Consider the following 57,671-nt stretch of genomic DNA (forward strand, 5'->3'; position numbering starts at 1 on the left):
ATTACCTCATCAAAGCGATGACTAATACTAAAATTCCTTACATTTCCGTGACTCCGACTTTCTCCATTTGTAAGGAACACGGCTACATCAACGGCGAACACTTTAATTGCCCTACCTGCGGCAACGAAGCTGAAGTGTATACCCGTGTTGTCGGTTACTACCGCCCAGTTAAGCGCTGGAACAAAGGTAAACAGGAAGAGTACCGCGAACGTCAGGAATACGCACTTAGCGCACTTACTGACTGCTGCTGCGAAAGCTAGTCTGCTTCACAGCAGATTTCGCGATAGATACTATACAAAAAAAGCCGTTCTGCATTTGCAGAACGGCTTTTTTATTTATGAAAAGAAACTGACTAGTTCTTTAAGCTGTGGATTGGAGCCGGAATACGACCACCAAGCTTAATGAACGACTCTGCATTACCACCCGGTACAGCCATAATCTTGGCTTCACCAAGTAAACCGCCGAAAGATACATTATCGCCAACGCCTTTACCCGGAACAGGAATAATACGCACAGCTGTTGTTTTACTGTTGATCATACCAATTGCCATTTCATCAGCAATAATACCGGAAAGGGTTGATGCAGAAACATCACCCGGAACTGCAACCATATCAAGCCCGACTGAACATACGCTTGTCATGGCTTCAAGTTTTTCCATGGTCAACGCACCGGATGCCGCTGCTGCCGCAATGCTGGAATCTTCTGACACAGGAATAAACGCACCGGAAAGACCGCCAACGTGGGAAGAAGCAAAGGCGCCGCCTTTTTTAACAGCATCGTTCAGCATCGCCAGCACAGCAGTAGAGCCTGGAGCACCAATAGAAGAAAGGCCGATAGCTTCAAAAATTTCACCTACGGAGTCACCAACTTCCGGAGTCGGAGCCAAAGAAAGGTCAGCCACACCAAATGGAAGTCCAAGGCGCTGTGCTACTTCGGTACCGATAATCTCACCGACTCGGGTGACTTTAAATGCTGTACGCTTAATAACCTCTGCGATATCGCCGAGACTTTTTGCACTGCCATCCTGCACTGCACGGTCGATTGCTTTTTTAACAACGCCCGGGCCGGAAACACCGACGTTAATTACCGCCTCAGGCTCGCCTACGCCAAGGTAGGCACCTGCCATAAACGGGACATCCTGAGGGATGTTAGCAAACACAACCAGCTTAGCGCAGCCAAGCCCGTCTCTGTCCGCAGTGCGTTGTGCAATATCCTTAATCCGCTGCCCCATAAGAGCAACAGCATCCATGTTTATTCCGCTTCTGGAAGACGCTACGTTAATCGAGGAACAGACACGCTGCGTCACGGCCAGCGCTTCCGGAAGAGCATCAATAAGAGCACGATCACCTTTGGTCATGCCTTTCTCTACCAGCGCACCAAAGCCACCAAGAAAATCTACACCAGCTTCCTGTGCTGCTTCATCAAGTACCTGACACGCTTTCACCATCTGTTCCGGCGTATAGGAAGCGCACACAACGCCCATAGGGCTTACACTGATGCGTTTGTTTACAATAGGAATACCGTACTTATCGCCAACCTCATTACAAGTAGCCACAAGCTTTTCTGAGTAAAGTTTGATCTTGGTGCGAACCCTGTCTGCAAACACGTCAAAGTCGTGACTTGCACAGTCAAAGAGGCTGACACCAAGCGTAACGGTACGAACATCCAAATGCTCATTTCGGAGCATTGCTAAAGTACTGAGCACTTCGCGATCTGAAAGCATTTTTTTTCCTTATAAATGTCAGGCTAAAAATCCCATCTTATGCAGACAGTGACAACTTTCAAAAAATTGTCACGCTTCATAAGCTACACAGGTTGAACCCTGTGCACTGCTTCAAAAATGTCCCTATGCTGAACACTTACACGTAGCGAAAGCTCTTCCGCCTTCGCGTCCAGAGCAGCTCGTAGAGTTGAAAGCTCAACGGAACCGGGAACAATTACCTCAAAAACAATGAGAGCATATCCATCCGGTTGATCTTCAGGAACAATAGCTTTCAGGTTGGCAATATTCACATTATACTCGCCGAGAATACCTGAAATTGCAGCAACAAGCCCCTTTTGGTCAGGACCATCTGCAGTTACTACAAACGATTGAGGGTTTTCAGCAGACCAGCTCCTACCGTCATAAAGGCGTGCTGTAACACTGAGGTCAATCTGTCGTTCAGCAAGTCCCTTCACCAGTGCTTCCTGCAATAGGTCAATAGTACAACCGTCTGGCATTTCAGCAATAACGATTGCAGCAAATTCACTATGCAGAATAGTTTGACTTACTTCATTAATGTTGCAATCCAGACCTGTGAGCAGGCTGGATACCGCATGCACGACTCCCGGTCCATCATGACCGAGAAATGATACAACTACCTTTTTCATATTTTGCACTCCAAACATATAGATCAGACGAGATTGATTGCCTCAACTCATTATGTCAAGTCTTACTCCGCAAGAAGAATGCACTGGCGCTTGCTGCAATCCTCCTCTCCCCCCGTTACAATCCTCTCTTTTTTCCCAAAACAATATCTGTTTAAAAAAGTAAATCTCTTCTCCTATCAGCACAAAACTAACATTGTGTTTTTAAAAACATATTTTACTTTCCCACAAGCATATGCAATGCAAGGACACTACACACTTCACAAAACACGTATTCATATAAGTTCAAAGGATATTCTCATGAAAAAGATCGGATTATTGGGTGGCATGAGCTGGGAATCAACAGTCACATACTACCGTCTGTTAAATGAGGGCACCCGCAAGCGCCTTGGCGGAATTCATTCCTGTAAAATTCTTATGGAAAGTGTCGATTTTTCTGAACTCAAAGATTTGATCAGCAAAGGAGACTGGGCCTCCGTCGGCACCAAGCTTGCCCAAGCCGGACTGAACACAGAGGCAGGCGGTGCGGATATGCTTCTTATTGGCGCCAACACCATGCATCGCGTTGCTGATACTGTACAAGGTGCGCTTGAAATACCAGTACTTCATATTGCTGATGCAATCGCAATCAGAGCCAAGGAGCTGAATGTTCACAAACTCGGATTGCTCGGCACAGTCTTCACCATGGAGCATGATTTTATCAGCCGCCCACTTGCAGAAAAATATGGACTCGAAATAATTGTTCCAGAAAAAGAAGCACGCGGCATAATCCATGACAGCATCTTTAACGAATTCAGTCGTGGTCAGTTTCTGGACAGTACCCGTCAAAAATATATCAGTATTATTCAGGAACTTAAAAACAATGGTGCGGAAGCAATTATCCTCGGATGCACTGAAATCGGTCTGCTTATGGAAGATACTGATTGCAACATCCCGCTCATTGATACCGTTCAGGCACACGTCAACATGGCTCTCGATAAGGCTATAGGTTAATATTTTTTAAAAATCTTGCTGCCGCCGAAGGTATAAAAAAAGCCACGCTACAGCGTGGCTTTTTTGCGTAAAATCAGGATACTACAGTTTAATGACAACCGCATGATTGGCCGTGTTTATGCCCGCCTCGACCAATAAGCTGCTTACCCACAAGAGCAAGCAGGATAATCACAGAGAGATATCCCACAGCACCGTGCTGGTGTGCTTCCACAGTGTTAACCCATGAAAAAACCGAAAGACCGAGCTTTGCATAGACCCAGTTTACAGCAAGTCCTAGTATTACGGATGTTACCGCAATCGAACTTACGTAAATAAACGCTACGCGTTTACCAAGAGTCTGTGCAACTACGGTGATAGTTGCAGCGTTAGTTGCCGGACCAGCAAGCAAGAATACAAGCGCCCCACCAGGAGAAAGACCTTTCAGCGCGAGCGCAGCAGCGATTGGGGTTGATGCAGTTGCACATACGTACATTGGCACACCGATAAACACCATCAGGATCATACTGAATAGTCCATCACCCACATATTCTTGAAAGAAGGTAACTGGCAAAAAGGTAGAAACGACAGCGGCGATAAGCACACCGATAAGCAGCCATTTGCCTATGTCCGCAATAAGTTCACCAAAGGCAAACTGCATACCGGCCGAAAATTTTTCTTTAACAGTTTTCCCCGCAGGCTTGGATGAACAACAACCGGAAGTGCAGACCTCTTCTTTTTTCATTGTTGTCGGTGCAAAATTTAGCGGAGTAAAAGCCACTTTCCCCGGCTTTGGAGTTTCCGGGAACATATCAACCAACGTACCTGCTGTAAGCGCTGAAATAAATGCAGCTACCGGACGGAAAATAGTCATAATCGGGTCAAGCAACGCATACGTAATAGCAATAGAATCAACGCCCGTCTCCGGCGTCGAAATCATAAAGGATGTGGTTGCGCCTTTACTGGCACCTTGCTGGCGAAGTCCTGCCGCTGCGGGAATTACACCACAGGAACAAAGTGGGAGAGGTACGCCGAACATGGAAGCCTTAACAACTGCTCCCTTAGTATTTTTACCCAGATGGCGCGCCACAAAGTCATCCGGCAAAAATCCTTTAAGAAGTCCGGCTACAAAAAATCCGAAAAGAACATATGGGGCAGCTTCAAGCAGAATCTCCCACACCTCTAAAAAATATTGTATTACAATTTCCACAAGTTACCTCTGAAAATAAAGTTACACATGAACACGTATTCATATGTAATTAAAGCAGAAGCACTGGACGGTCAAGTGCATAAAAGCAATTAGGTGCCCTTGCTCTACGTAACGGCTACGCATAAAAAAAGGACATCAAATTGATGTCCTTTTTATAAGCTATAATCATCGCAACACCTCCGTCTGCTTCTTGACACACAGGACAGGGAGACAGCTAGATCACTTACCCGCTAGATAAAAGCAGACGCGGAGCACGTCAACTTTTCAACACTAGGCAAGCATTGATAATGCTACATTAAGCTCAGCGTCCAACCGGTTCTGCACTCCTGTACGAACTTCAGGTGTTGAGGTTGCAAATTCATTACTACGCTGTGCGTAAACATTTTTAATAAATGCTTCCTGCATATCTTCAGAGAAACCGCCCGTGGCGCCAAATGCTTTTGCAAAAATTTGTACAGCCCCGCGAGGACCGTGCTGCAAGGAAGTAGAAAGCAGTACTTCTTCCATTGCGGTACTCATTTGGCTTATATTCATTTTATCTTGAACAACTCGAGCTACTGGAGTGTAGTAGCGGGACTGCATGAATGCATCCTGCATTTTCTCGAACCGTACAGGGTCAATATTCGCCACTTCCTGCCATGCTGTCGGCATTTCGCCCTGCTTGGAGCCTGTATTCACCTCACCTGCTGCCCTGAGGTGTAACGAAATATCTGAAGCGTGCGCATCAAGGTACGTCAAAAAATCGTCCATTGTACCACGAGCGGATGAGAACTGGTATTTGCCATACGAAGTCCCTCCAGTCGCATCATAGCCAATGGCAGCAATATTTCCGGCAGCTCCGGATTCAAACATCGCAGCTAATGACCCACGAACGTCATTAGTTACTATAGGCTCAACATGGTTCGCTTCACTTTCATCAGTGCTATCACCCGCAGCACTGTCAGAAGCTTGAACACGTGCATCCACATTACCGTTTTCAATTTTACGGCTCATCATCCCCTGCAAATTAGCAGTAATGCCGGAGGCAGAAGCTGTCTCAAGCTGATTTTTTTCAGCTGCTTCTGTCAGAGTTTTGAGTGCATTACTTAATACAGTAGGTTCAATGGATGAAACATTAATAAGTGTTGCAAGTGCAGAAACGTTTCTGAGGTTTATTCCAGAACGTGCAGACTGTTCAGCTTCAGCTAATCCATAGTATGGATTTTGAGTCGGCAAAGCAGATAACTGGGAAGATTGAAACGATGCCATGGCATCTGCAATCTGCTGCGGCTCTCTAAGCAAGGCTTCAAAACGGCTCATCCCGTCTTTTTGTGCAGCATTATCAATTGAAATCGCACCATTGCGTCTTTTTGACTGCTGCAGGACTCCCTGCACCTGCGTCATAGAGATTTGGGTAACAGACATAATATTCCTCCTAAAGCTCCCCCGAGCTTGACAACGTACGATTTCCACTGAGCAATTAGAATGCCAACTCGTTATACTCGTTATAATCCGAGGGATCGCGACGGCACAAACAGTAAGTACTCACTATTGCATCCCGGAAAATGTCAGTTATTTGAACGTACTTTACGGATGGCGCATGTCCAAATTTTGTAACAAGATACGAAAGATCTGTATCATTTCCATACTGCAATCATTTTGTAATATAGAAATAAAGTCAGCCAACCTTGCAATTTTGCATTGTTCTTCAAGAAGATATACTGTTGTAATCGTATTTTAGAAAATCGACACTTGACGCTGTCAGCATTTGCCGTATCTTCCCTTGACGGAAAAACGCTTAGCATCTGGTACACCTATTGATATCTTTGTGTTGCCAGTTGCTCCTTAACCAACATCGGAAACAGGACATTCAATGGGAAAAGACCTGATAATCGTAGAATCACCCGCAAAGGTGAAAACAATTAAAAAGTTCCTTGGCCGTAACTACATGGTTCACGCCAGTGTAGGTCACGTGCGAGATTTGCCTAAAAAAGATCTCGGCGTAGATGAAGAAAAAAACTACAAGCCGAAGTATCAGATCATTCAGGGTAAACAGAAAGTTGTTTCCACGCTGAAAGAAGCGGCAGCAAAAGCTGATCACGTATATCTTGCTCCCGACCCCGATCGCGAAGGAGAGGCTATTGCGTGGCATATTGCTGAGATTATTAAAAAAGAAAATCCTAATGCTAAGCGTATCCAGTTCAACGAAATTACCGCCCGTGCTGTCCGTGAAGCGCTTGAGCACCCGAAGGATTTGAACGAAAACCTCTTCGATGCCCAGCAGGCCCGTCGAATTCTTGACCGCCTTGTGGGCTATAAGCTCTCCCCTTTACTCTGGAATAAAGTAAAACGTGGTATTTCTGCAGGTCGAGTACAGTCCGTTGCGCTGCGCCTCATTGTTGAACGTGAAGCGGAACGCTATGCATTTGATCCGGAAGAGTACTGGGTTTTTAAAGCTGAAATGGAAGGTGAAACCCCGCCGCCATTTAAAGCTACACTTCATCAGATAGCAGGTAAAAAAGCTGTTGTTCCTAACGAGGAAGCTGCAATAGCGCTTCAGGAAGCAGTGCTCGCATCCAAAATAAGCGTAGAAAAAGTTGAAGAAAAAAAGCGCAGCCGTCAGCCGCTGCCACCGTTCATCACGTCCACACTCCAGCAGGCAGCAAGCCAGCGCCACGGATATTCTGCGAAACGTACCATGTCCATTGCCCAGCGCCTATATGAAGGTGTTGAGCTTGGCGACAAAGGTACCACCGCGCTTATCACGTACATGCGTACTGACTCCGTGCGTATTGCTGACGATGCGCGTGATGCAGCGAAAGAACTTATTCTTTCCATGTACGGCGAAGAATACGTTCCACCAAAACCACGATTTTTTAAAACCAAATCTAACGCTCAGGATGCTCACGAAGCCATCAGGCCTGTTGACGCATCTATCACTCCGGATTCCATCCGTACGTTGCTTCCACGCGAACAGCACGCGTTGTACACACTCATCTGGTCCCGCTTCATGGCTTCCCAGATGGCAGCAGCTCAATTCCATGACACCACTGTCACTATTGCCGCTACACCAAATGCAACGACCATTAAGAATGCAGACGAATTAGCCAGCACATGGCGCGTAAAGGGCGAGCGTATGCTCTTCCCCGGCTTCCTTGCTGTTTCTCCGCAGAAGACAAAAGAAGACTCCGTTGAACTCCCTAAGCTTGAAGCAGGACAGGACATCCGTCTTCTTACGCTTGATAAAGAACAGAAATTTACACAGCCACCAGCACGATTCTCAGAAGCTTCTCTAGTACGTGAAATGGAAGAACTCGGTATCGGGCGTCCATCCACCTATGCAGCCATTATTTCAACCTTGATTGATCGTGGCTATGCCCTGTTGGAAGAAAAGAATTTTGTGCCGACCGACCTTGGCCGCATCGTTTGCCAGCAGCTTGTAAAACACTTCTCCACCCTTATGGACGTGCGTTTTACGGCGCAGATGGAAACACTGCTCGATAACGTAGCAGAAGGTAAGCTGAACTGGACACAACTCATGACTGACTTCATGAACGACTTCAACCCGACGCTTGAAAAAGCTACTGAAGAAATGGAGTCAGTAAAACAGGGACTTGAAACTGACCTTACCTGTTCAGAATGCGGCAAGCCGATGATGATCAAGTTTGGTAAGGCTGGAACCTTCCTTGCTTGTTCCGGCTATCCGGACTGTAAAAACACCTCCAACTTTACCCGAGATGAAAACGGTAAGGTTGTGCTTGTGGAACGCCCAAAAGAAGAATTACAGAAAATGGGTGTATGTCCGGATTGCGGTAAAGACCTTGTTCTTAAACGTACCCGTACCGGCGGCCGTTTTATCGCATGTACCGGTTATCCTGAATGCAAGCACGCAAAGCCGTTCTCTACGGGCGTAAAATGCCCGCGTTGTAACGAAGGCGAAATTGTTGAAAAGTCTTCCCGTTCCGGGAAAATATTCTATTCCTGCAGCAGATATCCCCAGTGTGACTATGCCCTGTGGAACTACCCTGTGGAAGAAGAATGTCCGCAATGCGATTCAAAACTGCTCACTATTAAAACAACCAAGGCACGCGGCAAGCATATTGCCTGTCCGGAAAAGACTTGCCGTTACACCCGTAGCCTCGAAGAAGATTCCGAATAAATTACTAAAAACAAAAAGCCCGAATCACAATGTGATTCGGGCTTTTTGTTTTTCTTTAGAGGCAACTGTTACTATTGCCTTTACAGAAAACGATATTACCTTACGGTTTGCTGTGCCGAAACCTAAATTAGGTCTTTCGGGGGGAAGGGGGGGGGGAAAGACACAACAAACCGTAAGGGTAAAACAACGCTGTCAAACGTGAAGCAACCAGTTGGACATGCGTATGTCTTATACTCGCTTTGTACGCTCGAACTGCACGGCAGTGCCGTAGCAGGAGAAATATTTACTGCCATCCGGATGAAACGCAATGTTTTCCTGATACCCGATAATGGCCTGTGCGCCTTTATTAACGGCACGGGCTGTCATGCCAAAAAATGCATCGTCAGAATCATATCCGCGGCACGCAACTAACCCGAGAACTTTTCCAATAGCACGTCCTTCCAGCACCTCAGTCGTTACTACAGGGAAACGGCCAGCAAGAAATAATTCCTTTACACGTTCCATATTCTCGGTACGAGCCTGTTCAGCCTGTGTTGGCTTTTTATCATTTCCACCAAGCAAAAATAACATTGCAGTCCTCCTGAATTGGCACTCTATCTATTCGGAACGCCACGTAATTGTCTTTGTGAAGTCATATAGCAAGGAGCTTGCCACTTTTGCAAGCAACTGATTTAACATATTATTTTTTAAAATTGTCAAAAATTCGCCACGTTGTAAGAGATGACAATTGAGCGAATAAACGGTACATGATGCATGAGGTAAGCGTTCAAAATACGCTAATACAGCCTCAAATTTATAATGCTGAAGAACATGCTGACAAAGCAGTACCTGCAAGTGTGTCAGCTAAGTAAGGGATTCATTTTTATGAGGGCACGGTTTTTACACTTCATATTTTTAGCGCTTCTGACTGTAATACTGACGGTTTCAAGCGTTTTCGCCAATCCTGCGTCTTCAACCAAACAACGTAAGAACATCCTGTATCTTAATTCCTACCATAATGGATACGCATGGTCAGACAATCTACTCGAAGGCTTTAAAGAGCGGATTCAAGACAGCCCGTATTCTATTATGTTGCAGGTAGAATATCTCGACTCAAAAAAGTTTCCCTACAATGACGCAGTGAAGCACATCATAGATTTGTTCAGACGCAAATTTGCTCACACAACATTTGACCTTATTACAGTTTCAGACAACGACGCATTTAACTTTATTATTGAATACGGGGAGGAGCTCTTTCCCGGAGTTCCTGTTGTTTTTGTCGGCGTCAACGATTTCAAACCGTCTTTGATTAAAGGCAAAGAAATTACTGGCGTCATGGAAACATTTGACGTTGCTTCAAATATCCGTCTCGCACTCGAAATGCATCCTAACCTCAAACAAATGATCATTATCGGCGACGAGTCTGTTACCGGTAAAGCCATCCGTAAACAGGTTATCGAGGGCCTGCCTACTATTGATAAGGGATTGAAACTACAATTCTGGACAGATCTGCCCCATAGAGAAATTATCCGACGCGTTAAACAGGTATCACCTGATACTTTTTTCTATTTTATTCCAATGTATCGGGAAATTGACGGGCAATTTTATTCCGCGCAGGAGTTGTTGCAAAAAGTACATGACAACACCACAGCCCCTCTCTACTCCAACTGGAGATTCCTGCTTGGCTCCGGCATCCTCGGCGGAAAACTCATTTCCGGCATTACAGACGGAAAAATGGCAGCCGAACTTGGTTTGCAAATTCTTGACGGTACTCCTGCCAGCGATATCGCCGTCATCTCAGAAAGCGCTTCCCCATGGGCATTTGACTACAATGAACTTAAGCGCCTTCACTTGAGCGAACGTGAACTCCCGGCACCGGCTGACATGATCAACGCTCCAAGCAGGTTCTACGAATTAAACAAGCAGGTCTTCTGGACAATTATCGTCAGTCTTATCCTGCTTACCATCACTCTCGTACTGCTGGTGATGAATATTCTTGAAAAAAAATCCGTAGAACAAAAGATCAAAGACCAATTATCCTTTTTGCGTCTGCTCATGGATACTATCCCTATTCCTATCTACTCAAAAGACAAGTACGGGCGGTACCAGCAATGCAACCTTGCCTTTGAAAAATTTTTCGGCATCCAGCGTGATGATATTTTAAACTGTAACGAATGGGAATTACAGGAATTCGGTCTGTCTCAGCTACAACATCCTATCGATCACCAATTACTGCATGAACAAGGCGAATCGATTTACGAACAGACTATTTCGTCCCGCGAAGGCAGCGTACATAACATTCTGCTGCACAAAGCAACTAATGTGAACGCCCGTGGTGAAATCGCTGGCATGGTTGGTGTTATTTTTGATTTCACCGACCGCAAAAAAGCTGAAGACAGTTTGCGCTTTGCAGAAGAAAAATATCGTTCCATATTTGAAAATTCCCCGCTTGGCATTTTCCGTGTACGTCCTACCGGCGCGTTTGTTGACGTGAACCCTGCTTTTGCCAGAATGGTCGGCTACACCACTCCGCAAGAATTCATGGCACATGAAAATACAGCATTGGACGATCTGTTGCAGGGCGTAGATTTCCACAAAGCACGGGCCAACGAAATTTTAACATTTGAACGTTCACTATTACGTCCTGATAATACTACTATTGCCGCAAACATATCTATACGAGTTGTCCGTGACCGCTTAAATAATATTGAACTCCTTGAGGGCTTCTCAGAAAACATTACCACTCGCAAACGTGCAGAAAAAGCTCTGCGCAATTCAGAGCGTATGCTACAATCTGTTATGGACAATATCCCGCAGCTTGTTTCATGGAAAGGTAACGATTTTAGATACATGGGAAGCAACCGATCTTTTGACAGATTTTTTGATGTCAAGCATGCCCGTGAACTTATCGGCAAAACCGATTTTGAGTTCTTGTCCAACAGTCAAGATGCCGCGACCATGCAACAAGCTGAGAACATGGTGCTCGCCCACAATATTCCTCAGTTGAAGTCAAAAGAACGTATTACAGACAAAGACGGCAACCTTGTATGGCTGGAAATCAACCGCCTACCACTTCATGGAGACAAAGACGAAGTTGTAGGTCTGTTATCCACTGCGGAAGATATTACGCAGCGCATCAACCTTGAGCGCCAGTTACTGCAATCACAAAAAATGGAAGCTATCGGCACGCTGGCCGGCGGCATCGCGCATGACTTCAACAACATCCTTACATCCATCATCAACTCTGTTGAGCTGGCGCTTATTGATATCGATGAAGAAACACTTACTTGTAATGACCTTGCACGGGCACTGCGGGCCGCACAGCATGGCAGCAGTCTGGTTAAAAAAATTCTTACCTTCAGCAAACCATCTGTCGCAGGCTTCCGCACTACTGACCTTTTAGAAGTCATGAATGAGTCCGTTGGCCTTGTGTCCGCCTCTCTGCCGCGCAACATTAATATTGAAACAACATATAATGTTGACCACGCCCACACATTCGGTGACCCGACACAAATGAATCAGGTAATTATGAATATGTGCACAAACTCATTTCAGGCATTACGCGAACATGGTGGAACATTACGTCTGGAAGTTGACGAAGAATTTTTACCTGAAGAAAAAGCAAGCCAGTTCAATATTCCCGAAGGCGAATACTTCAAACTGATCATAGAAGATAATGGTCCCGGCATCACTTCAGAAATTCAGGATAAAATTTTTGACCCATTCTTCACCACAAAAGGAAAAACTGAAGGAACAGGATTAGGACTTTCTGTTGTGCTCGGAATCATTAAAGGACATGGTGGGGGAGTCGAAGTGAGCAGTATTCCTTTTGTCCGGACAGCCTTCACTATTTACCTGCCGCACATCGACCGACCTGTTCTTGAAGCAGAGACGCAACTCACAGAGAAGATTCTTCAAGGGGAAGGGCGTATTCTTTTTGTAGAAGACGATTCAGACCAACTCGAAACAATCCCCAGAGTTCTCAGAAACCTAGGCTATGAGGTTGACCCGATAGGCGATGCTGCGGTAGCTGCTACTATGATTAGCGAACGTCCAGAATCATGGGATCTCGTTATTACAGATTTTGACATGCCGGAACTGAATGGGCTTGAACTGGCAAAACACATCAGCAAAGCAGCACCGGAACTCCCTGTAATTATGGTTTCCGGCCGAAACATTGCAGCCAAGGGTGCAAGAGAAATTCCATCTGTGAAAACTCTTGTCAGCAAACCCTACAACAGTTCGATAATTGCAAAAGCTATTACGTCGGTACTTCGCCCGTTGCAATAAGTCTCTCATTTAGCCGCCCTACGAAAGGGCATTGACCACCTCAACGTTTCGGAAATTGAGCATGCCCAACATTCTTATTATTGATGATGATGTTAATATCTGTGAGACATTTGAAAGTCTCCTTTCTCGCCTTCAATACAACTGCGCCACAGCGCAGACTATTGCCAAGGGTTTCGACCTGCTCCGTGAACGTGAATTTGACGTGCTTTTTCTTGATGTCCGTCTTCCTGACGGCAACGGACTGGACTACCTTTCCGACATTGCACACTTTGACAACCCACCGGAAGTCATCATCCTTACAGGAGACGGTGATCCTGCCGGCGCAGAAACAGCTATCCAACGCGGGGTATGGGATTATCTTGTAAAACCTGCTTCAATCAAAGAAATAACCCAGACGCTCAAACGTGTACTCAAATACCGTCAGGAAAAGCTGGATAAAAGAGGTGATACAAAAACATTGGAAGTTGCGCACATGGTTGGCACAAGCTCAATCATACGCAACTGCTTCAACCTTATGGCACAAGCCGCATCCACAGATGCCAACGTGCTCATCACTGGCGAAACCGGAACAGGTAAGGAACTCACCGCCCGCACCATCCATGCAAACAGCAAGCGTACCCAAGGCGATTTTGTTGTTGTAGACTGTGCAGCGCTTACCGAAACATTGCTTGAATCCACTCTCTTCGGACACAAAAAAGGTGCCTTTACCGGTGCGCAGACAGACAAAGACGGGCTTGTAAAACTCGCCGACAACGGCACCCTATTTCTTGATGAAGTGGGCGAAATGCCCCTTAATATCCAAAAATCATTTTTACGTTTTCTTCAGGAACGTGTATTTCGTCCTGTAGGAGGCACGGTGGAAGAAAAAAGTAACTTCCGCCTTATTTCTGCGACAAGCCGTAATTTAGCAACTATGGTTGAGCAGGGAGAGTTTCGCCGTGATCTTCTCTTCCGTTTAAAGACCGTCCATATTGAACTGCCTGCCCTTCGTTTACGTAACGATGATCTCGAGCTGTTGTCCAAATTCAGAATAGAACAGCTCTGTAAGCAATATGGAATGCCGGTTAAAGATTTTTCTGCGGACTTTTTCCCGATGCTGGCCAAGTATGACTGGCCCGGGAACGTTCGCGAACTGTTTAACGCTCTAGAACAGGCGTTAGTTGCAGCTGGTTCAGAATCTGTCTTATATGCCAGACACCTTCCAGCTGACATCCGAATTAAAATCGCACAGGCAAACCTTACACGAGGACTGGAAAATCAGACAACTCATGCTGACAAGGCTCCGGCGTCTGAAAAATCAGACAAACGAGCTGCAACTCCATTCTCTTTTTCGTTTGACGCGCTGCCAACACTACGACAGTTTAAGTCGGATATGGAAAAAAAGTACCTTTTACAGCTTATCGCACAGCATGGTTCCAACATTCATGAAATGCTGGAAACTTCGGGATTATCCCGCTCCCACTTCTATGCGTTGCTTAAAAAGTATAATATCTCCTTATAAAACAAGATTGATAAAACAAATACTGTAAACGTGAATTTTCCGTAAACAACCATTGTTTGTGTACTCATTTTGTTGTAGAAGGAGCAACGATGTTATAGTTGTCTGATATTTAAGACATGATAAACTCCTAAGTTTATAAGCAAATGTATTTTCGATTCACTTTTATCGTTCAATACTGAGTGAACAAGCTTCGGCGAGTCTTATTTTTCAGACACAAATGTGATTCTTGAAATTCAATGAAAACGTTTAACATGGGTAACACCCTGATTAGACACGGTTTATCAAAAATCACACAAGTGGCATATCTTTTGTATTGGTTAATACGATCACCCTGTTTTTTCTGTCGAGGAATGCGGGGCGGGGATAAACCCGCGTTCCAAGCAATATGTCTTAGCACTGCAACGATCAGAAAAGCAGGACAGCATGACCCACATGCTTTCAGGCTACATAAAGGAGTTACTCTAATGGCCAAGACTATGAAAACTATGGATGGTAACACTGCTGCCGCGCATATCGCGTACGCACTGAGTGACACGGCTGCGATCTACCCGATCACTCCATCATCCAACATGGCAGAAGCTGCAGACGACTGGGCAGCTGCCGGCAAAAAAAACATCTTTAACCAGACAGTTTCTGTCCGTCAGCTTCAGTCAGAAGCTGGTGCGGCTGGCGCAGTACACGGCTGTCTCGCAGCAGGTGCGCTGACCTCTACTTTCACAGCGTCTCAGGGCCTCCTGCTCATGATCCCTAACATGTACAAAATTGCTGGTGAGCTTCTCCCTGGCGTTTTCCATGTTTCTGCACGTGCTCTCGCATCACATGCACTCTCCATCTTCGGTGACCACCAGGACGTAATGGCTTGTCGTCAGACTGGCTTTGCTTTCTTGTGTTCCAACTCCGTACAGGAAGCTATGGATATGGCTCTCGTTGCTCACCTTGCAGCAATCGAAACCAGTGTTCCTTTCTGTCACTTCTTCGACGGCTTCCGTACATCTCACGAACTTCAGAAAATCGAAGTTATCGACTACGAAGATATCAAAAAAGTAGTTAACTACGAGAAAATTGAAGCATTCCGTCAGAACGCAATGAATCCTGAGCACCCACACCTCCGTGGTACTGCTCAGAACCCAGATATTTACTTCCAGGCACGTGAAGCTTGTAACACATTCTACGATGCTGTTCCTAATGCAGTTATCGATGCAATGGCTAAAGTTGAAAGCATCACCGGCCGTTCCTACAAACCTTTCGAATTCGTTGGTCACGAAAATGCAGAACGCGTAATCGTATGTATGGGTTCAGCTAACGAAGCTATCGAAGAAGTAGTTAACTACCTCCTCGAAAAAGGTGAAAAAGTAGGTCTTCTTAAAGTTCGCCTTTTCCGTCCGTTCTCTATCAAGCACATGCTCGAAGTTGTTCCTGCTTCTGCAGAAGTCTTCACAGTTCTTGACCGTACAAAAGAACCAGGCGCTATCGGCGATCCTCTTTACCTTGACATCTGTGCAGCATTTAAAGAACACGGCGAAATGCCAATGATTCTTTCCGGCCGCTACGGTCTCGGTTCCAAAGAATTCACTCCTGCTGACGTACTCGCAGTATACGAGAACATGAAAGTAACCGCTCCTAAAGACCACTTCACTGTTGGTATTACGGACGACGTTACCCGTTCTTCCCTCACTGTTGGTAAAGTACTCGACACCGTACCTGCTGGCACTGTTCAGTGTAAGTTCTTCGGCCTTGGCGCTGACGGTACTGTTGGTGCTAACAAGCAGGCTATTAAAATCATCGGTGACAACACCGACATGTACGCACAGGGTTACTTCGCTTACGACTCCAAAAAGTCCGGCGGATTCACTGTGTCTCACCTTCGCTTCGGTAACGAAAAGATTCAGTCTACATACCTCGTTAACGCTGCTGACTACGTTGCTTGTCACAAGTCTGCATACGTTAACCAGTACGACCTCCTCGATGGTATCAAGGACGGCGGTATCTTCGTACTGAACTCTAACTGGTCACCAGAAGAGATGAACGAACATCTGCCTGCTTCCATGAAGCGCGCTCTGGCTGAAAAGAACATCAAGTTCTACAACGTAGACGCAGTTAAGATTGCGACTGAAGTAGGCCTTGGCGGTCGCATCAACATGGTTATGCAGACTGCATTCTTCAAGCTTGCTGATGTTATTCCTTTCGATCAGGCTGTTGCTTACCTTAAAGATTCCATTAAGAAAGCATACGGCAAAAAAGGTGATCACATCGTTAACATGAACGTTCAGGCTGTTGATAAAGCTGCTGACGCTCTTGTTGAAGTTAAAATTCCTGCAGACTGGGCTAACGCAACTGACGATTCAGCTTGCACCGGTGATGCTCCAGAATTCATTACCAACGTTGTTCGTCCTATCCTTGCTCAGAACGGTGACAAACTTCCTGTTTCCGCTTTCGAACCGGACGGACTCTTCCCAGTTGGTACTGCAGCATTTGAAAAACGCGGCGTAGCTATTCTCGTACCTGAATGGGTACAGGACAACTGCATCCAGTGTAACCGTTGTGCTTACGTTTGCCCTCACGCTGCTATTCGTCCAGTACTTGCTACTGAAGAAGAGCTTGCAGAAGCACCAGCTACCTTCACTACTATCGATGCTAAAGGCAAAGAAGTAAAAGGTCTCAAATACCGCATGCAGGTTTACGCAGAAGACTGCCTTGGTTGTGGTTCTTGTGCGAACGTTTGTCCTGCAAAAGAAAAAGCACTCGTTATGAAACCGATCGAAACTCAGATTGAAGATCAGGTTGCTAACCTTGCTTTCGCGGAAGAAGCAATTGAAATTAAAGACGCAATCATGTCCCGTGACTCCCTCAAAGGCTCTCAGTTCCAGCAGCCTCTGATGGAATTCTCCGGCGCATGTGCGGGTTGTGGTGAAACTCCATACGTAAAACTTCTCACCCAGTTGTTTGGTGAGCGTATGATCATCGCTAACGCAACCGGTTGTTCTTCCATTTGGGGTGCATCTGCACCTACCACCCCGTACACTGTAAACAAAAACGGTCACGGTCCTGCTTGGGGTAACTCCCTCTTTGAGGATGCTGCTGAATTTGGTTACGGTATGGGCATGGCTTACAAACAGCGTCGCAACAAACTTGAAGACGTTGTAAAAGAAGCTATCGACACCGTTGAAAACGCACAGCTCAAAGATGCTCTCGAAGCTTGGCTCGCAGTTAAAGACCAGGGCGAAGCATCCGCAGAAGCTGGCGAAGAAATCCTCGCACTTATCGAAGCAGGCGTAGACCACAGTGCTACCGCACATGAGCTCTACTCTATGGCTGACCTCTTCACCAAAAAATCCGTATGGGTATTCGGTGGTGACGGCTGGGCATACGACATCGGCTTCGGTGGTGTTGACCATGTTCTCGCTTCCGGCGAAGACATCAACATTCTCGTAATGGATACCGAAGTGTACTCCAACACCGGTGGTCAGTCTTCCAAAGCTACCCCACTCGGCTCCATCGCGAAAATGGCAGCTTCCGGTAAGAAAGTAGGTAAAAAAGACCTCGGCCTTATCGCAATGTCTTACGGCTACGTTTACGTTGCATCCGTATCTATGGGCGCAAACATGAACCAGGTTCTCAAGGCATTCAAAGAAGCTGAAGCATTCGACGGTCCGTCCATCGTTATCTGTTACGCACCTTGTATTAACCAGGGTATCCGTAAAGGTATGGGCAAATCCATCGAAGAAGAAAAACTCGCAGTTGAAACTGGTTACTGGCCGCTTTACCGCTACAACCCAGTTCTCGCTGACGAAGGTAAAAACCCATTCATGTACGAATCTAAAGCACCTAACGGTGACATGCAGGCGTTCCTTTCCGGTGAAAACCGCTACGCACTGCTCGAAAAGATCGCACCTGAAGAATCTAAGCGTCTCCGCGCTCAGATTGAGGAAGATTACCTCAAACGTCACAAATACTTCCAGACCCTTAGTGAACTCCCTGGCATTGCAGTAGCTCCTGTTGAAGCAGCTACTGGTACCGCTCAGGAAGCTTCTGCAGACCATTGCGAAATCGCACAGTCCGCAGAAACTAACGGTAAAGAAGGCGCAGGCGAAGCTTGCGACGACGGCCGCGCCGCTAAATAGCGCGTAGGCTACTAAGCTGTTAAAGGTTCCCGGCTAGGGAGCGGAAGCCCGACCCGGGAACCTTTTTATTCAATCGTATCCGTTTTAATGGTGGATAAACGGATACGGTTGCTAACAACCTAAATGAGGAGCGTTTTCTTATGTTGGCAATGTTTGCTGTTCTGCCTATTCTGGCAGCTCTTATTTTGATGGTAGGCCTTCGCTGGCCTGCAACTAAGGCTATGCCTGTTGCTTGGGCATGTGCTGTTCTTGGTGCGATGGCAGGTTGGGGTCTTGATGCTAGCTACGTAGCAGCTATGTCTTTCCACGGTCTCATTACAGCAATTTCCGTACTGATCATTGTTTTTGGTGCGATTCTCATTCTCTACACACTGCAGTACAGCGGTGGTATGGAAACTATTCAGTACGGTATGCAGCAGATTTCCGGTGACCGCCGTATTCAGGCTATTATCATCGGTTTCATGTTCGCAGCCTTCATTGAAGGTGCTGCAGGCTTCGGTACTCCGGCTGCTCTTGCTGCTCCACTGCTTCTGTCTCTCGGCTTCCCGCCGCTTGCAGCTGCAGTAATCTGTCTCGTATTTAACTCTTTCCCAGTTACCTTTGGTGCTGTTGGTACTCCGATTATCCTCGGTCTTAAATACGTTCGTCCACTCGTAGATCAGGCTGTTGCCGCTGGCATCCCTGGACTTAACTTTGCATCTGCTGATCAGTTCAACGCTGTAATCGGCCAGTGGGCAACTGTTTTCAACGCACCAATGATTTACATTCTTCCTATCTTCATGCTTGGTTTCATCACCCGTTACTTCGGTGTTAACCGTAGCTGGAAAGAAGGCTTTGGCGCATGGAAATTCTGTGTATTTGCATCTACCGCATTCATCGTACCTTACCTTGCGTTTGCATGGTTGATCGGCCCTGAGTTCCCATCCCTTATCGGTGGTCTCGTTGGTCTCGGTATCATCATTCTTGGTGCTAAAAACGGTTTCTGCATGCCTAACGATCACTTTGACTTTGGTGATCACGAAAAATGGGATCCAGAATGGACTGGCGACATTAAAGGTGGTGGTTCTACCAACTTTACTGCTCACATGTCTCAGTTCCGTGCATGGCTTCCATACATTCTTATCGGTGTGATCCTTGTTATCACCCGTATTCCTGAACTTGGTCTCAAAGGCATGCTCGCAGGCGTATCACTCAACTTCGACGCAGGCTTCCTTGGTCACCCTGAAATTACAAATGCTATTAAGTACCTTTACCTGCCAGGTACCATTCCATTCATTCTTGTTGCTATCATCACCATCGTCCTCCATGGCATGAGTGGCGAAAATACCAAGAAAGCTTGGACTGAAGCTATCGTAAAGATGAAGAACCCTACAATTGCTCTCGTATTCGCAGTAGCACTCGTATCTATCTTCCGTCTTTCCGCTAACAACCCTGCAGGTCTTCCTTCCATGCCTCTGGCATTGGCGGAAGTTGCAGCTAACATCTTCGGTGGTGCATGGCCTATGTTTGCATCCTTCGTTGGTGGTTTAGGTGCATTTATTACTGGTTCCAACACAGTATCTGACCTTCTCTTCGCTGAATTCCAGTGGGGAATGGCAGCACAGCTCGAGTTGCCTCGTCAGCTGATTGTTGCTGCTCAGGCAGTTGGTGGTGGTATGGGTAACATGGTTTGTATCCACAACATCGTTGCTGCTTGTGCGGTTGTAGGTCTCTCCGGTCAAGAAGGCGCCATCCTTCGTCGCACCGTATGGCCTTTCCTTCTGTACGGAATCGTGGTTGGTATCGTTGCATCTGTATGCATCGTTATGTTCCCAACCCTCTTCTAAAATATACTTTGCCGGAGACAGCCGACAGGCTGTCTCCAGCTTTCTTGCTAGTGTATTGAAGAACGGGGCTACTGCGGAAGTGTGCCCCGTTTTTTTAAAAGGTTCGGTCCTCCTGTTCGTTGCCGGTTAATTGTGAACAGGTTGAATACCGTTTGTAGACAACATGATTATTGAGGAGAACTCCGTGATTAGTGCGTCCTTAACTAAAGAATTTGAAGCCGTAGTAGGCAGTGAAAACGTATTTACCTCTGAGCCAGAGCGTCAGGCATATTCTTATGACTCTGCTGTGCTTGAACCTGTAACCCCTGCATTGGTTGTTCGCCCGACCAATTCTGAAGAGCTGGGCAAAGTTATCGCTCTTTGTAACGAAAACAACTGTCCAATTACTGTACGCGGTGCTGGCACAAACCTTTCAGGTGGAACCATTCCAGACAAACGCGACGGTATTGTTGTTCTCACCAACGGCCTTAACAAGATCCTCGAAATTAACGAAGAAGATCTCTACGCTGTTGTTCAGCCTGGTGTTGTTACAGCACAGTTTGCGCAAGAAGTTGCAAAACGTGGTCTGTTCTACCCACCAGACCCGGGTTCTCAGGCTGTTTCCACCATTGGTGGTAACGTAGCAGAAAACGCTGGCGGCCTTCGTGGTCTCAAATACGGCGTTACTAAAGATTACGTAATGGGCTTGGACTTTTTTGATGTTAACGGTCAGCTCGTTAAAACTGGTTCCCGTACTGTTAAGTGCGTAACCGGCTACAACCTTGCTGGCCTTATGGCTGCTTCTGAAGGCACTCTCGGTGTATTCAACGAAATTATCCTCAAACTTACTCCGCCACCTGCAGCTTCTAAAGCTATGATGGCAGTATTTGATGATGTTAACAAAGCTTCTGAAGCTGTTGCTTCCATCATCTCCGCGCACGTTGTTCCTTGTACTCTCGAGTTCATGGATCAGGCTGCTCTTAAACACGTTGAAGCATACACCAAAGCTGGCCTCCCAGTAGAAGCTGCTGCTATTCTTCTTATTGAAGTAGACGGCCATCCAGGACAGGTTGCAGACGAAGCTGCTGTTGTAGAAAAATGTCTCACTAAATCCGGTGCAACTGCTGTTCACGTTGCAAAAGATGCTGAAGAGAAATTCAAACTGTGGGAAGCTCGTCGTAACGCGCTGCCAGCACTTGCTCGCGCTAAGCCGACCACTGTTCTTGAAGATGCAACAGTACCTCGTTCCCAGATTCCTGCAATGGTTGCAGCAATTAACGACATCGCAAAGAAATACGATCTCGCTATCGGTACCTTCGGCCACGCTGGCGACGGTAACCTGCACCCGACTATTCTTTGTGACCGTCGTGATGCTAAAGAATTCCATCGAGTAGAAGAAGCTGTCGATAACATCTTCGACGTAGCCCTTTCCCTCAAAGGTACTCTTTCCGGCGAACACGGTATCGGCATGGCAAAATCCAAATGGATGGAAAAGGAAACTTCCCGCGCTACTATTGACTACTCCCTCAATATGAAGCGTGCGATTGATCCTAACAACATCCTCAACCCAGGCAAAATCATCGCAGGTTAATATTATGTCAGCAGATCTTACAAAACTTGCGAAGCTCCTTCAGGAGCTGGACGATCAGATGGTTGCCTGCATGAAGTGCGGCATGTGTCAGGCTGTATGTCCAGTTTTCTCCGAAACTATGAAGGAGTCTGACGTAACCCGTGGTAAAATTGCCCTGCTCGAACGTCTTGCAGCAGAACTCATCAACGATGCAGAAGGTGTTCAGGAAGCCCTGAACCGCTGTCTGCTCTGTGGTTCCTGTGGCGCTAACTGTCCTTCCGGTGTACAGATCAGTGATATCTTCATTAAGGCTCGTACTATTGTGAACCAGTACATGGGCCTTTCCCCAGTGAAGAAAGCTATCCTGCGCGGCATGGTAGGTAACCCTAAGCTCTTTAACATGCTTCTCGATTTCGGTTCTAAATTCCAGAACCTCATGACATCTAAGGCATCAGAAAAACAGGGTACCCGTAAAGCACCTTTACTCGAGCCATTTATCGGTAACCGTCATTTTAATCCGGTTGCTAAAAAGTCACTGCACGCTAAATATGGTACTATTGATACTCCAGCTGGAAAATCCGGCATCCGAGTTCTCTTCTTCCCTGGCTGTGTAGCTGATAAGATGTACACCAACATGGGTGAAGCATGTCTGAAGGTATTTAAACACCACGGAGTTGGTGTCTGGATGCCCGCAACTCAGGCGTGTTGTGGTATCCCTGCTCTTTCTGCAGGTGATAAAAAAGCCTATGATAAGATGGTGAAATACAATACAGAAATCTTTGCAGAGGGCGAATACGATTATATTGTTGCTCCTTGCGGTTCCTGTATTTCCACCATCATGAAATACTGGCCTAAGTACGGTAAAGAGTACCCGGCCGACATGCAGAGAAAAATTGAAAAAATTGCTGCTAAAGCAATGGATATCAACGAATTCCTCGTAGATGTTCTGGGTGTTAAGCCGGAAGGTGAAGCACCTAAGGGCGGAAAAAAGGTAACCTTCCATGACTCTTGTCACCTTAAGAAGGGCCTCGGCGTAGCAGAACAGCCACGTGACCTTATCCGCATGAACAGCAACTACGAACTGGTAGAAATGAATGAAGCGGATCGCTGCTGTGGATGTGGCGGTACCTTTACATTATACCACTATGATCTTTCTAAAAAGATCGGGGGACGTAAACGTAACAACGTTATTGAGACGGGTGCTAATGTTGTATCCACAGGCTGTCCGGCTTGTATGATGCAACTGAACGATATGCTTTCACAAAACGGCGACGACGTAGAAGTAAAGCATAGCATCGAACTCTACGCTGAAACCCTATAGTCGCTTTGCGATTTATGGTTCAGTGACGACGTCCTGAACTTACAGACTGAAACAAATCCGTACATTGTCGGAATGCGGGAATGCTTCTTGCCAATACGCAAACAATATTGCGTAACAGCTTGAATTTTCTACTGCATCAGGCAATGTACGGGTTTGTCATCGGTCTGCAGAAGTATTCTCCAGGAAGCGGTTCTGGGGATGCAGGTTCGATAATTTTGGCTAGTATCAATGGATATGCAAGGAGTCCATAGTGTCCCACAACCTTTACATTACAGCTACCGAAGCAAGAACAGGTAAATCTGCTGTTGTTCTCGGCATGATGCAGTTGCTTACCAAAGACATTAGCAACGTTGCGTTCTTCCGCCCTATCATCAACGATGATGAAACCGGTAAAAAAGACCACGACATTAACCTTATTCTTGAATATTTCGGTATGGATATCCCTTACGAGGATACCTACGCGTACACGCTCAATCAGGCACGTGAATTGATCAACAACGGTCAACGCTCCATGCTGCTTGAAAATATTCTCAACAAATACACTCAGCTTGCCAACAAATACGATTTTGTTCTTTGCGAAGGAACAGACTTTCTTGGCAAAGATGCAGCATTCGAATTCGATCTCAACGCAGATATCGCCGCAAACTTAGGCTCTCCTGTTCTTGTTGTTGTCAACGGACAGAAACAGGACTGTGAAGAGATCATCAGCTCTACTAAGCTCACACTCGATTCCCTTGAAGATAAAGGACTCGATATTGTCGCTGCTGTTATCAACCGTGCAGAAGTAACCTCCGCACATTGTGCTGACATTATTTCCCAGCTCGGCACTAAAGAAGGTGCGGAAAAAGCACTTGCTGTTTACATCATTCCTGAAGAACCAACCTTAAGCAAACCAACCATGAAAGACGTGGCGGACTGGCTTGAAGGTGAAGTTGTTTACGGTGAAGACCGTCTTGATTCCCGTGTAGACGACCTGTGCGTTGCTGCAATGCAGATTGGTAACTTCCTCGACTACGTCACAGAAGCCAGTCTTGTTATTACTCCTGGCGACCGTTCTGACATCATTATTTCTGCCCTCGCATCCCGTATGTCTTCCGCATACCCGGATATCTCCGGTATCGTTCTCACCGGCGGTCTTGAGATGGCAAAAAATGTTCGCCGCCTTGTAGAAGGCTGGTCTGCTGCGCCGATTCCTGTAGTCAGCGTTAAACAGCACACCTACCTTGCTATTCAGGTTCTGAACCAGCTTTACGGTAGAATTGACCCGCAGGATAGCCGCCGCGTTGCTACTGCCCTCGGTATTTTCGAAGACAACGTAGACACAGCTGAAATTTCCCGTCGCGTTATCTCCCGTAAATCTGACAAAATTACGCCGAAGATGTTTGAGTTTAACCTTATTGAAAAGGCTAAAGCTAACAAAATGCGCATTGTTCTCCCTGAAGGTCAGGAAGAACGCATTTTGCGTGCAGCTGAAATGCTCAACCGTCGCGGCGTTGCAGAAATCATTCTCCTTGGCAATATTGATGTTGTTAAGCAGAAAATTTCTGACTTAGGTCTTCAGCTCTCTGATGTTGCGATTATCCAGCCGGAACTTGCGCCTAATTTTGAAGACTACGTAGAAACCTACTTTGAAGCACGTAAGAAAAAAGGCATCAGCATGGAACACGCTCGTGATACCATGTGTGATACCACCTACTACGGCACCATGATGGTTAAAAAAGGCGATGCAGACGGCATGGTATCCGGTGCGGTTAACACCACTGCCCACACAATTCGCCCTGCGTTTGAGTTTATTAAAACCAAACCGGAAGCTTCCATTGTTTCTTCCGTTTTCCTCATGTGTCTTAAAGACCGTGTTCTCGTATTCGGTGACTGCGCAGTTAACCCGAACCCTACCTCTGAACAGCTTGCTGAAATCGCAATAGGTTCTGCAGACACTGCACGCATCTTCAATGTCGACCCACGCATTGCAATGCTTTCCTACTCCACCGGTTCTTCCGGTAAGGGTGCAGACGTTGAGAAAGTTATTGAAGCAACAAGAATTGCACATGAACGCGCTCCTCATCTCGAGCTGGAAGGCCCACTCCAGTATGATGCTGCGATCGACGCTGACGTTGCTGCAACCAAGCTTCCTGATTCAAAAGTTGCCGGTAAGGCCACCGTATTTATTTTCCCTGACCTGAATACTGGTAACAACACTTACAAAGCTGTACAGCGTGCTGCAAATGCAGTGGCAATCGGTCCGGTCTTGCAGGGACTCAATAAGCCTGTTAACGACTTGTCTCGCGGTTGTACCGTACCAGATATTGTAAACACTGTTGCCATTACAGCAATTCAGGCACAGGCAGAAAAAGGGCTTATCTAGCCAAGCCATTTAAAGGATAAAAATAGATGAACGTACTCGTAATTAACTCCGGCTCTTCTTCCCTCAAATTTCAGCTGATCAATATGGAAAACGAAACCGCTCTTTGTTCCGGTCTCGTAGAACGTATCGGTCAGGATATGGGTAAACTTGTTAACAAGCTTGCTCCAGATACTGATGACGAGCGTAAAGTTGTTATCGACGAGCCATTTGCAGATCACGAAACCGCTATGAAGCGTGTTGTTGACCTGCTCACCGACGAAAACGACGGCGTGATCAAAGACAGATCTGAGATCTACGCAATCGGCCACCGTGTACTCCTCGGTGGTGAAGAGATCAAAGAATCTGTAAAAGTAACTGACGAAGTAAAAGAAATCATCCGCAAATACATTCCACTCGGTCCTTTGCACAACCCTGCAAACCTTGCTGGCATTGAAGTTTGTGAACACCTTTTCCCGGGCACTCCTAACGTTGGTGTATTCGATACCGAATTCCATCAGACTATGCCTGAAAAAGCATTTCTCTACCCGCTTCCATACGAGCTTTACGAAGATCTCAGAATTCGTCGTTACGGCTTCCATGGTACTTCCCACCGTTTTGTTGCTAAAAGAGCAGCTAAATTCCTCGGTAAAGCACCAGAAGACGTTAACCTCGTTATCTGTCACCTCGGTAACGGCTGCTCCATGTCTGCTGTAAAAGCAGGCAAATGTGTTGATACCACTATGGGTATTACTCCTCTCGAAGGCCTCATGATGGGTACCCGTTGTGGTGATATCGACCCTGCTCTCGTTCCTTTCATCATGGAGCGTAAAGGTCTTACCGGTGAAGAAGTTGACACCCTCATGAACAAACAGTCCGGTCTCTTCGGTATCTGCGGCATGAGCGACATGCGCGATATCCACGCTGCAGTTGATAACGGCGATACAAAAGCTGAAACTGCTCTCGACATGTTTGTTTACCGCATCAGAAAATACGTTGGTTCCTACTTTGCAGCACTCGGCAATGTTGACGCTATCGTGTTTACTGCCGGTATCGGTGAAAACGACGACATCGTTCGCGAAATGGTTTGTGCAGACATGGACCTCTTCGGTCTCAAAATTGATACCGAAGAAAACGCTACCCGTCGTGGCACTGAGCGTTCTTTGAATGGTGGTGGCAAGACAGAAATCCTTGTTATTCCAACCAACGAAGAACTCGAAATCGCTCAGGCTACTGTAAAAGTACTCGGTTAGTATTTCAGTTTATTTGCGAAGATAATCCGGAGCAGAAACGTGCCGGTTTCTGCTCCGGTATTTGCCATTTTACCGAAAGAGGTATATCCCGAAGCATCTTCTTTGGGAGGGAATACATGATCGGAATTTACATAGGCTCTACAGACGCATTTGCGGGAAAAAATATTGTATTGATGGCTTTAGGGCTTGAGATGCAACGACGTGGCATGCGTGTTGGTTACATGAAGCCTGTGGGTTCTATTCCCAAACGAGTTGACGATGTCTTCGGGGATGAAGACGCCTTAGTCATCCAGGAACTTCTCGGTCTCGAGATTTCTCCAGATATACTTACGCCGGTAATTATTCCAGACAACCTGAGAGCCACTACCCTCTCAGATGAAACAGACGCTCTGGCCGCCATCCAGAGTGCCTACAACACCATTTCTAAAGACAAAGACGTTATGCTTGTCGGCGGTTGTGGCTCCATCCAGTATACCGGCACCCACAGGGGTGTGGATGGCATTACACTGTCGAAACAGCTTGGATTGAAAACATTACTCGTTGATCGCTATCACCGAAACAGGCTTAACTACGATGCTGTTCTCAATATAAAGAAAACACTCGGCGACGACATGCTCGGAGTGCTTTTTAACGATGTTCCTGAAGATTTTTCACGCGATACTGAAGACATTCTGATTCCTTTCTTAAATAGAAACGATGTTAATGTGTTTGGTACTGTTCCTCGCGACCCTATGCTTAACGCCATTAAAGCATCAGAGCTCGCCTGGCGGCTCAAAGGGAAAATTATCTCAGGAAATTCTCAATCCCAGCGAATAATTCAGAACTTCCTGATTGGTACAATGCAGGTGGAAAACTTCATGACATATTTCCGCCAGTCATCCAATCTTGCCACCATTGTTGGTGGTGACAGAACAGACTTACAGCTTATCGCTATGGAAGGTGGCTGTCCTTGTCTTATTGTGACAGGCAACATTACTCCTAACGAAATTGTACGTACCCGCTCCGAACAACTTGGTGTACCTGTGATTCAGGTTTCAGAAGATACCTATACTGTTGCAAAATGTATGGAACTTATTCTGAACAGCCAAAAACTTCGTGAACTGGTAAAAATTAAACGCGGCGCTGAACTTGTTGATAACGCGTTCAATTACAATTTGTTGTGTCAAAAACTGTCACTGAACTCTGAATAGCATTACGCCCAGCCCGACCGAATTAGTTGCCACAAAGCAAGTACGGATTGCATTACTGCATATGCATTACTTTTCTGCTGTCATTCTAGATCCCGGCAGAAAAGTTGAGTGTCCCGTACGAGCAAAGCCTACTAGTTGCCGCTTTGCTGAATTTGTCCGGAAGACCGAATTCTGTACGACATTCATCCGATGAGGAGATTCTACAACCTTTACGGTTGCTGTTCTGCATACACCAAAACCGCCTGACTCGTTTCAGGATGCAGCGGTGAAGGGTATGTTCAGCGGTATTCCTATGGAATGCCATAGTCTCAGGAGTGTCACATGAGCGACATGAAAGAGCTTTTTTGCGAAAAAGCAAAACTGGTAGCAGCTAAAGTTACCAGCATTAAGTCCATGGATGAAGCGTTTGCATACGCTGCAAACTACGTTGCAGAAAAAAATCCATGCGAACTTCTTATTCCTTCCAGCCCAGACGCAGCACAGCCAGAATTTGCTGAAGAAAAAATTATGGCTGCCCCAGAACTTTCCGATGATCAGTACGCAGCTCTCGCAAAAGCTTGTGAAGCTAAAGGCGTAAAGCTTATCAAATCCGGTATGCGCAACTACATGGCTGGCATCGACGCCGGATTCACCATTGCTGACGCAGGATTCATTGAAACTGGCTCTATCGTTCAGCAGTCCAACGGAGAAGAACTGCGCCTCGCAACCATGGTTTCCGAAGTACATATCGCTGTGCTTCCGGCTTCCAAAATATTCGAGGACTCCATCGCAGCAGAACAGCTTCTGCTCGAACTGATGAGTGGCGTTGCCTACACCGCTGTTATCACCGGCCCAAGCCGTACCGCTGACATCGAACGCACACTTGCTATCGGTGCACACGGCCCACTCGAACTCCACATTCTTCTCCTGGAGGACTAATCATGCATAATGCTGAAAATCTTAAAGAATATCGTGAAGACATGCAGGAAGCTCTTGATAACGAGTTTCTGCGTAAAGCCATGGACGCTTTTGCTGTTGGGTACCGTGAAAACCGTGCAAAAGCTTTTGCCGGCATCGACGAAAGAGCACTCATCGGTAAAATTGCTGACTGTAAAGACTATGCTGTAAAAAACCATGCAGCACTGTTAAAACAGTTCACAGAAGAAGCTGAAAAACGCGGCGTTCATGTTCACCTTGCAAAAGACGCTGAAGAAGCTAACAGCATCATCGCTAAAATTGCAAAAGACAACAACGTTAAGAAGATCATCAAATCTAAGTCCATGACTTCTGAAGAAACTCTTCTTAACCACTACCTCGAAGACGAAAACTTCAATGTTGTAGAAACTGACCTTGGTGAATGGATCATTCAGATGCGCCATGAGGGCCCTTCCCATATGGTTATGCCTGCAATTCACCTTTCCCGTTACCAGGTTCAGGATCTCTTCTCCAAACGCACTGGCCAGAAACTTGATTCTGACCCTGTAAAACTTACTAAAGTTGCTCGTCGTGAACTGCGCCGTGACTTTGCTGATGCAGACATGGGTGTTTCCGGTGCTAACTTCTGTGTTGCTGAAAACGGTCACATTGGTATCGCAACAAACGAAGGTAACGCTCGTCTTACCACCACAGCTCCACGCATCCACGTAGCAATTGCAGGTATCGACAAGCTCGTACCTAAGCTGACTGACGCTCTGACTGCCCTTAAGGCACTCCCGCGTAACGCTACCGGTCAGGCTCTGACCTCCTACGTAACTTGGATCGGCGGTGCAAACGAATGTGCTATTGGCGAAGATGCCAAAAAAGAAATGCACATCGTTTTCCTTGATAACGGTCGTTCTAAAATTGCAGAAGATGAAATGTTCTCTCAGATTTTCCGCTGCGTACGCTGTGGTGCCTGTGCGAACGTTTGTCCTGTTTACCGTCTCGTTGGCGGCCACAAAATGGGTCACATTTACATCGGCGCTATCGGCCTCATTCTCACCTACTTCTTCCACGGTGAAGAAAAAGCGAAAAACCTCGTTCATAACTGTATCAACTGTGGTGCATGTAAGAGCGTGTGTGCTGGCGGTATTGATCTTCCAGGTCTTATTAAAGAACTCCGTGCCCGCATCAATCAGGACAACGGTATGCCTATTGAGACCAACCTTCTCGGTAAGGTTCTCAAAAACCGCAAACTGTTCCACTCCCTGCTCCGCTTCGGTAAATGGGCACAGGCTCCAATGAAACAGGGTCCATTCCTGCGTCACCTTCCGCTTATGTTCATGAAAGATCAGGGCTTCCGTTCTTTCCCGACCATTGCTGATAAGCCGTTCCGCGATCGCTTCAAAGCAATTAAGCCAATGGTACACAATCCGGACCACCGCGTTGCTCTTTTCTCAGGCTGTGTTCAGGACTTTGTATACCCAGAGCAGATGGAAGCTGCAGTAAAAGTTATTGCTCGTCATAACGTTGCTATCGACTTCCCAATGGATCAGAGCTGTTGTGGTCTCCCTGTTCAGATGATGGGTGAAAAACAGGCTACCATCGACGTTGCTAAACAGAACGTTGATGCATTTGAAGGCGCTAACTGCGATTACATCGTCACCCTTTGTGCTTCTTGTGCTTCCCATTTGAAAGAAGGCTACGGAGAACTCCTTGCAGACGAACCGGGCTACAAAGAAAAAGTAAAACGTTTCTCTGCTAAGATCATCGACTTCTCATCTTACGTTCATGACGTATTGGGTGTTACAACTGACGACTTCAACAAGTCTGATGAAAAAGTTGCATACCACTCATCTTGTCACCTCTGTCGTGAACTCAAAGTTGTTGAACAGCCTCGTAACCTTATCGAAATGGCTGGCGATTACGCTCCTTCTGCGGAAGAAGATGTATGTTGTGGCTTTGGCGGAACTTTCACCGTTAAATTCCCGGAACTGTCTTCTACCCTTCTGGACAAAAAACTTACCAACATTGAAGCAACTAACGCTAAACGCCTTGTTGCAGACTGCCCGGGCTGTATCCTGCACCTGCGCGGCGGCTCCAATGTTCGTAAAAACGACATGAAAGTCACCCACATTGCTGAGCTTCTCGCAGAGAATCTCAAGTAATACTGACCTTCGCATTGAATCAAAAAGGGGCGCATCTGCGCCCCTTTTTTTTTATTCAGTTACATTTCGCTGTAGTACCCGTAGCACAGAATAAACTTATTTATACTCGCAGAAATAAATATTCCCTATGGTATTTCAAATGTTGCTATTGCTATGACGCAATATTGAACCATTTGCCAAGAACCAATGAATAAGAACGTATTCTTACTTATACTAACTGTAACAAACAACTAAAAACTAAAACAAACTACAATAACTCTGTCTTTTATTTATTTTTTTTAATAGAGTTATTAACTTTACATCGCTCTTGCCGATAAGCCTATTACGACAACACTGGATAGATTTTCACTCAAGGGGACAACATGTTTAGGAAAATAACTATTAGAGCCCGTGTATTTCTACTTTTAGCAGTTTTCTTACTGTTCATCTTAGGGATACTTCTTTTCAATGCACGCTCAACAATGCAGTCAAACGACGATGCAGTTCTTCATTTACAGAAAATTATGCTGAATGGAGAAAAAGACACACTCAAAGTCGCAACCCACTCCTTAGCACTCGCCATCAGCTCTCATCTCAACGGAATCAGCGACAAAGAGACACAGCACCGAATTATTCAAGACTCAGTAGAAACAGCTCGATTTAAAAAAGATAACTCCGGCTACTTCTTTGTATACGAAGGCACTACCAACGTTGCACTACCAACGAAAAAAAGCCTTATCGGCAAAGACTTAGGCCAGGTAAAAGATAAAAATGGTGTGTACTACGTTCGGGAATTAAAAAATGCTGCAGCTTCCGGTGGTGCATTTGTCCAATACGTTTTCAACAAGCCGGGACAAGGTGATCAACCGAAACTTGCCTACGCAGAAGCGATTCCTGGAACTCAATATTGGGTAGGAACAGGCGTTTACATTGATAATATTGAGAAAGACGGACAAATACTTCGAGCAGAACTGGATGACAGTATGAAGCATAACATGCTCATCCAGCTTTCCTTCATAGGTTGTATCCTTCTTTTCGGACTGGCACCATTCTGTCTTTTCCTTGTTCGTTCTATCGTTACGCCCGTTCAGGACGCAAACGAGGTTGCCCAGCAGATCGCTAATGGAAATCTTAATGTCACCATTAGGACAGAAGGGAACGATGAAGTTTCAGCCCTTCAAGCATCCCTTACGGTCATGGCAAAAACATTGCGCGAAAATAATGATGACATGGCAGCCAAGGAAAAAGAAGCACAGCACCAAGCTTCTATTGCCCGTGAAGCCGCAGCAAAAGCAGAAGAAGCAATGCAGCAAGCAGCAGTTGCCACCAGTGAAGGTATTAATACCGCAGCAGAGCGCCTTACAGGACTCGTAGGCAGCATTAACGCCAGTTCAACTGACCTTGCGGCAACCAGCCGCCAACTCGAGCAGGGGTCAGAAGTTCAACTTACCCGTATCAGTGAAACAGCAACTGCCATGGAAGAAATGAACGCAACAGTGCTTGAGGTTGCCCGCAATGCAAGTGACGCTGCAGAACGTACAGAGCGTTCCCGACGTCAGGCTGCTGAAGGGCAAACGGTTGTCAACGACACCATCAGTGCCATTAACGAACTGCAGAAAATCACAAGCGAATTGCAAAACAACATGAATCTGCTTGGCAAAGAGTCTGATGCAATCGGTCAGGTGATGACTATAATTAATGACATCGCAGACCAGACAAACTTGCTTGCTCTTAACGCTGCAATCGAAGCAGCACGCGCAGGCGATGCCGGACGCGGGTTCGCTGTCGTAGCAGACGAAGTCCGCAAACTTGCAGAAAAAACCATGGGCGCCACAAACGAAGTCGGTAACAGCATCAACACTATTCAGCAGCTTGCGCAAAAAAACATCACAGGCATGGAACAATCTGCAGATGCGATGCAATCCACGGCACAACGCTCACAGGTTTCTGGAGAGATGCTTGAGTCGATCGTTGAGATGGCCGATGCAGCCGCATCACAGGTGCAATCCATTGCAACAGCTGCGGAAGAACAATCAGCCGCGTCTGAAGAAATCACCAAATCTATTGAAGAGATCAACGCTATTGCAAACGAATCACGCTCAATGGCTAGCAACGCCGAGCAAAGCGTATCTACTCTGCATGACGAAGCACGCAACCTTCAGGAGATTATCTTCGAACTTAAAGAAGAAGCAGCGCGATAAATTGTAACACTAGAACATACTGCCCTTAAAAAGGCTGTCCTGTATTAGCAGGGCAGCCTTTCTTCATTTCTAATTGTGCTGCACTCCGTCTAACATTTCTGGCTCGAACTAAAGTCATTTGGTAACGCTCCAGCTTCAGCAATAACAGATGTTATCACGTAGCAAATATGAATTAATTGTAACTATAACAATTGGTTGAACCATTTTGTTTAAGCATTCAACTTCTTGTATTATTTACATTTTTTTTCAAAAAACTTGTTAACCTTACGACACCCACACCGATAAGAGTATTACTGCAAATGCAAAATGCTTTACCCACAAGGGGGCCTACATGTTTAGAAAAATAACTATTAGAATACGTGTATTTCTACTATTAGCAGTTTTCTTACTGTTCATTTTAGGAATACTCCTATTCAATGCGCGCTCAACAATGCAATCAAATGACGAAGCAATTCACCATTTGCAAAAACTGATGCTTGATGAAGAAAAAGAATCACTTAAAATTGCGACACATGCTTTAGCCACCGCCATCAGTTCGCAGTTTAACGGAATCAGCGATAAGAACGAACAGCACCGTATTATTCAAAATGCAATCGAAAAAGTTCGGTTCAAAAAGGATAGCTCCGGGTATTTCTTTGCCTCGGAAGGCACTACATTCGTTGCCCATCCAATTCAAAAAAAGTTAATCGGTCAAGACGCAGGACATGCAAAAGATAAGAACGGCGTAGCCTATGTTCTTGAATTAGAAAAAGCTGCAACTTCCGGCGGTGCGTTTGTGCAATATGTCTTTAACAAACCAGGCCAGGGAGACCAGCCTAAACTTGCCTACGCAGAAAAGATTCCGGGAACACAATGCTGGCTTGGAACTGGTGTTTATATAGATAATATTGAACGGCAGAAACATGTACTTCAAGCCGAATTTGATGACGCTATGAAACAAAGTATGCTGATGCAGTTTTCGATTATCGGAGTTGTTCTCCTATTCGGATTTGCCCCATTCTGTATTTTCCTTGTTCGCTCCATTGTTGCTCCTGTTCAGCAGGCTAACGAGGTTGCAGAACAAATTGCAGATGGAAACCTTAATGTCGCCATTAAAGTTGAAGGGAATGATGAAATTGCAACCCTTCAGTCATCTCTTATGGTCATGGCGGAAACATTACGTGATAATGCTGAAGACATGGCAGCCAAAGAAAAAGAAGCACAACATCAAGCATCTATCGCCCGTGAGGCAGCAGCAAGAGCGGAAGAGGCAATGCAACAAGCAGCGGTTGCCACCAGTAAAGGGATTAATACCGCAGCAGAGCGTCTTACAGGACTTGTAGGAAGTATTAACGCCAGTTCAACTGATCTTGCAGCAACCAGCCGCCAGCTCGAGCAGGGGGCGGATGTTCAACTTCGCCGTATCAGCGAAACAGCAACTGCCATGGAAGAAATGAACGCAACGGTGCTTGAGGTCGCACGCAATGCAAGTGACGCTTCAGAACGAACAGAGCGTTCCCGACGTCAGGCTGCTGAAGGGCAAACGGTTGTCAATGACACCATCGGTGCCATTAACGAACTGCAAAAAACTACAAGCGAACTACAAGAAAACATGAATCTGCTTGGCAAAGAGTCTGATGCAATCGGTCAGGTGATGACCATAATTAATGACATCGCAGACCAGACAAACTTGCTTGCACTCAATGCCGCAATTGAAGCAGCACGTGCAGGCGATGCCGGACGCGGGTTCGCTGTCGTAGCAGACGAAGTTCGCAAACTTGCAGAAAAAACCATGGGTGCCACAAACGAAGTTGGCAACAGCATCAAAACTATTCAGCAGCTTGCGCAAAAAAACATCACGGGCATGGAACAGTCTGCAGAAGCAATGCAATCTACAGCACAGCGCTCGCAGGTTTCTGGAGAAATGCTAGAGTCAATTGTTGAAATGGCCGATGCAGCCGCAGCACAGGTGCAATCCATTGCAACAGCTGCAGAAGAACAATCAGCCGCGTCTGAAGAAATTACCAGATCAATTGAAGAAATTAACGTTATTGCAAACGAATCGCGCTCAATGGCTGCAAACGCCGAGCAAAATGTATCTACATTGCATGAAGAAGCGCGCAACCTACAAGAAATCATCTTCGAACTTAAAGAAGAGTCAGCCTAATAATTTTCGATTCAACCTGTAGACGAGCAGTGCTTTAGGCAAAACGAATAATGTTCACCCTCGCTTTTTTATCTCGGCAAGCCCCCCTTCAAAAAACGCCGTTGATAATCTCGCGAATGCCTTAACGCTACTGACTCGAATGGCCCAAGGGGCTGTCTTTAGTACGAAAGACAGCCCCTTTCATTTCTTGAAAGATAGAGGAACATAACTAACCTAATGAGATCGCCCAAAAAAAGAGAACCTTCTGTCGAGAAGATTCTCTTTAGTCGTCAAAGACAAATATCACAGCGAAAGCAATACTAAGCCTGATTCATAGTCTCAAAGACCTTATACAACCCCTGTGTACCTAAGTTTTCCAATCCTTGTGCTTTTGCTGCCACATAGAATTGATTTGCCATTGCGAGTCCCGGAAGAGCCAAATTCATCTTAGCAGCTTCTTCAAGCGCAATGCCCATATCTTTAACAAAGTGTTTGATAAAGAATCCCGGATCAAAATCCTTTTTAGCAATACGTCGGCCTAAGTTGTTAATGGACCAAGAACCTGCGGCACCACTGCCAATAACATCGATCACCTGATCTAAGTCCATTCCAGCCTTAGCTGCATAAAGAAGAGATTCAACAGTACCAATCATGGTTCCAGCAATCAAAATCTGGTTTGCCATCTTGCAATGCTGCCCGGCTCCGGATTCGCCCATCCGCTGAACATTTTTTCCCATCATTTCAAAAAGAGGAAGCACTGTCTCATAGGTAGCCAAATCACCACCAACCATAATGGCTAATGTCCCTTCCCGCGCTCCTAAATCTCCACCAGATACAGGAGCATCCAATGCCGCCATACTCTTAGAGGCTGCAACCTCAGCAATACGCTTTGCCAGAGAAGGTGTTGATGTAGTCATATCAACAATAATTGTACCCTCTTTGGCGTTTGCAATAACCCCATTTTCTCCAAGAATAACCTCTTCAACATCTTGAGGAAAACCAACAATGGTAAAAACAACATCACTATTCGCTGCAACTTCTGCAGGGGAACTGCACAATGTCGCACCAAGTTCGGTAAGTTCTTTCGTTTTTTCTGCGCTACGGTTGTATACGAAAGCTGTACAACCGGATGTAATCAAATGCTTGCACATGGATTTACCCATTACGCCTGTTCCAATCCACCCAATGCGCTTTGATGTAATACTCATTAGTCCTCCGTAACCTGCTATTGATACACTAACCCTAATCTTGATTTTACAACTTTTAATGTATCCCATTGAAACAAAAAGAGTTATAACATAAAGGTAAGATAATTACACAATCTGATTTTTTATTAGATCATAAGATATAATGATATTCTTACGTTACAATGTTTTTAATACAATTGCGGGTTGCGTATTTATTTCTATACTTTTTTCTTATATAACCCAAAAGCAATTTACCTGATAACCAACGACTTTCAATCATCACAGCAGAGCACTCAACACACGCTCTTCCCGTTATCAGGAAACGTTTTTCAACGTTAATCTACACTTGCCAACTAATGTTGTCTTCCGACATATGCTAAAGTCAGTGTTACAAAAGTAGCTTTAGCAATCGGCCCCCTGCTGCAACATTAGTGTTTCTTAAAAAAACGCATGTCTTACAGACATGAAACAACATAACCAAGTGCATACCCATGGAACAAACAATTCTGATCATCGATGACGATGCTAAGTTGCAAGATCTTTTAACTGAATACCTCGAAAATTCAGGCTTTAACATTGTGTCCACATCTGATGGGCACGATGCTCTTTCAACCATCCGCAACATTGCTCCGTCCCTTATCATTCTTGACGTCATGCTCCCGGGCAAAGACGGCTTGGAAGTCCTCCGTGATATCCGTACGGAATCCATTATCCCAGTCATTATGCTTACCGCACGCGGTGACGATGCAGACCGTATTGTTGGTCTGGAACTGGGGGCAGACGACTACCTTTCCAAGCCTTTCAACCCACGGGAACTTCTTGCCCGCATCAAGGCTATTTTACGCCGATTTGACAACAGCACAGCAAAAACAACTTCACATCAGATAGAATGTGCCGGCCTTGCACTTGAAGCAAGCAGACAAATTCTCATTATTGAGAATGAGCAAATCACGTTATCCCCGACTGAAACCAAACTCATGGCAGAACTCATGCGCAACCCAAACCACGAGTTCTCCCGCGATGATCTCATGACCAAAGTCTGGGGACGTGAATTCAATGCGTATGACCGTAGTATTGATGTGCACATTTCTAAGCTGCGCAACATCTTAAAACCATTCAACGAGCATGCTCACCGAATCCGTACTGTGTGGGGAAAAGGGTACATGTTCCTGAGTGATTAATGCTACTTAAATCTATATCTGCTAAGCTGACCGCAACGTTTCTTTTGATTCTTGCGCTCAGTTTGGCAACCTACATCATCCTGTTCTCTGTAACAATGCACCGAGACGCAGAACGGTCTATACTCCGTTCTCTCCCGATAATTTCGACACTTCTCAATACAAAATTTGCGGCTCTCAGCAGTATCCCGTGCCGTGATGCTACTGAAACAAAAAAAGAAATTTCGCGTATTCTTCCCAGCATACAACAAACCCTTCAAGCCGAATATCTCTGGGTTGTCACCCCCACCGGGATCATTGTCACTGATCCGGACAAGATTATCCCTGAACACACGCTCTTATCGTTAAAAACACGTAACGATGGCATCCAACAAGCGTTTTTCAATTCCCGCAAGACGGGAGAGCTACTAGCACTCATCTTTCCAATTTCATTATGGAACGGCAAGGGAAAAGTAGTTATTATCCAACAGAAGACATGGCCATCACACAAAATTCTTATCGATTTTCTGGTGCCGACTGCGGGAACAGGCCTTCTTCTTGGGCTGATCGTACTTCCACTGATTGCGCGGACACTACGCCCACTTAAAGAATTAGAAGCAAAAGTCATTAACTTTGCCACCGGTGATCTTTCTGAACGCGTTATACCAGTTGATGATGACGAGATTGGCCGTCTGTCCAGAACATTTAACAGTATGGCAGACAACCTCGAGCAGATGACTCGCTTCCGTCATGAACTCACCGCAAACATATCGCACGAGCTACGAAGTCCTCTTACCCGAATTCAGATGGCGGAAGAACTCGCCTATATTAGTTGTAAGCAGCAAAATTACGATGATGCCATACGGCATTTAAATTCTGTACGGAGCGAAGTCGCAGAGCTGGATGAGCTTATTGAAGAAATTTTGAAGCTATCAAAAATAGAACTAAATGCACCGACAGGGGCATTTGGTGTATGCAATCTTACCAATACTGTACAACAGCTCATACATAGAAGTGCTCCAATTATTGAAAGAAAGCAGTTAACATTGCAAACTGACTATTCCTACGATTGTGTCATTACCTGTAACTACCCAATGGTTAACCTTGCTATCAGCAACCTGATAGCAAACGCACTCAAGTTTTCACCAGAAAAAGGGCTTATTCGAGTCGCGACAGTATCCAACCCCAGAACTGTCAGTGTAGAAGTCGTTAACTCATTCTACCGTACTCTAACGTCTTCTGAGCTTGTTGGCATCTTCGAACCCTTTGCCCGTGCTGAAGGCGAAAATATTCCCGGAACAGGTCTCGGGCTTGCTTTTGTTTCAAAAATCGCTGAGCAACATGAAGGTTCAGCAAGCGCTGCAAACTGTACAGACGGCATACTGTTTACCTTCACCCTCCCGCGCATTCTGACATCAGAGACTTAGGGCCGTATTACAGGCCCCTTTGCCGCATTCCATTCTTGCAGATAGCGGAACATAGCCCGCTCCTGCGGCGGCATAGCAGAAATCAGTTCTTTTCTTTGTTCTATAAGAAGATGTTCTTCACCCGCTTCGGCTAGTTCACGCTGTGCTATGGACTCTGCTAATGACAACAAAGACTCTACCGGAGCGGTCATTTCCATCCATACACCTTCCGGTGCCAACACCTGAGAATGCACGTAATGCCCACAAAAGAGGCTGTCATCAACAATCACGAGGGGACATGCAGGAACCGTTTGCCCTTCATAGATAACAACCTGCTGTGGATATTGCGCTGCCAGCCGTAAAAAAAACTTGAGTGACACCTCAGCTTTTTCCAACATTTCCGCACGGGAACTTTCGGGACGCACAAGCTTGCATGCAGCGTCCATCCAGACAATGTCGCGCCACACAGGTAACAGAATTGCCTGCAATACAATGTTATGATGAGCCAAGGCAAACTCCAGCGCGCTGCTCACAGCTGTATTTTCTGCAAACCGGTTATAAATAGCTGCATGCAAAAGGATACGCTTTTGTGCTCCGGCAAATTGTTCGCCAAAATTAAGCGAAGAAACTCCCGTATGAACTACTGTCTGGATATTTTTAGAAGAAACCATGCATACTCCTCACAGATTTTGCATAAAAAAGGGGGAGAGTAAAACTCTCCCCCTTTTACACTCAAATCAGCTTGTTTTATTCAGCCATAGAAACGTAATCAGTAGCTTCCAAACCAAATGAAGAAACAAGACCGCCACCAAGGGCGAGCAGACGATAAGAAGCAATAAGTACGTTTACTTTTGCAGTCACAAGACGTCCACGAGTAACAAATAATTCGTTTTCAGCGTCAAGAACATCCAGCAAGGTGCGCTGACCAACAGTAAACTGCTGTGCATATACATCACGGGTTTCAAGGTTAAAGCCAACAGCCCTATTGTACTGTTCAACCTGCTCGTACGCAGCCTTCTGTTCACTCCAAGTTGCAACAACCTGTCGATACAGATCATCAGTAGTATCACGATAGTCTTCTTTTGCAGCCACCTTACGGGCAATTGCAGCACGTGTTGCAGCAAGATCGCTGCCACCGTTAAAGAGGTTCCATCTGCCAACTACAGCTAAACGAAAATCAGTTGTATAATCATCTACACCCTGCATATCTTCAGTGTAACGGTAAGAACCTTCACCTGTAATTTTAGGGTAGTAGTTTGATTTGCGTTCATCAACAAGCCCCTGAGCCACATCAACCTCATATTTACGAGTGTCTAGACGCGGGTTTTCGGACTGCATACGCATGATAGCAGTTTCAATATCTACAGGCGCAGCTTCAGGAACTTCTACATCTTCAAGACCTTCAGGCTCCATACCTGTTAAACGTTTGTACTGCGCAATGGCAATTTCCATCTCACTACGCTGTGTAGCAAGCGTTGCAAGAGCACGAGCCAAACGTCCCTGAGTCAAAGTTAGGTCAGCAATACTACCACCGCCAGCATCAACAAGTTCCTGCATTGAAGCAAGAATATCGCGATACTGCTGTGCATTTTCTTCAGCAAGCTCAACAAGCGCTTTGTTACGGATGACGGTAAGGTGTGCTATAACAGCATCAAGACCGAAACGTTCTCCAGCATCTAAAATCTGGCTCTGTGAGGATTTGAATGCAGCGTCGGTACGCTCAACACGGCTCTGCGTATAGCGGCCATCGTAGATGAGCTGAGAGATTGAAACAGAGCCATCAAATGCTCCACGCCATTCATTCTTCCTTCCCTCACTACGAGTAGTAGCGCTGTCATGCTGTGTCGGCCCATACGAACCTGTCGCATTAACATCTGGAAGATAGCCTCCCCATGCCGATATATTATCTTGCTTTGCAGCTTTACTTTCGCTTTCCAACGCAGCAATACGCGGGTATGTTTGCAATGTTGCAAGTACACTATCTTTCAACGAGATCTCGGCTGAAGCAACGCTCACACACACAAACAGTACCGCAGTCATTACTAACAACGCGTACATTCTTCTCATTAAAACACTCCTGATATATTCACTCACTTACTCCGTAAAAAGTAAGCTCCCTACTATCAGACACAAAATGGTTCGCCCCCCCAAATCGTGCCTACACAACTCTTTTTCTATACGCGGTTCAATCTAATACCTCAAGAAAAAGCAGTTTTTACACTATCTACAATTCTATCAAAACAACCGGATAATAACTAACAGACTAGCTTAAAACAGCAAAGCGTTAACATTCAAATAGTTATACAACATCTCTGAATATAATTTTAAGAAAAAAGACGCCCTCCAGCGCCTATTTTACCCTACTCCATGGATAGGTATTACGTTGGCAAACATGTAACCATCTAAATAAAAACAAGCTATTTCCTAAATGTAATCCCCCCGATCCCCTATGATTATTTCATATGTATTTTTACATTGCGCTAAACAATATTTACAAGCTGAAACACACGGTATATGGAGAGTAATCGGTATTGTCTCGTCTATACTTTTTAAAAAAATTATGAAAAAATATGGAGATACATTACTACACGTTATCAGTATTTCCCTGTTAATAAACATGGAAGTATTACTTATAGGGAGTGCTCATGACTGATTCTAATCACAGACAGCCTGTGCCGGAAACGACCGCACAGTCCAAACCGGACACTGCGAAAAAACCATCGTTCAGCGATGCCCAAGGGGCTGCGTCAGAACAATCCGCCCCCCCTGTATCTCACGACAACAACTCTGCACAACAAAAGCAACAGTCTCCTCAAGGCCCTAAAACTATAGTTGATGCACCGTTGCCGTCAGATGTGGATTACGAATCACCGCTTTTACGGTCACTTGTGCACCTCTTTTCTTTGCTCGGAAAACCGCTCACTCTTGAACAACTTAAAACGGGTCTACCAGAGCATGGTACGCAGTCGCACACCTCTGCCTGTCTTCGTGCCGCGTTGCAAGCCGGTATGAATGCCAAAGCGGTGCGTCGTAATTCACTAGCAGAAATATCCACACTGACATTGCCGTGCATTATTCTTTTAAAGAACAAAGGAGCCGGTGTACTCACATCCCTCACGGAGACGCATGCAAAGGTCGTTTTTCCGGAAATGAACAGTACGCCAATTTCTGTACTACGGGACAAGCTTGAAGAAGAGTACGCAGGCTACGTTATCTTTGGTCAAATAAAAGGCCGACTTGATAAGCGTGCCAGTGAACTGAAGCTGTTAAAAACTAAACGCTGGTTCTGGGATACGATTCTCTATTTCTTACCCATTTATAAGCACGTTGGGCTTGCAAGCATCATCATCAACCTTCTTGCCATATCCTCGCCGCTCTTCTTTATGAACGTGTACGACAGGGTGGTCCCTAACAATGCGACCGACACACTATGGGTGCTGGCCATGGGGATCGGCATTGCCCTTCTGTTTGATTTTATGCTCCGCAACCTGCGCAGTTACTTCTGTGATGTTGCAGGAAAAAATGCTGACATCATTCTTGCTTCACGACTTATGCAGCACGTTATGGCGTTGCGTCTTGATGACAAACCGGACTCAACCGGGACGATGGCAAACAACCTGCGTGAATTTGAGTCACTCCGTGAATTTTTCAGCTCTACAACATTACTGGCAATTATTGACGTTCCATTTCTATTCTTCTTCCTCACACTCATTCACTATATTGGCGGCCCATTGGTCCTTATTCCCGCCACAGCTATTCCAATCGTCATTATAGTAGGACTCCTGCTCCAATTCCCGTTTCAACGCGCAGTTGAGTCCGGTTTTAAAGAAGGGGCACAGAAATACGCTCTGCTCATTGAAATAATTAACGGTATTGAAACGGTAAAAACAAGTATGGCTGAAGGGCACATGCAGCAAATGTGGGAGAAAGTCGTCGGCATGAGTGCTAAGTCCAGCAACTCTGCAAAGCACCTTGCGAATTTTTCTATGACCTTCACTATGTTTGCAGCACAAACCGTATCTGTTTTCCTCATTGCCTACGGTGTATACCGTATCGCTGACGGCAAGCTGACTATGGGGGGCCTTATCGCCTGTAACATTCTTGCAGGTCGTTCCATGGCGCCTCTCAGCCAGATTGCAGGCATGCTTTCCCGCATGCAACAATCACGTATGGCCTTAAAATCTCTTGACATGATCATGCAGCTGCCAACAGAAGCACAAGAAGAATACACAGGCATCAGCTACGAAAAACTTGACGCGTCGATTACGTTCGACTCACTTGCCTTTAAATATCCAAACGCAGAACGATTTGCGATTGAAGATATCCATTTAAAAATCCATAAAGGTGAACGAGTAGGCATTATTGGCCGAATGGGGTCGGGTAAAAGCACCTTAGGCAAGCTCTGTGTCGGACTATACCGCCCTACAGAGGGTGCGGTAAAGCTTGGCGGCGTTGATATCCGCCAGATGGATATAGCTGACCTCCGCTCCCGTACCGGGTATGTATCGCAGGATAACTACCTCTTCTATGGTACCGTGCGCGACAATATTGCTATCGGCAACCCACAGGCCGATGAAAATGCTATTCTCCGCGCAGCTTCCATTGCCGGTGTCACAGAGTTTATTCAGTCGAACCCTGCCGGTTTCGGTCTACAGGTTGGCGAACGGGGCATGGCATTATCCGGAGGACAAAGACAGTCCATCGCGTTAGCTCGCGCGCTGCTGACAAACCCTGACATCATTATCTTAGACGAACCAAGCTCCAACATGGACAACGGTTCTGAGTTCACATTCAAACGTAAGCTTGCGCATATCATACCGGGTAAGACACTGATTCTTATCACCCACCGCTTCAGTATGCTTGATGTTGTTGATAGACTTATTGTGATGGATAACGGCAAGGTTGTGGCTGACGGCCCTAAAGCAGCAGTTCTTGATGCATTAAGAAAAGATCAGATTAAAAAAGCACCGACAAGAGCGGCGTAGGAGTCAGACACAATGAATAAAGCCCATTACAGAAATGACGACATTGAGTTCATGAGCGAAGTTGATGCCGCTCTGCGCCAGCGTGGTCACCCCAAAGCATATCTTCTGTCTTTATTTATTATTCTTTTTTTTGCATCATTCCTGATTTGGGCAAACTTTGCTGTTCTTGATGAAGTAACCCGCGGTACAGGCGCTGTTGTACCTTCAAGAAAGATTCAAAAATTACAGAATCTTGAAGGTGGTATCTTAAGCGAACTACTTGTAACTGAAGGGCAAATTGTCGAAAAGGGACAGATTCTTGTCCGCATCGACAATGAACAGGCAGAAAGCATAGTTCGCGATGCAGAATCAAAAGCCCTTGAACACGAAGTCGCTATTATCCGCCTCACCGCAGAAGCCAACGATACGCCACTGGTTTTCCCTGAAAATCTTACAACGGAAGTACCACAAATGGTGGCAGACCAAATTGCCATCTACAATTCCCGAAAAGCCCAGCTTAAAACAGAACTCAGTGTGCTTTCTTCGCAAAAATTCCAGCGGGATCAGGAAATTGCGGAAATGATCAGTAAACGCAAACAGCTTGTTTCCAGTCATAAAATTGCAAAACAACGCCGCGACATTGCCCGCCCGCTCATGGAAAAAAATGTGTACCCTAAAATCGATTACCTCCAGCTTGAAGAGCACCTGATCCAGCTGCAGGGCGATATCGAAGCACTGTCACTTGCTATTCCGCGTATTCGCAGGGCTGCCGAAGAAGCTGGAGAACGGACAAAACAGCGCCTTGCTGAATTCAAAAATGAAGCGCACCGTGAAATAAACCAGCGCCGTGTTGAGCTGCGTTCTCTTAGAGAAGCAATGGCAGCCGGCAATGACCGTGTAACACGTACCGACTTGCGTGCACCTGTACGTGGTACAGTTAAACAGATTGCTGCAAATACTCTCGGTGGTGTTATCAGACCCGGTGATACCATTCTGGAAATTGTACCGCTTGATGACACGCTGCTCGTTGAAGCACGAGTACGCCCTGCAGACATTGCTTTTTTGCATCCGGGGCAAAAAGCGATGATTAAAATCACAGCCTACGACTTTTCTATTTACGGTGGTCTGGAAGGCTCTGTAGAGCAAATCAGTGCTGATACAATCGAAGATAAGCGTGGTGAGAGCTTTTATCTTGTAAAACTGCGCACAAAGACCAATACTATTAAATATCGGGGAGAAAACCTGCCTATTATTCCCGGCATGACAACTTCTGTTGATATTCTGACAGGTAAAAAATCTGTTCTCGACTATCTGCTGAAGCCAATATTAAAGGCAAAACAAAACGCCCTGAGAGAACGGTAATTGCACCACTGGAAAAATTCGATAATCTTTTGTGCAACTTTTGTCAGCATTATCTGTTGCTTCTTTCTTGCAACTCAGTGCTTACAGGCGTCCGCGCAATCCAAGACGAATAACTCCAGACCATCTGTCAGTACAAAAGGAGCGTCTCTTTCTAAAGGAAAGAAGAAATCAGCATTCCGTATGCTGTTCAAGCCGCCTCCTACAAGAAAAAAAAATCCGCGGCCACGGAAAAAGGTTGCAGCCAGCACAGGGCCTTTAAAAGATGACCATGGGAACATTCGTTTGTTCCGCACTATAGAACTAAAAGGCAAAAACAAAACTCTGGCCCGGTGGCAAAGTATTGTAGATACCATGGCTGCATATAAACAAGAATTTCTTTCGAACTCGCTGCCTACATCCGGCAAAAACCAGCGGCAACGCTGGAAGCAATTTAAAAGCACTATTGTCTCCATGCCGCGGATGCAGCAGCTGCGCAAGATCAATTCTTACTTTAACAAGTGGCCGTATCGCCTAGATATAGAAAACTGGGGCAAGCAGGAGTATTGGGCAACACCGCCTGAATTTGTCAAAAAGTCAGGTGATTGCGAAGATTACGCCATTGCCAAGTACTATGCGCTTCGAGAATTAGGGATGCCCGCAGACTCTCTGCGCATTGTCGCAGTTATGGATAACATCCGTCGTCTGGGACATGCTGTACTAGTTGTATTCTACGACAATGATGCATGGGTGCTTGATAACCAGACAAAGCTGGTACTTCCGCATTCAAAGTTTTCGCACTATGTACCTCAGTTTTCTGTAAACGAAACTAATCGCTGGGCACACATCCCGGTGAAAAAAAATCAACTGGCTTCCAAGCCGAAAAAATGATTCCGGAGCTGAAAATGCCTACTAAAACGAATGACTATGAGCTTCCCGTTACGCAGGATAAGCGCTCTCGTCTAAAATGGTTCGGCATCGCTGTGCTTTCCGCTATTGTTGTCATCTCTGCCACCCTATGCTTCATCCACATAAAGAATGAAGAAGCAGGACTGAATGATCGTCTGGAAAAACAGCAAAAACTGTTGGCAGCTGCCCGGCTGGAAAGCATTAACAACTGGCTGCTGGCAATGGCTGAACAAGGCGACAGGCTCATCAATGCTGATCTGTTCCGTCTGTTTGCTTCAGAAGTAAATGTTCTGGGTGATAATATCGGCAGCTTATACGCAGAAGAAGGCACTCAAGGGGACGAGTCTTCCCTTGCGCAGCAACTCCCGATGATGCGTAACCTGCTCGACGAGTTTTCCAGCTATGCCGGTTTTGCTGACGGGCGGATTATCAACCGCTTTGGTCAAACCTATATCGCCACCAATGCCAACGTAACTGCTCTTACGCAGGAACAGCTTGATATGGTGAATGATGTACTGGCAAATCCGAAGGTACATTTCTCAACGGTACGCAGCAGCAGTAACGGGCTTGTTTTTGACATGTTCCTGCCTATTTTCCCGCCGGAATTTGAAGGCGAGTACACAAAGCCTATTTCTGTTCTCATGCTCTCCAAGCTTGCCTCCGGAAAAATTACAGAAATTATCTCCAGTTCACCGTTGGCAGAAGAAGGAAACACGACACATCTTGTTCAAAAAGCAAACGGTGTCTTACAGGATATACTTCCTTGGCAGCCGGAAGGAATAGCGGAAGTCGCTCCTTCATTCGGCAAAATAGACGCAGACATCCTGCCATTTTCATTGCGCAAAAACCTGAGCCAAACCGCCAAGGGATATTCCTACGGCATCAAAGTTCCCAATACAGACTGGTGGGTCATTGAAGAAATTGATTATGACATAGCCCGCGCAGAGTTAAACAGTACAATCCGGACCACGCTCATAATTGAAGTTCTCACTATCGGTGCGTTCACACTAGTCATATTCCTGTTCTGGTGGCTGCTGGTTTCACAAGACAACAAAAAAATTGCAGAGAACTTTCGAGAGCTCGCAATGACAATCAAAGAACAAAAAATGTTCCTTGATTCCATCAATGACACTATTCCGGATTACATTGCTCTAAAAGACAATGAGGGCATATATCAGTATGTAAACCCGGCATTTGCTAAGGCTGTAGGGCGCACTGTTAAAGAAATGAAAGGACTGGATGACACGGCAGTCTTCGGCTATGCGACCGCAAACCGCCTTGCGTCCTCTGATCAACTCGTAAATATGTCTGAAGAACCAATTAATATTACAGAGACACTCTATTTACAGTCCCAACGCTACGTTATGCAGATATCCAAGGCACCATTCTTTACCGGAGAAGGTTCGTTAAATGGCATTGTGTCTGTATTCCGCGATATTACCGCAGCTGTTGAAGCAGAAGAACAGCGAAAACAGGCAGAACAGCAGACCATTACCGCGCTGGCAAGCACCATTGAGCATATTGACCCATATCTCGGCGGGCACACCCGTATGCTCGAATCGATTTCTGTTGAACTTGCCCGCAGCATGAACATGAGCGATGCAGAAATATCCACCATAGAGGCGGCAGCAAACCTGTCCCAGATCGGTAAGCTATTTGTGCCGCGTGAAATTCTGCTGAAACCGGGCGCGCTAACTCCGGAAGAAAAAGCTGAAATGGAAAAACATGCACTGCATGCAAAAGAAGTGCTTGGCAGTATCGAGTTCGGTCTTCCTGTTGTAGAAACAGTTACGCAAATGAACGAAAAGCTAGACGGATCCGGCTATCCGGAAAAACTGCAACATGATGAAATTATCCCTCCGGCCAAACTGCTCGGGCTTACAAACACATTCTGCGCACTCATCAGACCTCGTGCGTACCGCCCTGCACTATCCGTCGAAAACGCATTCGAGATTTTAAAAGAGATGGAGAATTTCTACGACCAAGAAATGATTTTTGCCCTCGAACGTCTGCTCAACACTCGATTTGGTGAAGATTTCATTGAAGAAGTAAAGGCAATATAACAGGCTGTTACATCACGCATCACTGCAACCTGTGCGGCGGCGAAGAAGCGTTTCATGCGTGTTTTTTGACTTTTTATAAAAAAAAATCACTTTTTTTAAAAAAGTACTTGCCAACACGCCGGTCTTTCTCTAAACCTTCCACCTGTGCCGCGATAGCTCAGTTGGTAGAGCAGGGGATTGAAAATCCCCGTGTCCGCAGTTCAATTCTGTGTCGCGGCACCATCTTCATGAAGATGGCTGCATTTTTTACTTGCAACATATGTCACCTTCCTGTAGATAATTTCTCGTCGTGCCGCGATAGCTCAGTTGGTAGAGCAGGGGATTGAAAATCCCCGTGTCCGCAGTTCAATTCTGTGTCGCGGCACCACTTGTAAAATTATGACCCGCTTTTAGCGGGTCTTTTTTTTTACTCATTTTATTTGCTTTCACGTAATGTACACGCCGTCGGCTCATGGCTTCAAAATCCCGACAATCAAAATTCCTTCCAGACGATGTCCGCTTCCCCTCCCCTATAGATGAAAAGCGTCATAGTACCTGTTCTCACAGACACTCTTGCCCACTGACAGCACATAGCTACCTACTCAGAATACGGTCTTGCCATATGCATAGAATCCATAGCCTCATCAAATTCCTTTTCTTCAAGCAAGCCCTCTTCAAGCACCACTTCTTTAAGCGTTCTATCCTGTTCAAAGGCCTTTTTTGCTACCGCAGCTGCCTTATCGTATCCGATAGCCGGAGTTAACGCCGTCACAAGCATAAGAGACGATGACAAATACTCCTCAATTTTCCGAGCATTCAATTCCAGCCCCGCCACTGCGTACTGTGTAAACATACGGGTAGCATCTGTGATCAAGCGGATCGACGTAAGCAGGTTGTAAATCATTAACGGACGATACACATTAAGCTGCATAACACCCTGCGACCCTGCAAAGGCCAATGATGAATCAAGCCCCATCACTTGCACACACACCATCGCCAACGCTTCGCACTGAGTGGGATTCACCTTGCCGGGCATAATAGAAGAGCCGGGTTCATTGGCCGGAAGAACATATTCACCGATTCCCGCACGAGGACCGGAAGAAAGCAGGGCAATATCATTTGCTATTTTGAGCAAACTACACGCCAGAGTTCGGACAGCACCGGATGCGGAAACAATCTCATCACTGGATGCCAGCCCTGCAAAAGTATTCTCCATTTGGGTAAATGGAATTCCTATATATTCAGCAAGGTGTCCTATGGCGCGTTTTGCAAATCCCTTTGGTGCATTCAGCCCTGTTCCGATGGCAGTGCCCCCCAAAGGAAGCATGTGCAGCTGCGGCAGGATTTGCTCCAGCCGAACCAGATCAGCCTCAAGTTGATATGCAAAAGCGGAGAGTTCCTGTCCTACGGTCATAGGGACAGCATCCTGCCTGTGCGTCCGGCCTAGCTTGGGAACATCTGTCCACAAGGCAGCCTTTTCCTCAAGAGTCCGGATGAGCCCTTCAATGGCAGGAGTTAAATAATATTCTATGGCTATGGCTGCCGCCACATTCATAGCACTCGGGAAAACATCATTGGAAGACTGCGAGCGGTTCACGTGATCATTGGGATGTACCGGCGACTTGCTTCCGAGAAGGCTGCCGGCCATCTCGTTTGCACGGTTAGCAATCACCTCGTTCACATTCATGTTCGTCTGTGTCCCACTGCCCGTCTGCCACACATGAAGTGGAAATTGAGCATCATGCCCGCCGTTACAAATTTCATCCGCCACTTCGACAATCAGGTGACCAATGTCTTCTGCAAGCACACCTAACTCTACGTTAGCATGTGCTGCTGCCTTTTTAATATGAGCAAGAGCAACAATGACCTCCAATGGAATCCGTTCCGCACCTATGGCAAAGTGCTGCAACGACCGCTGTGTCTGCGCCCCCCAGTAACAATCTTCAGGCACCTCAATACTGCCCATTGAATCAGATTCAATCCGGATCCCCTGCGTCATGATTACTCCCTGATCAAACGTTACATACGACAAAGCCACCTTTCCAAACCAAATGAGCCAGCCCCCTGCCAAAACTATAACAGTAGAAAATTCAGAGTACTGTTTTGTGTTGCACTTCTATCAATCTGCACCCCGGGCACAGGGATGCTCACAACCCAACTCATCAATTGCCCAGTCATGCAGCATTTTTAAAATTGAAAGTCCACTCCGTCCTAAATCTGTAAGAGCATATTCAACACGCGGCGGCACCTCTGGATACACTGTACGGATAAGTAACCCGTCTCGTTCCATCTCCTTAAGCTGCTGTGTCAGCATCTTCTGACTTACCCCCGGAACAATACGCTCCAGCTCTTTATATCGTTTGCCCCCCTCACCCAGATGCCAGAGTATCAGGCTCTTCCATTTTCCACTGATCACATCCATGCCCACTTCTACAGGGCATCGATATTCCTTGCCGTTCCACATAATCATAAAAAAAATTATCCCTCGAAAACACGCTATTACCAACAAAACTTACCAAAAGGTATGCTGTAGAGGAAAAGGTGCCTTCTTGTTCTTTAAAAATAACATGTTATATATAGTGCGTGAAGTAAAATGAAAACATTACGAGATTACTTACGCCCTTGGTAGAAATCAGGTTAAACCGCAGCCTTTTTATGGTACAATCAACCCCTTACCAAAAATCACCATATTTTTTCAGGAGAGAACATGAACGTACTTGAAGCTATTGCCAACCGCCGCTCCATACGCAGATTTACAACTGAAGTAGTCAGTGAAGAAAACATCAACACCCTCCTCAAAGCCGCCATGGCAGCCCCAAGTGCCGGTAACGAACAGCCTTGGCAATTCATTGTAATTGACGATAAAAAACTGCTTGAAAAAACTGCAAAGCTCAGTCCATATATCGGCATGGCTGCAAAATCTCCTCTATCCATAATGGTTCTAGGTGACCGCAGCGTAGAAAAATACCCCGGAAACTGGATGCTCGATTGCTCCGCAGCTATTCAGAACTTACTTCTTGCAGCGCATAGCGAAGGACTTGGCGCTGTGTGGTGCGGGTTATGGCCGGAAGAAGACCGCGTAAATGCAGCCCGCTCACTGGTTAATGCACCGGAGAACGTTGTGCCTCTCGCTGTTATTGTACTTGGACACCCTGATCAGGACTTGCAAGCTCAGGACAGATTCGATGCAACCCGTGTTCACAGAAACACATGGTAGTACAGTAACGAACTTGCACAAAATGAAGCAAAAGGCGTTTTTGAAACAAAAAGAGGGTTGTTCCCTCCAAAATCAAGTCATTTATGCTGAGCTCATTATATAGGCGATTTTATATCATGTAAATTCATCATGTTACATACGACTTTTGGCTTATTTAACAAAAATTTTAAATTTCGTATTGACATAAATCGCCTCTCGTCACTATTCTTCAGCATCGAATTTAACAAACTTGTTAAGGAAATCAGAAACACCATGAACGCAATCTTTGCCAAACCAGCTTCTTACGAAACCAACTTTTATTTTTGGTTCTTCTTTAGCTATGGCAAAGCCCGTGGCCGGTTTTCTGGTGCCTTCTTGTAAGCAAACATTCGACACCAACTAGAAAACTTAGAGCCGCGGGCACACAGCCTGCGGCTCTTTTTTTTATGCGCAAGCTGTGGCGGCCAACCCTAAAACTTCATTGAACCACTTGATAAGAAAATGCCCTTTTAGCAACTATGCCAAACGCCCAAAGATTGATAAAAGATCGGGCAAGCAAAACAAAACTGGTTTTTTGCTGCATAATGCTAACAACAATGCATTCTAACTTACCGGGTGATTGCTTCACTGAGTACACGCTAAGGAGAATACGATGGAAATTGGCAAGAAGATCCGCATGGAGCGCATCATCAACAGAGTCACCGGACGAACAATCATTGTTCCTATGGATCACGGTGTTTCTGTAGGCCCGATTGACGGACTTGTAGATATGCGGAAAGCTGTCAGTAACATTGCAGAAGGTGGCGCAGACGCCGTACTGATGCACAAAGGGCTTGTTCGCTGCGGTCACCGTGCAGGCGGACGTGACGTTGGACTTATCGTTCATCTCTCAAGCTCAACGTCCCTTTCACCTACACCTAATGCTAAAATACTTACTGCAACCGTTGAAGATGCAATTAAACACGGTGCAGACGGTGTATCCGTTCACGTTAACCTAGGCGATGAAACAGAAAGCCAAATGCTGGCAGACCTCGGCAAAGTGTCCGCGATTGCAAACGAATGGGGCATCCCGCTTCTCGCAATGATGTACGCCCGTGGCAAACACATCCACAATTCTTACGACGCCACACACATCGCCCATTGTGCCCGTGTTGCGGTAGAATTAGGCGCAGACATCGTCAAAGTTTCCTACCCTGGCGATATTGACTCTTTCTCCCATGTTGTTGAAGCGTGCTGTGTACCTGTCGTTATCGCCGGTGGCGAAAAAATGAACTCCACCCGCGAATTCATCACCATGGTTCACGACTCTGTTCGCGCTGGCGGTGCCGGTCTTTCAGTCGGTCGTAACGTCTTCCAGCACAAAAACAGTGCAATGCTCGTTAAAGCGCTCCGCGGCGTAGTGCATGAAGACTGGGATGTTGAGCAGGCAATGGAACTCGTAGGAAACGATTAACCCGATATTATCCGGACTCAGAAAAATGAAAAAAGTTCTCTTCGCAAGCGTACCGTTCAATAAAGATCACGTCACCCTCGCTCTGGAATCTGGCGTTGATGGCATTATCGTACCAGAAAAAGAAATGGCCGGAGTAGCCAGCCTGTCCCTCTGCACTGTACTCGCAGCAGAGTCTATGCCTGTCATTACGCTTACTGAAAAAAGTGTTGAAGAAGAGGCAGTAGAACGTCTGAAAAAAGGCGAGCAAGTCATTATCGGTCACGGATGGGAAATTATCCCGATTGAAAATTTATTAGCGCAGTCTGACAACGTGCTGGTTGAAGCCAACACAGTCGAAGAAGCGCACCTTGCTTTCGGCATTCTTGAAAGAGGCGTAGAAGGCGTGGTTGTAACCGCAGATGGAATTACTCAATTGAAGCAGATTATAGCACAATGCAAACTTTCCATGGGCACTTTAGACCTTGTTCCGGCAACAGTTACCGAGGTTCGTCCCTCCGGCTTAGGCCACCGAGTTTGTGTTGACACACTCTCCATCCTCAAGAGAGGTCAGGGTATGCTCGTCGGTAATTCTTCAGCCTTTACCTTCCTCGTCCACGCAGAAACCGAAAACAATGAGTACGTAGCTGCCCGCCCGTTCCGTATCAATGCCGGTGCAGTGCATGCGTATACACAGCTTCCGCACGATAAAACAACATACCTTGAAGAACTTTCTTCCGGCGACGAAGTGCTCATCGTCAACCACGACGGAACAACTTCCACCGCAATCGTAGGACGCTGCAAAACAGAAGTACGTCCTATGCTGCTCATTAAAGCCGAAGTAAACGGGGTTGAAGGCGCAGTGTTCCTGCAGAATGCGGAAACCATTCGCGTAGTTGACACAAAAGGCAACCCGATCAGCGTTGTTAACGTAAAGAAAGGCGACGAAATTCTCGTTCGTACCGACATTGCGGGTCGTCATTTCGGCATGCGAATCGAAGAAGATATCAAGGAAGACTAATATGTCTGAACAAAAGAAAGTAGACACACCTGCAACAACAGGTGCCGATACAGATAACAGCGTAGATAATCTGCCACGCCTCAAAGAGGTTCGCAAAGAAATTGACGCAACAGACATTGAGCTTCTTGAATTACTCAACCGGCGGGCCTCTCTTTCTCTGGAAGTTGGCCAGCTGAAACGCGGTACACAAGATGTCGTATTTAAACCGTTCCGCGAAAAGGAAGTGCTCGATAACCTTCGTTCCAATAATCAGGGGCCTATACCTATTGAGCATCTGCGTTTTATCTACCGCGAAATATTCTCCTCCTCCCGAGCATTGCAGCGACCTCAACGAGTTGCTTATCTCGGGCCGGAAGGAACCTTTTCCTACTTTGCAGGAGTCAAGTTTCTGGGTCGTTCGGTAGATTACATACCGCAAAAAGACCTTAATGCTGTATTCAGTGCTGTTGTTAACAAAGAATGTGAGCTGGGAGTAATCCCGCTTGAAAATTCTCTACACGGCTCAGTCGGGCAAAGTCTTGACCTTTTCATGGAGTATGATCTTTACATAAAGGCTGAACTTTTCTGCCGCATCAGCCACAGCCTGCTTACCCGTGAAAAACTGCTTGCAGATATTCACACCGTATACTCACATCCGCAACCGTTGGGACAATGCTCCCACTGGCTACGCGCAACATTACCGAACGCGCGCATTATCCCGACAGAAAGTACCGCAGCAGCGGCGCGCCGGGTTCAGGAAGAAGAAGGTGCAGCAGCCATCGGACACGGCAGCCTTGCGGACTTACTCAAGCTAAATGTTCTTGCTGAACACATTGAAGACATGCAGGACAACTGGACACGCTTCGTCATCATCGGATCCAAGCCGAGCGACGGAGAAGGACAGGACAAAACATCCCTGCTCTTTACCGTACCGGATAAACCGGGTGCCCTCGCAAAAGTGCTTAACATTATGGCACGCGAAGGATTAAACATGAAGAAGCTCGAATCGCGTCCGATGCGCGGCGAAAAATGGCGTTACGTCTTCTTTGTCGATATTGAAAGCGACCTTTCTACCGAAGAATACGAGCAACTTCTAACAGAATTGCATACAGAATGTCAGTCTCTGCGCATTCTTGGAAGTTACCCTGCCGGACAATATATGGACTTTACTAAAGGCAGCGATATTGCCACAGTAACGGATAAGCAGAATAAATAATTAATAGTTAACTGGAGACACCCCCCATGATCGCTATCACCGCACCAGCTTCTAAATCAGTATCTCACCGTATGATCATCGGCGCCGCTATGGCAGCTGGAGAATCCATAGTGTCCGGAGTACTTGAAAGTGAAGATTTAGCCCGCACCATCGGTATCTTTAACGACTGCGGCGCAAGAATCTATCGGCAGGAAGCGGGCGTGTATAGCGTCACCGGTTGCTGCGGCACACCGGCGGGCGGAATAGATGAGCCTGTATCCTGTGACGTACATGAATCTGGAACAACATGCCGCCTATTAACGGCCGTTCTCGCAGCAGGGTTAGGTAAATTCCGCATCCACGGTGCGCCGCGCATGCATGAACGGCCTATAAAAGAGCTTGCAAATGCACTCTCAAGCCTTACAGTAAATGTTACATATGAAGGCGCAGAGGGGTGCCCCCCTGTAGTTTTGGACACAGACGGACTAAAAGGCAGCGAAGTTTCCATATCATTGGAAGAATCCAGTCAGTACCTCTCCGGCCTGCTGCTGGCAGCACCTTCCACACGTGGCCTGACTATTAATCTAGTCGGTAACAAAGCTGTGAGCTGGCCGTACGTGGGGCTTACGCTGGACGCAATGGAGCAGTTCGGCATCACCTTCAGCGTAGAAATGCTTGAAGATTCTGAATGGATTGAAAAAGACTGGCGCACATTTGAAACAGCTGTACCGAACAAAACCCGCTTCATTGTTAAACCAGGCATGTACCGAAATGGTTCCTACACTGTTGAAGGAGACTGGTCTAACGCATCATACTTCCTCGCAGCAGGTACGCTTGGTACTGAGCCAGTACGCATTGCCAATCTTCATGCGAATTCCTTGCAAGGTGACAAAGCGATGTTCACTATACTACAGCAGATGGGTGCCACTCTTGAAATAAATGACAAAAATGTCATTGTTCATCCTTCCAAATTGAAAGGAATTGATGTAGACATGGGGAACTGCCCAGACTTAGTTCCGACAGTTGCCGCACTTGCAGCATACGCAGAAGGTAGCACTACCATCCGCAACGTAGCGCATTTGCGGATTAAAGAGTGTGACCGTCTTGCCGCACCGGCAACAGAATTACGTAAAGCCGGTATCGACACTGAAGTCACAGAAGACGGAATAATTATCCGTCCTGATAGAAAAGCTATTACAGCGCCTGAAGGCACTGTATTTAAAACCTACAACGACCACCGTATGGCAATGAGTCTTTCATTACTCCAGTTCGCGCTCGGTGACATTGAGCTTGATAACAAAGCCTGTGTTTCTAAATCCTTCCCGACCTTCTGGGAAGAGTGGGAGAAAGTTTCACCATGCAGGAGATAGACTTTACGCTCAAAAAAGTTGCCGTTGTAGGAGCTACAGGGAAAATGGGAGCCATGTTTTGCCCCCGCTTTTCCAAAGCTGGTCTGGAAGTAGCAGAAATTGACCAGCCGTTAACAGACGAAGTGTTAGAGGCAGGAATTACAGATGCACAAATAGTGCTGGTATGTGTTCCGGCAGCCGTATTTAACGATGTTGTGAAGCGCGTTACCGCGCATATGAAGCCGCCACAGATTTTGGCGGATATTACTTCAGTAAAGGTTCAACCCATGATGCAGATGCAGAAAGCATACACAGGTCCCGTTGTGGGGACACATCCTCTCTTCGGCCCAGAGCCGAAGGCTGATGATGTACGTGTTGCAATTACGCCTTCCGAAGGCTGTGATGCAGACTCTGCACACATGGTTGAAGAACTCTTCACACGTATCGGCTGTGAGCCGTTCTGTTCTTCAGCAGAAGAGCATGACAAAGCTGCTGCACTCATCCAAAGTTTAAATTTCGTTACGTCTGTTTCTTATCTTGCCCTTCTGGCAGATAAGGAAAACGTAATGCCGTACCTTACGCCGTCTTTTGAACGCCGCCTGAAAGCTGCCGAAAAAATGATCACCAAAGATGCAGAACTCTTTGAAGGCTTATTTGAAGCAAACCCAAGCTCTCAGGATGCTGTGCGCTCCTATCGTTCTATCCTTAATATTGCTGCTGGTGGCGACATCAACGTTATCGTTGAGCGCGCTCTATGGTGGTGGCGATTTACGGATTCCTCAGGAGAAGTGCATCAATAGCTCCGTATTGTACCCTTCGTGCTTACACAAGTACAAAGCCGCACTTCTCATAAGAAGTGCGGCTTTTTTTATGACCCTATCAACACACTAAACGAGAGAACAAATGCCATGAAAATCAAGTTACAACAGACTGGCCAATGGTTGGCAGCAGACATTCAGACCCCCATAAGCCTCTTCCTGGGACTCGTCGGAACCAGTCAGGGATTTCTTCTTGAAAGTGCGGAAGTTGACGGCAGACGGGGCAGATATAGTGTTATCGGCTTTAACCTGCTTC

Annotated in this window: 39 protein-coding genes and 2 tRNA genes (2 of these 41 running past the window's edge); 31 read left to right on the forward strand and 10 right to left on the reverse strand. The window is 46.2% G+C overall.

What is annotated here, in order from left to right:
* Positions 1–260 carry the 3' end of a ribonucleoside triphosphate reductase gene (locus tag F461_RS0105700; RefSeq protein WP_020000189.1) on the forward strand. Its footprint begins 1,813 nt before the window's first position, so 260 of the gene's 2,073 nt are visible here — the last part of the coding sequence; its start codon lies off the left edge, out of view; its stop codon occupies positions 258–260.
* A gap of 92 nt (positions 261–352) precedes the next feature.
* Here F461_RS0105700 and F461_RS0105705 read toward each other — a convergent pair whose 3' ends face one another.
* A complete protein-coding gene (locus F461_RS0105705; RefSeq protein ID WP_020000190.1) occupies positions 353–1,723 on the reverse strand; it encodes a PFL family protein in 1,371 nt (456 codons plus the stop codon).
* A gap of 83 nt (positions 1,724–1,806) precedes the next feature.
* The gene (locus F461_RS0105710) at positions 1,807–2,370 is read right to left on the reverse strand and encodes a glycine cleavage system transcriptional repressor (protein ID WP_020000191.1); all 564 of its coding nucleotides are present in this window, start codon (positions 2,368–2,370) and stop codon (positions 1,807–1,809) included.
* Between the two features lie 297 nt (positions 2,371–2,667).
* Here F461_RS0105710 and F461_RS0105715 point away from each other — a divergent pair, with 297 nt between their 5' ends.
* Positions 2,668–3,360 (forward strand): aspartate/glutamate racemase family protein, encoded by a 693-nt coding sequence (locus F461_RS0105715; RefSeq protein WP_026364640.1) that lies wholly within the window; start codon positions 2,668–2,670, stop codon positions 3,358–3,360.
* A gap of 88 nt (positions 3,361–3,448) precedes the next feature.
* Here F461_RS0105715 and F461_RS0105720 read toward each other — a convergent pair whose 3' ends face one another.
* Both F461_RS0105720 and F461_RS18560 read right to left on the reverse strand, forming a co-directional pair.
* A complete protein-coding gene (locus F461_RS0105720) occupies positions 3,449–4,546 on the reverse strand; it encodes an SO_0444 family Cu/Zn efflux transporter (RefSeq protein WP_020000193.1) in 1,098 nt (365 codons plus the stop codon).
* A gap of 270 nt (positions 4,547–4,816) precedes the next feature.
* Positions 4,817–5,950 carry a VgrG-related protein gene (locus F461_RS18560; RefSeq protein ID WP_020000194.1) on the reverse strand — a complete coding sequence of 378 codons (1,134 nt, stop codon included), beginning with the start codon at positions 5,948–5,950 and terminating at the stop codon, positions 4,817–4,819.
* A 448-nt stretch (positions 5,951–6,398) separates the two neighbouring features.
* On the opposite strand from F461_RS18560, the gene topA reads away from it, so the two are divergent.
* Positions 6,399–8,684, forward strand: a complete 2,286-nt coding sequence (gene topA / locus F461_RS0105735; RefSeq protein WP_020000196.1) for a type I DNA topoisomerase — start codon at positions 6,399–6,401, stop codon at positions 8,682–8,684.
* Positions 8,685–8,912: 228 nt separating this feature from the next.
* On the opposite strand, the gene F461_RS0105740 is transcribed toward topA, so the two are convergent.
* A complete protein-coding gene (locus F461_RS0105740; RefSeq protein ID WP_020000197.1) occupies positions 8,913–9,254 on the reverse strand; it encodes a YbjQ family protein in 342 nt (113 codons plus the stop codon).
* 294 nt (positions 9,255–9,548) lie between these two features.
* Here F461_RS0105740 and F461_RS0105745 point away from each other — a divergent pair, with 294 nt between their 5' ends.
* The 13 genes from F461_RS0105745 (at position 9,549) to F461_RS0105810 (ending at position 35,446) form a co-directional block, all read left to right on the forward strand.
* The gene (locus F461_RS0105745) at positions 9,549–12,953 is read left to right on the forward strand and encodes a PAS domain-containing sensor histidine kinase (protein WP_020000198.1); all 3,405 of its coding nucleotides are present in this window, start codon (positions 9,549–9,551) and stop codon (positions 12,951–12,953) included.
* Positions 12,954–13,014: 61 nt separating this feature from the next.
* On the forward strand, positions 13,015–14,454 hold the full coding sequence (locus F461_RS0105750) for a sigma-54-dependent transcriptional regulator (protein WP_020000199.1): 1,440 nt from the start codon (positions 13,015–13,017) through the stop codon (positions 14,452–14,454).
* A 464-nt stretch (positions 14,455–14,918) separates the two neighbouring features.
* The gene (gene nifJ, locus F461_RS0105755; protein WP_020000200.1) at positions 14,919–18,575 is read left to right on the forward strand and encodes a pyruvate:ferredoxin (flavodoxin) oxidoreductase; all 3,657 of its coding nucleotides are present in this window, start codon (positions 14,919–14,921) and stop codon (positions 18,573–18,575) included.
* A 140-nt stretch (positions 18,576–18,715) separates the two neighbouring features.
* On the forward strand, positions 18,716–20,401 hold the full coding sequence (locus F461_RS0105760; RefSeq protein ID WP_020000201.1) for an L-lactate permease: 1,686 nt from the start codon (positions 18,716–18,718) through the stop codon (positions 20,399–20,401).
* 184 nt (positions 20,402–20,585) lie between these two features.
* A complete protein-coding gene (locus tag F461_RS0105765) occupies positions 20,586–21,971 on the forward strand; it encodes an FAD-binding oxidoreductase (RefSeq protein WP_020000202.1) in 1,386 nt (461 codons plus the stop codon).
* Between the two features lie 4 nt (positions 21,972–21,975).
* Positions 21,976–23,271 (forward strand): (Fe-S)-binding protein, encoded by a 1,296-nt coding sequence (locus F461_RS0105770; RefSeq protein ID WP_020000203.1) that lies wholly within the window; start codon positions 21,976–21,978, stop codon positions 23,269–23,271.
* Positions 23,272–23,521: 250 nt separating this feature from the next.
* A complete protein-coding gene (gene pta, locus F461_RS0105780; RefSeq protein ID WP_020000205.1) occupies positions 23,522–25,636 on the forward strand; it encodes a phosphate acetyltransferase in 2,115 nt (704 codons plus the stop codon).
* Positions 25,637–25,662: 26 nt separating this feature from the next.
* Positions 25,663–26,865: an acetate kinase gene (locus F461_RS0105785; protein ID WP_020000206.1), complete on the forward strand. Its 1,203-nt coding sequence runs from the start codon at positions 25,663–25,665 to the stop codon at positions 26,863–26,865.
* Between the two features lie 116 nt (positions 26,866–26,981).
* Positions 26,982–28,055: a DRTGG domain-containing protein gene (locus tag F461_RS0105790; RefSeq protein WP_020000207.1), complete on the forward strand. Its 1,074-nt coding sequence runs from the start codon at positions 26,982–26,984 to the stop codon at positions 28,053–28,055.
* A gap of 321 nt (positions 28,056–28,376) precedes the next feature.
* Positions 28,377–28,973, forward strand: a complete 597-nt coding sequence (locus F461_RS0105795) for a lactate utilization protein (protein ID WP_026364641.1) — start codon at positions 28,377–28,379, stop codon at positions 28,971–28,973.
* A 2-nt stretch (positions 28,974–28,975) separates the two neighbouring features.
* A complete protein-coding gene (gene ldhH / locus F461_RS0105800) occupies positions 28,976–31,120 on the forward strand; it encodes an L-lactate dehydrogenase (quinone) large subunit LdhH (RefSeq protein WP_020000208.1) in 2,145 nt (714 codons plus the stop codon).
* A 362-nt stretch (positions 31,121–31,482) separates the two neighbouring features.
* The gene (locus tag F461_RS0105805) at positions 31,483–33,300 is read left to right on the forward strand and encodes a methyl-accepting chemotaxis protein (protein WP_020000209.1); all 1,818 of its coding nucleotides are present in this window, start codon (positions 31,483–31,485) and stop codon (positions 33,298–33,300) included.
* Positions 33,301–33,631: 331 nt separating this feature from the next.
* The gene (locus F461_RS0105810) at positions 33,632–35,446 is read left to right on the forward strand and encodes a methyl-accepting chemotaxis protein (protein ID WP_026364642.1); all 1,815 of its coding nucleotides are present in this window, start codon (positions 33,632–33,634) and stop codon (positions 35,444–35,446) included.
* 299 nt (positions 35,447–35,745) lie between these two features.
* Here F461_RS0105810 and F461_RS0105815 read toward each other — a convergent pair whose 3' ends face one another.
* Positions 35,746–36,633, reverse strand: a complete 888-nt coding sequence (locus tag F461_RS0105815; protein WP_020000211.1) for an NAD(P)-dependent oxidoreductase — start codon at positions 36,631–36,633, stop codon at positions 35,746–35,748.
* Between the two features lie 470 nt (positions 36,634–37,103).
* On the opposite strand from F461_RS0105815, the gene F461_RS0105820 reads away from it, so the two are divergent.
* A complete protein-coding gene (locus F461_RS0105820; protein WP_020000212.1) occupies positions 37,104–37,793 on the forward strand; it encodes a response regulator transcription factor in 690 nt (229 codons plus the stop codon).
* Positions 37,793–39,196, forward strand: a complete 1,404-nt coding sequence (locus F461_RS0105825) for a HAMP domain-containing sensor histidine kinase (protein ID WP_020000213.1) — start codon at positions 37,793–37,795, stop codon at positions 39,194–39,196. Before F461_RS0105820 ends, F461_RS0105825 begins: the two co-directional genes overlap by 1 nt.
* Here F461_RS0105825 and F461_RS0105830 read toward each other — a convergent pair.
* Together F461_RS0105830 and F461_RS17220 are read right to left on the reverse strand one after the other, a co-directional pair.
* The gene (locus F461_RS0105830; RefSeq protein WP_020000214.1) at positions 39,193–39,846 is read right to left on the reverse strand and encodes a hypothetical protein; all 654 of its coding nucleotides are present in this window, start codon (positions 39,844–39,846) and stop codon (positions 39,193–39,195) included. The two genes, F461_RS0105825 and F461_RS0105830, sit on opposite strands and share 4 nt — an antisense overlap.
* A 76-nt stretch (positions 39,847–39,922) precedes the next feature.
* On the reverse strand, positions 39,923–41,242 hold the full coding sequence (locus F461_RS17220) for a TolC family outer membrane protein (protein ID WP_020000215.1): 1,320 nt from the start codon (positions 41,240–41,242) through the stop codon (positions 39,923–39,925).
* Between the two features lie 578 nt (positions 41,243–41,820).
* On the opposite strand from F461_RS17220, the gene F461_RS0105840 reads away from it, so the two are divergent.
* The 6 genes from F461_RS0105840 (at position 41,821) to F461_RS0105865 (ending at position 48,816) form a co-directional block, all read left to right on the forward strand.
* Positions 41,821–44,160 carry a type I secretion system permease/ATPase gene (locus tag F461_RS0105840; RefSeq protein WP_020000216.1) on the forward strand — a complete coding sequence of 780 codons (2,340 nt, stop codon included), beginning with the start codon at positions 41,821–41,823 and terminating at the stop codon, positions 44,158–44,160.
* A 12-nt stretch (positions 44,161–44,172) separates the two neighbouring features.
* A complete protein-coding gene (locus F461_RS0105845; protein WP_020000217.1) occupies positions 44,173–45,501 on the forward strand; it encodes an HlyD family type I secretion periplasmic adaptor subunit in 1,329 nt (442 codons plus the stop codon).
* A 351-nt stretch (positions 45,502–45,852) separates the two neighbouring features.
* Positions 45,853–46,368 (forward strand): transglutaminase-like cysteine peptidase, encoded by a 516-nt coding sequence (locus tag F461_RS0105850; RefSeq protein ID WP_161624767.1) that lies wholly within the window; start codon positions 45,853–45,855, stop codon positions 46,366–46,368.
* A gap of 14 nt (positions 46,369–46,382) precedes the next feature.
* Positions 46,383–48,449, forward strand: coding sequence for an HD-GYP domain-containing protein (locus tag F461_RS0105855; RefSeq protein WP_026364643.1), 2,067 nt, complete (start codon positions 46,383–46,385; stop codon positions 48,447–48,449).
* A 146-nt stretch (positions 48,450–48,595) separates the two neighbouring features.
* A tRNA-Phe gene (locus tag F461_RS0105860) sits at positions 48,596–48,671 on the forward strand.
* Positions 48,672–48,740: 69 nt separating this feature from the next.
* Positions 48,741–48,816: transfer RNA gene (locus F461_RS0105865), tRNA-Phe, on the forward strand.
* A 210-nt stretch (positions 48,817–49,026) separates the two neighbouring features.
* Here the strand turns inward: F461_RS0105865 and F461_RS0105870 are convergent.
* Positions 49,027–50,427 (reverse strand): class II fumarate hydratase, encoded by a 1,401-nt coding sequence (locus F461_RS0105870; protein ID WP_020000220.1) that lies wholly within the window; start codon positions 50,425–50,427, stop codon positions 49,027–49,029.
* A 120-nt stretch (positions 50,428–50,547) separates the two neighbouring features.
* Positions 50,548–50,898: a winged helix-turn-helix transcriptional regulator gene (locus tag F461_RS0105875; protein WP_020000221.1), complete on the reverse strand. Its 351-nt coding sequence runs from the start codon at positions 50,896–50,898 to the stop codon at positions 50,548–50,550.
* A gap of 237 nt (positions 50,899–51,135) precedes the next feature.
* Between F461_RS0105875 and F461_RS0105880 the strand changes: the two genes are divergently transcribed.
* The 7 genes from F461_RS0105880 to F461_RS0105915 form a co-directional block, all read left to right on the forward strand.
* Complete coding sequence (locus F461_RS0105880; protein ID WP_020000222.1) at positions 51,136–51,645, forward strand: nitroreductase family protein; 510 nt, start codon at positions 51,136–51,138, stop codon at positions 51,643–51,645.
* 631 nt (positions 51,646–52,276) lie between these two features.
* Positions 52,277–53,077, forward strand: coding sequence for a 2-amino-3,7-dideoxy-D-threo-hept-6-ulosonate synthase (locus tag F461_RS0105890; protein WP_020000224.1), 801 nt, complete (start codon positions 52,277–52,279; stop codon positions 53,075–53,077).
* 25 nt (positions 53,078–53,102) lie between these two features.
* Positions 53,103–54,074, forward strand: coding sequence for a 3-dehydroquinate synthase II family protein (locus F461_RS0105895; protein ID WP_020000225.1), 972 nt, complete (start codon positions 53,103–53,105; stop codon positions 54,072–54,074).
* Position 54,075: 1 nt separating this feature from the next.
* Positions 54,076–55,269: a prephenate dehydratase gene (gene pheA, locus F461_RS0105900; RefSeq protein WP_020000226.1), complete on the forward strand. Its 1,194-nt coding sequence runs from the start codon at positions 54,076–54,078 to the stop codon at positions 55,267–55,269.
* 26 nt (positions 55,270–55,295) lie between these two features.
* Positions 55,296–56,618, forward strand: a complete 1,323-nt coding sequence (gene aroA / locus F461_RS0105905; RefSeq protein WP_020000227.1) for a 3-phosphoshikimate 1-carboxyvinyltransferase — start codon at positions 55,296–55,298, stop codon at positions 56,616–56,618.
* Positions 56,606–57,397, forward strand: a complete 792-nt coding sequence (locus tag F461_RS0105910; RefSeq protein ID WP_020000228.1) for a prephenate dehydrogenase/arogenate dehydrogenase family protein — start codon at positions 56,606–56,608, stop codon at positions 57,395–57,397. Before aroA ends, F461_RS0105910 begins: the two co-directional genes overlap by 13 nt.
* Before the next feature lie 108 nt (positions 57,398–57,505).
* On the forward strand, positions 57,506–57,671 hold the 5' portion of the coding sequence (locus F461_RS0105915) for an anthranilate synthase component I family protein (RefSeq protein ID WP_026364645.1). It continues 1,250 nt past the right edge of the window; 166 of the gene's 1,416 nt are visible here — the first part of the coding sequence; the start codon lies at positions 57,506–57,508; the stop codon falls past the right edge of the window.

It is taken from the genome of Halodesulfovibrio aestuarii DSM 17919 = ATCC 29578, assembly GCF_000384815.1.
GTDB lineage: Bacteria > Desulfobacterota > Desulfovibrionia > Desulfovibrionales > Desulfovibrionaceae > Halodesulfovibrio > Halodesulfovibrio aestuarii.

Bases quoted from the DNA above. Each gene is read 5' to 3' on its own strand.
- F461_RS0105705 (WP_020000190.1), bottom strand. From the start codon at position 1,723: ATGCTTTCAGATCGCGAAGTGCTCAGTACTTTAGCAATGCTCCGAAAT.
- F461_RS0105710 (WP_020000191.1), bottom strand. From the start codon at position 2,370: ATGAAAAAGGTAGTTGTATCATTTCTCGGTCATGATGGACCGGGAGTC.
- F461_RS0105715 (WP_026364640.1), top strand. From the start codon at position 2,668: ATGAAAAAGATCGGATTATTGGGTGGCATGAGCTGGGAATCAACAGTC.
- F461_RS18560 (WP_020000194.1), bottom strand. From the start codon at position 5,950: ATGTCTGTTACCCAAATCTCTATGACGCAGGTGCAGGGAGTCCTGCAG.
- topA (WP_020000196.1), top strand. From the start codon at position 6,399: ATGGGAAAAGACCTGATAATCGTAGAATCACCCGCAAAGGTGAAAACA.
- F461_RS0105740 (WP_020000197.1), bottom strand. From the start codon at position 9,254: ATGTTATTTTTGCTTGGTGGAAATGATAAAAAGCCAACACAGGCTGAA.
- F461_RS0105745 (WP_020000198.1), top strand. From the start codon at position 9,549: ATGAGGGCACGGTTTTTACACTTCATATTTTTAGCGCTTCTGACTGTA.
- F461_RS0105750 (WP_020000199.1), top strand. From the start codon at position 13,015: ATGCCCAACATTCTTATTATTGATGATGATGTTAATATCTGTGAGACA.
- nifJ (WP_020000200.1), top strand. From the start codon at position 14,919: ATGGCCAAGACTATGAAAACTATGGATGGTAACACTGCTGCCGCGCAT.
- F461_RS0105760 (WP_020000201.1), top strand. From the start codon at position 18,716: ATGTTGGCAATGTTTGCTGTTCTGCCTATTCTGGCAGCTCTTATTTTG.
- F461_RS0105770 (WP_020000203.1), top strand. From the start codon at position 21,976: ATGTCAGCAGATCTTACAAAACTTGCGAAGCTCCTTCAGGAGCTGGAC.
- F461_RS0105785 (WP_020000206.1), top strand. From the start codon at position 25,663: ATGAACGTACTCGTAATTAACTCCGGCTCTTCTTCCCTCAAATTTCAG.
- F461_RS0105790 (WP_020000207.1), top strand. From the start codon at position 26,982: ATGATCGGAATTTACATAGGCTCTACAGACGCATTTGCGGGAAAAAAT.
- F461_RS0105795 (WP_026364641.1), top strand. From the start codon at position 28,377: ATGAGCGACATGAAAGAGCTTTTTTGCGAAAAAGCAAAACTGGTAGCA.
- ldhH (WP_020000208.1), top strand. From the start codon at position 28,976: ATGCATAATGCTGAAAATCTTAAAGAATATCGTGAAGACATGCAGGAA.
- F461_RS0105805 (WP_020000209.1), top strand. From the start codon at position 31,483: ATGTTTAGGAAAATAACTATTAGAGCCCGTGTATTTCTACTTTTAGCA.
- F461_RS0105810 (WP_026364642.1), top strand. From the start codon at position 33,632: ATGTTTAGAAAAATAACTATTAGAATACGTGTATTTCTACTATTAGCA.
- F461_RS0105815 (WP_020000211.1), bottom strand. From the start codon at position 36,633: ATGAGTATTACATCAAAGCGCATTGGGTGGATTGGAACAGGCGTAATG.
- F461_RS0105820 (WP_020000212.1), top strand. From the start codon at position 37,104: ATGGAACAAACAATTCTGATCATCGATGACGATGCTAAGTTGCAAGAT.
- F461_RS0105825 (WP_020000213.1), top strand. From the start codon at position 37,793: ATGCTACTTAAATCTATATCTGCTAAGCTGACCGCAACGTTTCTTTTG.
- F461_RS0105830 (WP_020000214.1), bottom strand. From the start codon at position 39,846: ATGGTTTCTTCTAAAAATATCCAGACAGTAGTTCATACGGGAGTTTCT.
- F461_RS17220 (WP_020000215.1), bottom strand. From the start codon at position 41,242: ATGAGAAGAATGTACGCGTTGTTAGTAATGACTGCGGTACTGTTTGTG.
- F461_RS0105840 (WP_020000216.1), top strand. From the start codon at position 41,821: ATGACTGATTCTAATCACAGACAGCCTGTGCCGGAAACGACCGCACAG.
- F461_RS0105845 (WP_020000217.1), top strand. From the start codon at position 44,173: ATGAATAAAGCCCATTACAGAAATGACGACATTGAGTTCATGAGCGAA.
- F461_RS0105850 (WP_161624767.1), top strand. From the start codon at position 45,853: ATGGCTGCATATAAACAAGAATTTCTTTCGAACTCGCTGCCTACATCC.
- F461_RS0105855 (WP_026364643.1), top strand. From the start codon at position 46,383: ATGCCTACTAAAACGAATGACTATGAGCTTCCCGTTACGCAGGATAAG.
- F461_RS0105870 (WP_020000220.1), bottom strand. From the start codon at position 50,427: ATGACGCAGGGGATCCGGATTGAATCTGATTCAATGGGCAGTATTGAG.
- F461_RS0105875 (WP_020000221.1), bottom strand. From the start codon at position 50,898: ATGATTATGTGGAACGGCAAGGAATATCGATGCCCTGTAGAAGTGGGC.
- F461_RS0105880 (WP_020000222.1), top strand. From the start codon at position 51,136: ATGAACGTACTTGAAGCTATTGCCAACCGCCGCTCCATACGCAGATTT.
- F461_RS0105890 (WP_020000224.1), top strand. From the start codon at position 52,277: ATGGAAATTGGCAAGAAGATCCGCATGGAGCGCATCATCAACAGAGTC.
- F461_RS0105895 (WP_020000225.1), top strand. From the start codon at position 53,103: ATGAAAAAAGTTCTCTTCGCAAGCGTACCGTTCAATAAAGATCACGTC.
- pheA (WP_020000226.1), top strand. From the start codon at position 54,076: ATGTCTGAACAAAAGAAAGTAGACACACCTGCAACAACAGGTGCCGAT.
- aroA (WP_020000227.1), top strand. From the start codon at position 55,296: ATGATCGCTATCACCGCACCAGCTTCTAAATCAGTATCTCACCGTATG.
- F461_RS0105910 (WP_020000228.1), top strand. From the start codon at position 56,606: ATGCAGGAGATAGACTTTACGCTCAAAAAAGTTGCCGTTGTAGGAGCT.